This is a genomic window from Coraliomargarita algicola, from assembly GCF_033878955.1.
Classification (GTDB): domain Bacteria; phylum Verrucomicrobiota; class Verrucomicrobiia; order Opitutales; family Coraliomargaritaceae; genus Thalassobacterium; species Thalassobacterium algicola.
The window spans coordinates 5,060,861-5,118,531 of sequence record NZ_CP138858.1; the positions used below are offsets into that span (position 1 = coordinate 5,060,861).

Below are 57,671 nucleotides of genomic sequence, written 5' to 3' on the forward strand. Positions count from 1 at the left end.
AGAAGTCCCATCGAGCACGGACGATTTCAAAGACCGTAAAAGCGACGATCAATGCGATTGAGTAGCGTAATAAAGCACCACTAAAGACGGCAGTGCCCGCGAGTAACAAGAGGGGCCAAGCGATCCAGGATTTACCCAATCGACGCGCTAGCAAAACCATCCAGACGATGTAGATGATCAATAGGCAGAGCAGCGTCATTGGAACGAGACTGATCGGCAGTGCCATGAAAATCGGAAGAATCAATGCACCTGCGATAATGTAGGCATAGTCACCCCAGCGTGCCGGCGAGCGATCCTTGCGGTAACCTGCGACCATTATGAGACCACCGAGCAGGATGAGACCTGCGATACCCCCGAATACGGGGTTGATGACTCCTTGGACTACCGGCTGCAATTTTAAGGCCAGTGCGGGCATCGCAGAGTCCATCCAGTCGAGGAGTTTCATGCCTCCCGTAAGATTGAGGAAGCGATTCAGCAAACCGAACTCGGGGTCATAAAAACTTTTCCAGATTAATAGCCAAACCATCATGGGCACGATCATCGGCACCACGAAGCACACTTGGAAAAAGTAGCGCATCTTGTCATTGAAAAGACGGTGGAGCGCGATGGCTGCGAAGATGCCGGGCCAGAGCTTGATTAAGTTGGCGACCAGAAGGATCCCGACCAGTTTGAAGGAGCTCCAGAACTGAGGATCGGCAAAGGCTTCGATAAAATTTTTAAAGCCGACGAATTCTTGGACCGTGGGCGGTTGCCAGCGAAAGAACGACATGATGAACACGTCGATTTTCGGATAGTAGCTGAAGATCGCCAGTGAAACCACTGTGGGCAAGCACAGTGCATACAGAGCAAGGTATAATTTGGCACGAGGGAGCCACCGTAAGAACGCCGCCTTTTTCGTGGGCGCCTGATTTGAATCGGACATATTCTGCATGGGAGGTCGGCTAAATTTTAATTAGAGGGGTAGGGCTCATCGGGATAAGTATTCTCCCACAGCCATTCTAGTTGCACACCTTCGTCATCATTGAGTGATTTGTAGAAGAGTGACTTCAACTTCTTCTGTGCTTTGGTGTCCTCTTTGAAGTAGGACCGGTATTCGAGACTGGATACCATCCGATCTAAGGCACGCGATTGGTCTTTAATGTCGGTTAATTTGCTAATCCAGTATCCGCGCATGCCACGGATGGGGTCACTCAAAATACCTTCCATGCGATTCTTGAAGTCATCATAAGAGATATCGCCAGACATCGCTAACAAGGACTGTGTGACCCACTCACGGCGCATCGCTGCGGTTGCGCCACCAAAGGAGATGGACATATTGCGGGGGATACCTTCCGATCTTGGAATAAAGGGTCGCATTTGCTCAACAGTTTCAGCGCCGACGGTGGCCGGTAGCCAGCCCGCCCGTTCATTCAGCTCTTCATTGATGGGCTGAGAGGTGACAAAGCGAAGGAAGTCGACCGCCCAATCAAAGTTGGGGGAGGTGTTGTTGACGCTAAGCGCAACCGCCGATTGGAAGTTGGCGGAAGAAACGCGATACGGCAAGAGGTCGTCCCAGCGCTCACCTTTTACTGGCATCGGTGCGATGCGGGTGATCGGGATGAAGCGTTCTGATTCCTCATCGCGGTTGCCTGCTCCCATAAAGATACTTGCCGCATCCCATCCCCCTGAGGAGATCATGGCTGCTTTGCCCAAGATGAATCGGCGCATAGTTTGTTCGCGGTCTAAGCCGAGAAAGCCTTCGGGGAAAAAGCTAGTGAGTTGTGTGGTGAATTTGAAATATTCTTTGAGCGGACGGTCATCAAAAGACCACGTTTTGTTGGACCAAGTGAAGGCAGTTTCAAAGCCATCAATACCGCTTCCAATAGGACCTTCGATTGTTGGATCAAAGTGGGAGAGGAAGATTGGTTCATAGGTAAAGGAGATGTTGTTACCACCGTATTTACCGACAGACATCGGGACGATGAGCGGGGCATACTTTTCCGCATAGACTTGAACTGCCCGGCAGTAGAACATGAGCTTTCCTAAAGATGTCGGCGGCTCATTCGCTTGTTTTAGCCAATCACGTAATCTTTGGTCATCCGGAAGGTAGCCGGTTTCTTCTTCGCCGGAGCGATCAATCCAGAGCTCTGTGAGCCACTCTGGCTGGGGGTCTTTGACGATTTCTTCCTGAATGAAGGCTTTAACCTTTCTTAGGATCTGATCGTTGTAAAAGAGGCAACCACCACCGAAGGTGCTCACAGGGATGCCGTAATAGCCATCGAGGATTTCGTCATACCCGCCGAACATACCATCCACCGCAGAACTGATCCAAGGGGACTCGCTGAGATATTCGACTAAGCTCGGCTCTAATTCTTCGGAGAGATATTCTGGGGCGTTATAGGGATTGGGTTGGCTGATGTAGGAGTCCATCGCCGAGTAGAAGCGAGCGGTGTTGCCACTTTTGATGACTTGATCGTTGCGTGCTGCGATGTCAGGAGCAGTGCCACTGATCAGGTGCACGTTCATAAACTGATTGTAGATGCCCTGATTGATAGGGACTTGCTCAACAGTGATACCCGCTTCTTTCACCTTGGGCAACTTCATGTATTGATCCATGGCCCACTGCATGGCCTCACGGTAGCCAGGCTCGAGCTGCCAGTGCGCGACTCGTATCACTTTACTGTCCGGGTTCTCTCCATCGCCTCCATTCATGGAGATGATTAAGAAACGGCCAGCGCTTAGGAAGTAGGCGACACCAAGAATCGCAAAGGCGATATAGTTAAGACGAAATTTCATTGTTCAGGAGCTCCTCGGAACGCATTTTGAATAGACGGAACAGCCATGGCATTTTCGGGGTGTGCCTCGTTATATTCCTTGATGGATTTGACCGCGACCCAGCCATATTGGCTGCGGGGGAAGTTTTCCACGAGCTGTTTGCAGTATTCTGCAGAGAGACGTTGATCGCCTGCGAGTCTGGCAAATCTAGACATGCGCCAGATGTAGATGTGAGCCTTTGTATCGTTGGCGAAACCGGCTGCTTCTGCGATTTGGTAGGCTTTGAGGGCAGCGGCTGGATCTGCTAGGCGTTCGAAATATAGGTCGCCAAGGTATTGAGCGGCAACGCTCTGCCAAGCCGAGTCAGGATTGTTTTTCAGGAAGTTTTCCAGGAGTGAAATGGCTCTTTGAACACCATCTTCTGTCAGTGATTGCACGTGTGTTTGTGCGAGACGCATGGTCGCTTCTGCTGCGATATCTGTGCCTTCGGCGGACGTCATGACCTCCTCATAGAGCGACTGTGCTTTGGCCAAGTCTACCGTGTCGTTGGGAAAGTCGGCGACCTCGGCGATGCGGGCTAAGTTGACTTTTGCCATCGCGACGACCTGAGCATCTTCGGATTTTTCAACTATCTCCTCGAAAAGTGACTGTGCATGGTCGATCGAAGTGCCGCTTGGTGGGCTACTGTGCCATGACGCGATCGCGGCAGAAAAAGTAATCTTTGTCCATTCCTGGTCGTCTGGTGATAAGTCGGACTGCGCTTGGTTGAACTTAGTCTCCGCTAAATTATAGTCGTAATATTTGAGTGCCTCAAAGCCCGCCTCGACCGTGTCCTCTTGTGATTGAGAGCTGTCGTTGCAGCCAGTCAGATGGCAAAGCGCCAAAATACTCGCGAAAACGGGCAGGGCTATTTTCGTATTTTGTAAGCGGGACGGGAGAACAATCAGTGGCATGGACGGTAAAATGTTTGGATGTGATACCAAGTGAGGGAGCCGTATAAGTGGCTAGAAGGTAATCTGAAGAAGATTCTCGGACTCCTTGAGCAAAGTATCATCTATAGGGATGTCGTCGATAGGTGTGCCATTTAGGCTACGTGAGACGAACCCTGTCTTGTTCCATTCGATGCGAATCTTTTTGCCTCGGAACCTGCGAACGAGGGATGCCTCCTCCCAGTTGTCTACCGGTAGTGTGCCTTGCACGGTCAGGCCTTCAAGAGTGGCGACGACCCCCATAACTCCTTCGACTGAACAGCGCAGTGCCCATCCAGCAGCACCTGTTCGCCACGAGAAGTAGGAGCGACCAGATGTTTCACCAGCTTCGGGTGATGCGTAGGAATTGGTCAACGAATACGGCTCTTGTCTTGAGACCGAGGGTGGATTTTTCGGGTTGGTCGGGAATGTGCTTTTGAGAGCATTCATCGCTTTACCTCGCTGGCCTGCCAAGCTTAGGGCGTAGGTCATAAACATGGACCCGTGGCAATAATTTCCGCCGTTTTCAAGGCGACCGGGTTGAGCGGCGCTTAGGTGACCTATACTTGGGTTGAAAGCTCGATAGGGCGGAGTGAGTAGACGGAAGCCGTGGACGATCTGGAGTTTGTTTTCGACTGCCTCGATCAGTTTCGGGTATTGATCCTCCGTTGCGATCCCCGCGATGATACTCCATGCCTGCGGAAGAAGGTAGATTGAACCTTCTGTGCACTTCGGTGCTCCGACGGGATCGCCAGCGTCGGTGAATGCTCTTGAATACCACTCACCATTCCAGGCCTCCTTGCGAAGTATTGCCGTGATGTTACGAGTTTTCTCAGCGAATTCTTTTTCGTCATCATGGTATTCGCACTGCTTCGCGATGAGCTCCATCTTACGTAGTGATTCGGCCATCGCCATGGTTGTCCAGACGCTTTGTCCTTTGCCATCCTTACCCGGGCCGGTGAGACGGTCATTCCAGTCGCCGTAGGGCATGAGGCAGAGCCCGCGGTCTCCACGCGTTTTCCACAGGTAGTCGACACAGCGGCGAAGATGTTCATAGAGTGTGCCGGTTTCTTCCGATTCGAAGAAAGCCGCTTCAATATCAAGTGCTGCCAAATCGCCGGTTTCGGCCAGATAGGCATGCGTCGCAAAAATTAACCAGGTGCCACCATCGTTGTAGGCGTCGCGATCAATCGGTGCCCATTTCCGCACAGTGCGTCCATCGCTGTATTGATATTCCAGGCAGTCTAGAATCATCTTCTTCGAATATTCTGGTTTGAGCAGAGTGAAGGCCCAGGCGTCTTGATTGCTGTCGCGGAAGCCTTTGGCCCAACCACGATTCCAGAAAGCACAATAGTGCAACTGGTGTTTGATCCACGTGTTCACAAACAAATCAAACTCATCATCTGGTGTAGAGACTTCCAGCGAATCATAAGTCGATTCGAAGCGAGCCTGTTGTTTTTTTCGCGAAATTTTGATGTCCTTCGCCGTGGTGAGCGGCATGGTCTGCATGTCCTGATTGGAGGTGTCAGAGAGCCCTAGGGTGAAGGATGTTTTGCAGGCTTCATTGGAGGGAATCGTGTAGTCGAGGTACCCCGAGAGGATGGGAGACTCGATTGAGTTTTGCGTGGATGGCCAGTCTTCAAGCACTGCATCCGGACGTGCGATGGAGCCGATCGTTCCAGTGAAGCACTCTTTGTCGAAGGCCCAACCTTGAAAGGGAGCACTGCATTCGAGATAGGCCACATGATCACCCTTTGTGTCGAGCAAGTTTCGGGTGATCAGGCGTCGCTTGTCGGCTGTGTGCGTGGCTTCAAAACGATCGGTAGATCCGAATTTGCCCTTGCCGACTGCTAGGTCGATGTCGGAGAAAAAGACCACTCGCCAGGTTTGCTCGCTGGCTCGTAGGTTTTTCAGTTCCAGTTCAAAGTATTCCCTGGGGCGCGTATGGTCGGTCGATTGCGTGACCGTGACTTCGAGTCCACACTGACGGATTTTTGTCAGGCTATAGGATAGACCGATCTTGTATTCAAAATGCTCAAACGACTTGTTACTAATCGGTGCGACGCTTGGGCTAAAGACTTCTCCGGTTTGAGTGTTTTTAAGGTAGAAGTATTTCTCCCCGGTCCAGTTCAGTAGAATGATGCTACCATCATGATCTCGCTTGTAACTCACACCGCCACTAGCTTGGGTCGGCTGAGTGTTGTATTGCTGATTCCAAAGAATGTTCTTCCACGGTCGCGGAGTGAAGGGGGTTTCCATTACGAACTCGTTAGTGGACAGATTAAAATGTCCCCATTGATCGACTTGGATTTTACTGCGTTCAGTTTTTGAACTGGGTGCTTCTGCTAGATGACTCATTGGATTTTAATATTTTTAATACTATTTATCAGTTAATGAACTGATTTGCGTATGAGGTCAGGGATCAGGCGTATGTCGATATTACCGCGTGTGCGGTCGTCGGTTGGGAGGATGAAGACCAGATACCTAAAGTTGTCGGAAAAAGTCCATGTCGAGGCATAGAGGCGCTTTGCCTTGCCTTGATCATTTTCTGCCAGTTGCACCGTGACTTCGAAGTTCTTAGGATTTGAGATTATGGCAAAGGCAGACGCCTTTGGAGCGAGTAAAAACCTTTGGTCATCGATCATGCCCGCTATTTGCTTCTGCGTAAAATTGAAGATTCGGTAACTGCCAGAAGGCGCATCGCTAACGTTGTCGCTGACTACACCGATGTTGTAGTTCATTTCTTCCGAATTTTTCCTAGAGAAAACAAGTAGTGGATCTTTGGGGGCATTAATTGCGTCAAAAGACGCAATCGGGATCCGTTCTGAAGCGCCATCGGCAGCGGATTTCTGTGCGTAAAAGGTAATTGGATTTGGACCGTTGTAATTAATCCACTCTGTTCGTGAGTTGGAGTAGATGCGGATCGGTTCGCCGCCGGTTGGTGTTAGGTAGACACCTGAAAGCAATGGGTAATTAACGGCAAGTGCTCGGAACTTGAGTTGTATGTCTTCTCCTTTTTGCTGTGCCCAAAGGGAGTTGCCGAACAAGACTAACAGGGGAATGCTGATTAGTTTTAATAATTTCATATTTCGTCTTTGCTGAGCCAGCGGGTTGAAACGACTACGAAGCGGCGGCCGAACTGCTTGTTGATTTCACTACTGAGTCGTGAGGGCTGAATATGTGCGGCGTCGGATTCACCTTCCACAAACTTCGGAACGCGGTATACGACGGCTTCGAGTACCGCTTCAGCGTCGACTTTTCCGTTGTTTTTGGCGCTTCCGTAGGAGCGAATCACAAAGGTATCCGAGCGAGCGCTCAAGTAAGGTGCTAAAGGAGTGAGCACATCAGCCTGGGTCAGGTATTGTGGGAGACCAACGCCTGTTTTTGCCGTGACGTTCTCTTTCTTGAAATAGTTGTTTTTCGCGTCCATGTAGGCCTCTTCATAGAGGAATGCATCATTGACATCGAGTGAGTCGATGGCCGCTTGAATCACTCCTTTCTTACCGTTTTCGGTCAATTCCAGCTTGCGGTTAACGAATTCAGCGAGTGATAAAAATGGGCCTCGCTCTTTGATTTCGTCGACAATGGCCTGTGCTAAGGCGCGGCGTTGCGTCACGTCGAGGCCTTTGGGGCCACGCCATGATTCAGAGCTCGAGCCATTTGGGAGTGTCGCGCGGGGGAAAATTGTTAAATCGTCGTTAATCTCGGTGGCATATCCGGTCAAGGGGTCGAGATAAGTGTAATCGATTCCCAACGTGGATGCGAGGAATGCATCCCAGGCATCGACCGAGAGGCTGTTGACGTTAAATCCACCTTTGACTCCGAAATAAGCAGCCGTTTTGCTAAAGCCGTCAATGTTGCTTAGATCCTGGACGAACTGCGTGGTAGATGCCGCATTAGGCGCGCTGTCAACTGCACTAGCCGGTCCAATGTAGCGAAAGCGCTCGTTGCTGAGTTCGGGCAGGCTCTGTGTATTGTTAGCAGTTTCGACGATGTTGGCGAGGGTTGTTGGCGGGTCGTCGATTTCAGTGACATCGCTGGTCAGATTCATATTTGGGGTGAGCGAGGAAAAGAAGTAATCATCAAAAATAGCTTCGTTTGCTAAATATGAGAGATCGTATTGTGTATAGCGTGCGCCGCTGACACCGACAGTTTTATTTAGTTGTATGGCTCCGTTCGGCCACGAGTTCCCGATGGCTTGACCTGGCATATACGCAGAGTCCGCAATGTGGACATGCTGCATGGATGCCAAAGAGCGCAAGGGGTAGGTGGGGATCTCCGAAACGACGATGTGTGATTCGGAAGCGGAGGAGTAACCTTCTCCGAAAAAGCCACGGTCGTTCAACCCCTGAATGTCGGTGTAGTTGCTCATTGGTCCCATTTGGTAAGAATACGGAGTCGAGTTGACGCCGTGAGAAAACTGAGCATCCACATTTCCGGAAAAAGGAGACATACTGCCGATAAACTCAGAGGGGGAAGGGACTAAATCTAGATTGGGTAAAACCGGATTTTGATAAGATCCGATATAGAGGAAGGGCATCTTTTTGTTCGGATACGAAGTGATGGCCGAAGGATTAACGAGTAATGGGAATGGTCCCGCTGTCCCATCTTCACCATAGAGGAGATGGTGCAAGGGTTGCACCGTGTTATTTTTCTTTGGTCCAGTGAGTCCAATGAAGATATTTTGAAGGGTAGTGTCTGTCTTTTTCAGGCTACCTCCCGAACTCAACTCGCTCTCCGGCACGTAGGCCATGGTAGTCGTGAAATTTGAACTTGTTCTCCATGTGAGGTCGCCCCAATTACTTTTCGAAAAGCCGGTCCAGGGTAAGAAATTGAGTTCCATTGGCGTGGCGTCATTCGTGGAAATTTGGTGGATGATGCTATTATTCGCCGGATCGTTAAAGTTATTGTTGCGACGTCCGAGGATGATGCCTCCTTTTTTGTTTAGACCTGACGTAAGTTGAATCGCTCCTGTGTTGTCATCCGGGACGTTTATTAAATTCGAGAAGGGGGTGGGGCTTGAATTCGGGTCTGTGAAGAAATGCACTTCACCGGGTTCCAGTTTAATTGTGCTGTTTTTATCACCAATAATCAGGTCGATAGAGCCGAAATATCCGTTTTGCATGACTCGCTTCATTGCTGCTAGCTCACAAGTTATTTGTGGCACCGAAAGGATATCTTTGTCTAGGTCGTTGAAGGCTGCTCCGTTCCCCCCACTGGCTTGATAGCTCGGCAAGTGTTTTCCTTGGCTCGTTAATGAAGTGGGAGCCAGTGAGAACAAATAGCCGAATGCGCCATCGGTTTGAATCTTGATTCCACCTTTGAATTCAATGGCTACGTTGTAGGGGTTCCAAAGGCAGACAATCGGTTCGATGACAAGTGAGATGGCATTGGTGGTTCCTCCGGTTGCCTCAAACTCGCCACCAGCGGGAGCGGTGTCCCCGCCAGAAAGCAGTTCGTCTTCAGCCACGTATTTATATTCAGGTACGTTGGAGTCGGCGTAAAGTGAGAACACATAGATCACCCGATTCATTACTGGCATGATTGCGTTCTCGGTGAGACGAGTGACTTTTTCGCCGGTGTGACCGGTTTTAGTTGTGACGGTCGTATTCACATAATTATCGTTGGGCTTTGCTTTTACATCGCCACCCATGTCGGCCTCCAGCGTCCAATAGTAGCCTTTCTCTCCGCCATTATTACCGAGATCTTTTGCCGATGGTCCGAAGGGGCGCATGGCCACTGTAGGTTGAGCATCATTCTCTGTAACACCTTTGTATGAACGGTAGAAGTCACGTAATTTGTGCCAAGTCGGGCCTCGAAGGAAGGCCGCAGCACCACGTTCTGGAACCGGCTCTTTAAATAGGTAGCTGACTTGATCATTCGTTACCGGGTCGATATAGTCTGTGCCATCTGTAGGTGGCAGTCGCTCCCAGTTACTGAACTCAGGTTCGCTGGTCTCACCACTGTATGGTGTGCGGGCAAAGTCGTCGTCCTTCATTTCGAAGAGTAGGCTGAGATCTTTTTTGAGCCCGCCCTCTCGTGTATTGGTCTGAAGGGTAACTGTATTGAAACTGATATTGTGGAAGTTCTGCTGGAGTGCATCGCGCCACAGGCTGTTGTTGCCGTTCAAACTTGGGTCGGTCAGTATCAGATTTCTCGCGTTACTGGTTAATTCCAAGTCGTTGGCCAAAGACTGATTATTCTCCAGATTGAATGTCTCAAGTCCTGCAAGGGCGCTGGCATTGTTGCGAGGTGGGGCGCTGAGTTCCAGCCGCGTTCGGACATCCTCGCTGACCCCAGGATATAGATTCTCGCCCCTTTCCGCGCGACTGGAGAGGTTGATGTCTGCTTTACGACCTTCGTCTGCTACCCAGTAGGCATATTCGCCCTTCTGGGCGACTGCGACTTTTTGAGCGGCTACGAAATCATCAACGTTGGCGGGGTCGACTGTGCCGCCGCCTACCAAGACCACGTGTGTGTCCGGATTCTGGGGCGTGCCATCTGCTTTCAATGGGTTGCTGATCGATGGCATGGTGTCCGCATAATCTATAGTGTCATATCCTGAGATTAACCAACCCAAGTTACTGCCATAATTTGGGTTGTTACTGCCATCGTCATTGAATTCTTTGGTGTCCCATACACCTGTCCAGTTGCTGGTTGGGGCATTGTCAGGTAGTGTTTTATCCAACATCTGGGCGGAGGCACTAATGCGTTGATCCGCTCCCAACTGTTTTTGTAAATTGCCCAATGCGACTTGGAGGCCGATGATTGCATTCTGGCGCGCTAGAGTGACTGTTTTGGTTTGAGCGGAATTCGCTTGTTCCACTTTGATAAATGTCACAATGCTAAGGAGTAGCAGTAACACGAAAGCCATCAGCGAGAGTGCCACTACCAGAGCGAAGCCATTCGGCGTGTGTGGATTTGTTCTGGGGACAAGCAGAGTTGTGTGCGAATTGAATTTCATTGGGGGGCTTTAGTTTACGTCAATGGTTTCACGGAAATGTAATTCTAGTTTGAATCCTATCATCGAAACGTAGGTTTACAGGTAATAGTGGAAAGTGGGTATAACGTTTTAGTATTCTTTTCAAATTGGTCAATATAAATGCTAGGCTTCCCACGCACGGCGATGGCTGCGCGCGGGAAACCGTAACTTTCATTGCATGGAATACCTAGTTCTATTGGCTGAGTTCCACGGTGCCCCAGAACTTGGGTTGGCCGATGATGCCCTTTGTTTTTACGCGTGGCCAGTAGACTTCGCGTGAACCTTCAATCCCTTTCACGTTAAGGTTAAAGTTGAGGCCTAGGTCTTTGCCTGCCCTTGGAGTAAATCCGCGAATTTCCGACCACGGAATGATGAATTCCATAGTATAGCCATCTTCCGTGCGTTTCGACGCTGAGTAGCTGAGTGGAATGTCGTAGCGGGTCTCTTCGATCTCATCGCTGCGTTTCCACTCTCCAAGGTAGACGCAGTCTTCCTCGGGTTGCGCGACTGCCCAGAACTGATGATCGCCGGGACCAAAGCTGGTGGCGGTTTTATCATTCTGTGCGTCAATGAAGAGCTCAAGCGAGTCGGCTTGCCAGAAGGAGCGTGGACCCGTGACTTGAACTTTTGATGCCTTGACGTCGACGCCAATCCATAGGCCTTTTCCGCTCCAGCCCATCCAGATGTTGGTGAGCGGCTCGCCAAAGATGGATCCAACGATCCACTCGGGCAGTTTATTTGCCTCCGGCCATTGAGTCGTATCGCCCTTGAACCATCCGGATCCCTCTAGCTTACGGATTGCCTTGAATGGAGGAATGATGGACTGCGTAATTTTAAATTCTGCATCCTGTAGTGTCACTTGAGGCAGACGGTCTAATTTGGCTCCGTTACTCCACTCGAATTCCAATGGGATCTCGCGTGTTTCTTGAGGCTGTAGAATATCTATGCTGCCATCTTCGGTCAGTGCATGCCATCCACTTGGTAGCGAAAGGGCGATGCTTGGTGTTTTCACCGAGTTGGTTTGATTGATCACTGTGGCGACGACCTCAACCTTGCCTTCTGTGTTCGGCATGCCGCCTACCGTCAAAACGTAAGGTTCGAGCACATTGGCGCGGAGGTAGAGTGTGGTCAGCGCTTTGCCGTCTTCGACCACCTCGACACTCAGTGGCTGAAAGCCAGCCTTTGCATCGGCCGCGGCTTTGAATGGGATTGTAATCGTGTCATCGCTGTATGCGGATGCGGTATAGCTGAAGCTGTCTTGTTGATTCTTCCAGCCGGAAGGTAGAACGGGTTTCAAAGTCACTTGCTTGTTTTGGCCACTAAGGTTGTTGACACGCACAACGATGTCCGAGGCTTCATTAGCGACAGTGGCCATGAAACGGTGTGAATCGATGGAATAAGCGGCTTGGCGCATGATTGCCGAATCCGGTTTCAAGCCGTCCGCGTAGATCGGAGCGATGTCCAGCGTGGCTTGAGTGCCTTGGAGTGGATTCGCGTAAGCATCGTAGAGTTGCACGTCAGCACCAAAATCGACTTCGATTGGCTTGTCACCATCTAGGATCCTGAAGGCTGCTGCGATATATTGTCCATTCTCCTTGAAGACATAACCCTCAGTTCCGGGGCCGAAATTGAAGGTTCCTACATAATCGAGGCTCGGAAGCAGGTGGGTGATCCCTGCCACAGTGCAGAGAGATGGTTTGGGCTCACGGCGAGCGGTCATCAATCCGCAGGCGTCGAAGAACCTCATCGGAGTGGAGGAGTCGAAGTGCCAATACCAGAATGCTTTATCCATACCGGCTGCGGCAAACATCATATAAGAGCGCGGCGCGTAGGCGGCTTGTTGCTCGATGCTGACGACTTGTCCGGCAGCGGTATCCCATCCGAATTCGGTGATAAAGGCTTCGCGCTCTTTGCCGTCGGCATGGGCAGCAGCCACGACATCGCGTAGTTTATCGAACAACAGGTCGGCTCCACGTCCGAGGCCTCCGGTGTTGTAGTTCTTGACGTTCAATTCAGGTGTATCCACTCCCGCATAGTGGTGGATGTTGACCACGTTGATATTTTCAAAGGAGCCATTCTTGACCGCCTTCTCAAGGAGGTCCGGGAAGATTCCTGCGCGGCCGTTTTCGACGGCTTTCAATTCGCCAAAGCCGAGTAATTTAACGGCATCGCCGAAGGCCTTATGATAGCTCTCGTAGTGAGCCCAGTTGAGCTTCTTCTCGGCTTCGCGGATTTCTGGTTCGAGGGCATATTCGTTGTCCAGCTCCCAGTATTTGAATTGGGGAAATCCATCCAAAACTTCGGCTAAGTGTGCGACCCAGGGACGGCTCGGCGGGGTGTTGCCTTCCACATGACCATTCACGATTTCCGGTCGGGGGATCGAGTGGGCGAGGACAGGTAACACCATCGCGCCAGCATCCTTATAGGTCTGCACGATACCGGGATAACCGGGCCAACCACTGAAGTTACGGCTGTTTTGCTTCGCGCGTTCCAGCCATTCGAAATTAAAGGCATAATCACGAAACCAAATGATTCCGGCATTGCGGAAAGGGGTGATGAAGAGTCCTTGGCCGCCATGCACATTCATGCCATAGGGTGAAGCCATTTTCTCGGACTCAGTGAGGTCGTGTGGCTTGGGGCCTTCGGCGAAGATTAAGTAAGCTTCTGCTGACGGGAAGCCGGCATTTTCAATTTGAACTTCGGCGCGGTGTGGTCCGTAGAGTTCGACCGGAGGTGACCATTTGAATTGCTCGCTGGCATCGACCCTTTGCTCGATGGTTTTTGTGAAGATATTCTCACCATGGATGTCAGTTACGGTGACCGTGGCTTTAACTTGAGCTGGATTTGGACGCCAGTTGCGGATGTTGAGGATTAGCTCGGCATCGGTGCCGGCGAAGAAGTGGCCGGGAGCGGTCGAGCTGAAGTCCGCTGAGAAGAGTGGGGTCGCTGGCGCTTCGGTGTCTTTTTTCTTGCCGGATGGGTCCGGTTTCCAATCGAGATAACGGCCAGTCATTGGATCTGCGTAGGTGAGGTCGGTTTCCACCGCGATGCTCTTGAGCCCGACGCGCACATCAGTTTTCTGCTTCCGCGTGCCCCAGTTGTGAAACTGGAAGCTGTGGATTGTCGCAGGCTGAGCTAGGTCGTCCGGCACCGGGATCGTCACGGTTTCCCAGCTCTCCGATGCAAACTTTGGGAAGTCGATGTTGTGCCATCCGCCATAAGCATCGATCAACGTAAGTTTGGTACCAGCCCCGGGGTTGCTCATATGAATTTGAACTTGAACTGTCTTTAGTTTACCGGGAATGCTGATCGGATTTTTTGCCGCCATACGATGGTATTCGAAGCCTTTGCCGGAATAGGCGATCTGCGCTTCCATGCCTGAATCGTCCAAGGCAACATAGTCTGCCGGAGCTCGATTATCCGAGCTGGTCGTCCAGTCTTGTGGAGCAAATGTAGTCACAACCTTGGTGCTGACTTGCGCGTTCAACTGCGCTGTCAGTCCGCATGCGACCAGAGCACATGCAAGCATCGCGCCCGGGAATCGTTTTCTTTGGGGAGGGGATAAACTTTTCATATTCTTGATTTCTAGTTAATTGAGTTCTTCGACTTGGAGCCGAATAAATTTTTTAGAGTTATTTTCTACGCTGTCTTTAACACGTACAGTAACCGTTTCACTGTCGTCACTATGGTCAATCGCGGGCGGGACGGATTCCAGGTAGTCCGTGCCTGTGGTCCAGCTGTCTGGGGATAGATCGGGGCTGATTTGAACGGTGTAGCGCAGATTACCTGCTTCGTAGCCACTTTCGGCGCTTCCGGTGCCGCCTTGTATTCGGCGATAGCTAAATGTGAGAAAGTGAAAATTGCTTTCGCTGGTGATCTCGCCATGCGGTCGACTGCCTGAGCTGGAATCAGTCGGCAGACTGCCTTGCGCGTATTCAAATATGTTGGCAATTCCATCATGGTCTGGATCGGCCGACGGTTCTTGATCGGCTACTGGTAATTCGCTGAGCATTGCCGCCTTCCATTCACTATAGCTTGCCGGTGTGCTGCTTCCGGTGTAGGGCTCAGTTTTATCGAGAGCTTGCACTTCGGCAGCTGTGAGCGCGCGATCATAGACGCGGACCTCATCCATGTCCCCTGCGAAACCGAAGCCGTAATCTGTGTTTAATATACCGATCGTGATCGGGCAATCGAGCACTGGGATAGCCGTGACAGTGATTGTATTGGAAGCGACTTCGTCTCCATCGATGTAAAGCTTCACGTTGTCCGAGACTTCAGCTCCATCAAAAGTCATGGTGAGGTGCTTCCAAGTATTCACTTCGTTGAGCGAGTAGTTGGTCGTGACCCGTTGATTACCTAGGTCGATGTTGATGTTAGAATTCGTATGGCTAAAAATAGCGAAACAGCGTTGACCTGCGGTGAGGCCCTGGCGTTTTGAAATCAAGCCCCGAGGCTCTGAGTCGGCAACTGATGGACGGACCCACATGGAAATACTCAGTGCGTTGCTGCTGTATTCGGATTGATGGGGGGCTTCCACCCAATCGTTGGTTCCGTCGAAGGTCAGTGCTTGGCCTGCAATGGACTCGCTGGTGCGGGCCGTGTTGCCAGTGAGGGTTCCATCATTGAAGCCTTGCGTGTCGAATGCGGTGTCGCCGGACAATGCATCAAATTTCCATCGCGAAAGAAGGCCATAGGCGAGACTGCCCTCAAAATCGGTGGTGCTCCCATTGGTCGTTGCGGCAGAAGATGTGCCTTCGGCGTTGAACGCTGCCACCCAAAAATAGTAGAGAGTGCTTGGGCTCAGTCCTTCGACCAGTGTGTTGGTCGCATTCGCCGCAACAGTCGTATTCGGACTCGCTGGTTGGCTATTCGTTGTGTTCCAGTAGATATTGTAAGCGCTCTCATTGTCTGCATTGTCTTGCCATGATAAAGTCAGACTCGTCGCGGTCGGTCCTGATATATTTAAAGTGCTTGGTGCGTTTGGAGGTAATAAAACATCCGTTGTGGCCGAAGTAGAGGCTGTGCCCGATTCTCCACCGGAATTATGAGCGGAGACCCAAAAAAAGTATTCGGTTTCGGGGGCTAATCCTGTCGCCGTGTAGTTGGTAATGTCGCCTGCCACACTTGCTTGGTGGGAGAAGGGTTGAGTGTTGGTGGCGCTCCAGTAGATCCGGTAGTTTTGGACCGTGCCGGTGCCGGCATTCCAGTCGAGCGTCACGCCGCCGGAGGTGACACTGGTTGCACTGACCGCTGCGGGAGCCGTTGGGGGGTCGAGGGGTTCCAGTGCTTCAAAAGCCAAGAATTCGAAGAGGTAAGCGGTGTCCTTCAATGCGCCTGAGGTCCAGTTGGCATCGATAACATTGAGACGTAGGTAGCGCACATCCACGGCCTCGAAATTATGGACGCGAGTGGACTGGTAATTATCATCCACGACGATAATCGTGTCCCAGTCGACGCCATTGTTGCTTGCTTGAATGTTGTATCCAGCGAGTGCATCGTAGAGAGAGAGAGTGCGCAGAAAAATTTTATCGACAGAAAAGGACGCGCCTAGATCCAGTTGTATCCACTTTTTGCTATAATCGGTCGTGCTGGAACTCCAATAAGACTGACTCCCTGAGCCGGTCTTTCCTCTCGCGGCACCATGTTCAGGGTCTTCATCGCCTGCTGTGGCAATTGCCTCACTACGACTGGAGAGATTGACTCGAGCGGGTAGGCCAGGAGTTTGCAGTGTTTTGGAGAGGAACCATTCGTAGAGATTCGGGTTGTGGTAAGTATGACCTAGGCTGTATTGACGGCTACAACTATGTCCATAGCCAGGATACATTGTCACGATGTGTTCCGCATCCGGATAATGGACACTTATGGCGCTGTTTGCTCGCAGAACGACCTCAGGTGTGTGTTCAGTATTATCATTCAGACCACTCATCGACCAGATGGCGACGTTGTCTTCTGCGATTTTTACCATTGAACTCGTGCTGCCCTTGCGTCGACCTGCCACAACGGCTGCGGCCGCGAATCGGTTCGGCACATTTGCATCACCAAGCAAGACTTCCCATGTCCCGGTTCCTCCAAAACTAAAGCCAGTCAAGTAGACGCGACTGGAGTCGACGCGATACTGTGCGGAAACTTCGTCGAGGAGTGCGATGACATTTTCTGAAGTCCAAGCTGCCTGGGTCTGAGGTGCTATGAGGATAAAGTGCTCCGTCTGACCGTTGACTTCGAAGTTTAAATAATTGCTACGCGCTGTATAGTAAGGCGGTGTGCTACCGCCGTTTTCAACCTTGTAGAGATAATTCGTATTTCCATAGAAATCACTTTCACCTCGTTCCCCGTAACCATGTAAGTAAATGATCGTGGGGAATTCGCGTGCAGCCTCACTTGGGTCGTCATAGATCTCGGGTAAGTGTAGAATGTAAGGCAAACCACCGCCTACATTTGAAACCTTCTTAAGATTATAGTTAACGGCGTGCAGCGATGACGCACTTACAAGGATCCAGAGGAGAGAGACTTTAATGCATTTTTCAAGGAGTGGGGTATACATAATGGTGTTGGTTGCTTGGATTAAACGAGATTTAACCAGAAGAAGAGTTTTGTGTGATCATCCGCATACATTCGCTTCAGTGGGGTCCATTGAGAGTCCTTCCGCTTATGCTCTAGGGTAAAACGATATAGTTTCTGTGTTTGAAAGAGGAGATTGTCAGCGATTGCATTATTGGAATGAGTTATGCTGGGGTGCATTGGCCAGCTCGACCAGTATTTATCTGTTCTCTAGCCGGGAAGTTTGGCCGAGCAAATGATTTTGGTCATTTCCTGATGCCAGTCTTTATCGCGCCACATGCCTCGGAACTGCGGGCCGCAGAAATTACTGGTGGCGATGGCCGCCCAGCGCCCTTTGCTGGCGGCATGGCGCACGCCGACTTCGCAGCTGCGCTTCACCCATTCCCAGTCCAGCATCGGCCAGTCCTTGTAGTCCACGATCCCCCAACATTCGGTCGTGATGAGCGGCAGGTTGAGCGCTTCGGACTCGATGCAGACTTCATCGATGTGAGTTTTTAGATGGTCGTCCCAATAGTCTGAATCGGCTTCGTAGAAACGTTGCGCATTGAGCACGACATTCTCGTAGCCCTTGGATTCAAAGCGCTCGTAATGGTAGTCGACCCGGGTGTAGAACTCGTGGCTATTGGCCTGTGCCATCCAGATGTGCGGTTCAAGTAAGTCGAACGTTTCGGATACGGTTTTATGGTCCTCTTTGGCTAGATTTAGGTGTCCGATGTTTGAATAGGTGTACGCAATATTTGGATAGGATAACCGCAGTTCATTGATGGAGCTCACCATCCAGCGGATAGAGGAAGGACTGTTCCAGTCTGCTTTTTCCGTGGGGGCGGGTAGAAAGAAGGGGGCCCAGCAGTCCAGTGGCCACTCATTGCAAAAGTCGAGGTAAAGGATGCTATCGAGTAAGTTGTCGCTGGCGATTGAATCTAGCAAATCTTTCCAGATTCGGCTGTGGCACTGAGGTGAGACGATTTGTGCGACATTGGTTTCTTCGACCCGTTGAAACCATGTGGACAGTCCGACTAGTATCCCACGTTGGGCGCATTTTCGGATGAAAGTGTTGAGGTTGGGCTGCACCTGAACGCGATTACGGGCGGGCGTGCCCCAGTCCTGCTGGTTCCAGCAAGGTTTGACTGTCCACTCGGCTTTCGCATCGATGGAGACAAGTAGCGGATAGGCGTCGATACGCACGGCATTGTAACCGCGTTCGGTCAACTCATCCAGAGCCAGGTCCCAGTCTTCGTAGCCAGCTCCGCTCCAACGGCGTTCCAGCCATGAAAAGTCCCACATCGTGATGGCGAGTGGCGCGGTCAATTCTTTGAGTTTCATTTTATTTGCTTTCTTTTTGAGGGATTGCCGCAAAGACGAAAATCTCTGCCTTCCGGCATGAGGAACCAAGCGGGGAGTGCGGCCCAAGGGTGGCAGCGTGTGTTGCGGTCGCTACCTTCGAAAGTCTCCCACCAGGTAGTGGTGTCTGGATCTTCGGTCATGATAGACCATGCTTTACGGATGAGCGGCATGATTTTATCCGAGTAGCCGGTGACGATGAGCGCTTCTGCGAAGTAGGTCCAAAAATAAGGGGTGCAACGGCAGATTTCCGGATGCTGCCAGTCTTGAATCAATTGACCCATCAGTTGACGTGCTGCGTCTCCCTTGGCTACGCCACCAAGCACGGCGAGAATCTGTGACTGGGCGCTCCAGCCTTTAAGCTCACCGCTTTCAGTATCGATACAATCGGCGTAATAGCCGGTCTTCTCATTGAAGAAAAGAGTGTGGCAAATGCCTCGGATCTCATGGGCATGGAGTAAGCTCGTATCGAGCGTATGCGTGTAATCGATGGATTGGGCGCAGGCCGTGAATGCGTCGATAGCGATGGCCAGATAAGCATTGAGACCTAGTTGCTTGCGCGAACGTTCGATGCCTGGGTGGGAGAAAGTGTGCCAGATACTCGGGTGGTCGATGAAGACGACTTCAAAGCGCCCGCCTTCATAGTTCTCGATGCCGAGGGGATCTGTTTCAATGAGACCAGATGGGCCGATATGATCTTGATACCAGCGCAGAGTGCGCTCGGCGACCGGTAGCATCTTTTGGATGATATCTGTGCGTTCTGGATGTGCGCGGTGATAGACATCGACGCCCCAAACAAAGATGAGGCAAAAATCCAATAGATAATGGGGCGGATTTAGACTGGAAAACACGGATGACGGCATCAGGCCGTTGGTATTTTGTGCCTTTGCGATCACGTCCAGATAATGTTCGAAATAGGAAGGCTCGTCGTATAGCTTGTCGATCCACAGTGCGTTCCAAAGACCATCGGCAATGAAGAGTGCTTGCTCGCGCGTGGGGCAATCCACACAGGTTTCCTGGGTCGATACTTGTAGGGTCCGCATGCTGACATCCCACATGCGTTGCAGCTCCGGATTTTCCGACTGGTAGTCGAATACTGGTGTGATGTTTGCCTCTCGCCGCCAAACGCCGAATTCTTTTAGAAGCATCGGCGCATTGTTTGGGCGCAGCACGATGAGGAGATAGCGGAAGCCGTTATAATTGAGGGTGCGAAAGTGCGGGTTACGCCCGGATGCGGTCCAACGGGCTGCATATTCCGCATTGCCGCGGTTGGCCCAAGGGCGTCCATCACGCAGCAGTTCGGCGCCATAGTGGTCGACGGTGCCGGACGCGGCTTCGATGGTGAATTCGGTTTGACCAGACATCTCCTCTCCCAAATCAAAGAGTAGGGCGAGACCCCCATTCTCTGGTTCGCAGGTGATGCCTTTGCCTGAATCCCATTTGGTCTGAAATGCTTCGATTGGTAGAACCTCCCACGCTTCCGTATCCAAGATTTTGCTGAGTTGGCCTTCACCCTCTTCGGCAATTGCGGCGTCGGTGGATACCTTAGCCACTGCGATCAATTTCTGTGCAGGGACGGCATACTCGCGTAGCTGTGGGGTGGTCTTCGCGGTGAGAGGGTGCTCTCCGGGTGTTTGACTTCGACTGCGATAGGCCATTCATGATCGTCAAAATCGGGTGCTTGCCAATTCTCCGGTTGCTTCGAGCTGTCAAATTGTTCCATCCAACCAGTCGCCCAAGTGCGTCTGAGGTTGGTGTGACGCCAGCCGCCTTGTAAATGATATTTCCATGACTCCATCGGTATTTCAATTGCCTCCCATTGACCCGCTTTCAACCCGATTAGACGGCACCAGAAGCCAGTGGGTGCATAGGGATGACTTTGCGTGCGGACACCGAAATGATGTATGATTGCTGAAAGAGTTACGCAGCCATTCTCAGAGCTTACAGGGTAGCTGTCCGCTGTGCTATCTGGCCAGATTGAAGGGCAGGGGCCTTGGCCAAGATACTGACCGTTGGCGCTCAGATAGTAGCGTGTTTGTCCGGCCAGTTGAACTGCAAGGTCTTCATAATCTTCAAGTTCTTTAATCTGAGTTCGAAACAAAACGGTTTGGTTCGGGTGTGATTTTTCGGCCCAAATCCACAGTGGCTCAGTTGGGAGTTGAGTTTGTTTAATCTGATAATTCATGGACTTACGTGACGAAGTTTTTTGGTGGGCGGAGCGCTCTGCGCTTTCAAATTCACATATAAGTATTGAATGGCTATAACGATATAGCAATTCCAAAAAGTATAATTCCCTCAATGGTTCTATGGCAGTATAGATTCCGTCAGAATTAAAAGAGAGCTTGTCTCATGGCAGTGAACTGTGGTTCTCTACGCCATGAACAATGTAACGTTTTAGGTATGCCAAAGAAGAAAACAGCAAAGTCGTCATCCTCGCGTCCAACTATCTTGGAGCTGGCGAAACTCACCAACTTGTCGCAAGGTGCGGTTTCGCGGGCAATCAATGGGCAAGGGGGAATCAGCGATACAACGCGCGAGCGCATTTTAAAAGCCGCACGTGAGATTGGATATCAGCCGAATCCATCGGCTCGAAACTTTAAGCGTGGTTACACAAAGCGTATCGGGATGATTCTACCCAACTTGGCGAATGCTAATTACTCTGAGCTGTATGAGCACTTGGACTTATCGGCTGCCGCTGAAGGTTATTCGTCGATTTTAGCCTTGGCGCATCAGTCCGCTGAGCGTGAGCGTAAATTACTTTTAGAGTTTTCGGCGGGTGAAGCGGATGGGCTTGTGGTCAACCCGGTTAAAGGTTTGGTTAATCTCGATATCTACCGGAAGCTAAAGGCTTGGAAGTATCCACTGCTGTTTCTTTATGTCGGACATGAGGATGAGTTCGACAGCCTCGGAGTGGATTATTCGTTTAGTTTACGTAAGGCGATGGAGTATTTACGCGATGTTGGCCACACGCATGTTGCCTATGTCGGGCCAAGTGCTGCGAATGCCATACCGGTCGGAAAGCACGATCAGCTGATTGCTGCCTTACAGAAAGTCGGTTTGCAGTATGATGCTGAGCTCTCCGTGTTTGAGGTCGATGCGTCTGAAGCGGGCGAAGCATCCTTTGCCCAGTGGCGTGCCATGGGGAAGCAACCAACTGCCGTGGTGGCATACAATGACCAAACCGCGATTTCACTCAGTATCGAGTGTAAGCGACAAGGCTTGAGTGTGCCTAAAGATCTGTCTATTTTGGGCAGTGATGATATCACATCTGCGGAAGCTCTAGAGCTTTCCACTTTGCGAGTGGATCGTGAAGTGATGGCGCAGACGGGATTTCGGATGCTGCAAAACCGTATCAAGAACTTTGACTCACCCATACAGCTGAAAAAGCTGCGGTCTGAGTTCTTACTCCGTAGCTCCATGGGCCCAGCTCGAAAGTAGAGGCAGTGTCGTCACAGTAGGCTGTGTCATTGTAGACTTTATAATTGCAATCTATAACGTTATATGCATATATTGTTAAATTCCTATTTTATCCTCAACGCTTTAGCCTTATGAAAGTCATCATGGTCATGTTTGATTCACTCAACCGGCACTATTTGTCGCCCTATGGTTGTGAGTGGACCCATACTCCGAATTTCCGGCGACTTGCTGAAAAGACTATTCGTTTTGATACTTCCTACGTCTGCTCGATGCCGTGCATACCGGCCCGTCGGGATCTACACACGGGACGGCCCAATTTCTTACATCGTGGTTGGGGGCCAATGGAACCCTTTGATGAGTCGATGCCACGCATCTTGAAGGAGAATGGGGTATATTCGCATTTGATCACCGATCACTATCATTACTTCGAGGATGGTGGCGCGAATTATCATACTAAGTATTCCAGCTATGAAGCCTTTCGTGGGCAGGAAGGCGACCCTTGGGTCGGACAGGTGCGCAATCCGGAAATACCTGCAGATGCCGCAGGGCGTCATGGACTGAATGGCTATGGTCCAGCGCGGCAGGATTGGATCAATCGACAGCACATGACCGAAGAAGCAGCTCAGCCACAAAGTGGTGTATTTCAAGCTGCTTTGGACTTTATTGATCGTAACAAGGGTGAAGATAATTGGTTTCTACAAATTGAGACCTTTGATCCGCACGAGCCGTTCTTTTCCCTGCCACAGTACAAAGACCTTTTCTTTGAGCCGCATTACAGGGATTACGATGGACCACACTTCGATTGGCCGAATTACGAAATGGTACAAGGGCGTCACAAGTTGGCCGAGCATTCGCGCTACGAATATGCGTCCTTACTCGCGATGTGTGATGCCAAACTGGGCGCCATTATAGATAAGATGGATGCCGAGAATCTTTGGGAAAATACCATGTTGGTCGTCTGGACCGATCACGGCTTCTTACTTGGAGAGCACGATTGGTGGTCGAAGATTATGATGCCTTGGTGGGAAGAAACCGCCCGAACGCCTTTCTTTGTCTGGGATCCACGTGTTGGTAAGCAGGGGGAGTCACGTCAGTCACTGGTGCAGCCATCCATTGATCTGGCGCCGACGATCTTGGGCTTCTTTGATCAGGAAATTCCATCGAGCATGACGGGGCATGATCTACGGCCCATCATGGAGACGGATACGCCAGTTCGTGAGTCAGCCATTTTCGGCACTTTTGGCAAGCAGGTTAATGTTACCGACGGACGCTATGTATACATGCGTGCCCAGCAGGAACGTCTATCGAAGATCACGGAATACACTCTCATGCCAGCGCATATGCGGACGCCTTTTGGCTGCGATAGCTTTTCGAAAGAACGCATGTCGTTGGCCGAGCCATTTGACTTCATGAAAGGCTGCCAGGTCATGCAAATCGACTGCACCGGGATGGGTTGGTCCGATGAAGCCTCTTGGGGGCGAGACACGCAGACATGCGAAACCGTGCTTTACGATTTGCAGACAGATCCAGAGCAAGAAGCAGCGATCCAGGATGCAGCCATTGAGTTGAAAATGAAACAAAATCTCACGGCTGAAATGGAAACCTGTGATGCCCCGCGTGATCAATATTCGCGTCTTGGATTGAACGCACCGGCATCGGCGCATTAGAGGCCTGGAGGCTGCGCCTAGAATCTTTCATTTGCATGACCTGTTTCAAATCTTGAGGCAGTCGAGGGAGATGAATTGTATCCAGACGCTGGGATTAAAGCCGAAACTCATATTCAAATCGCAGCGACCAATCCTAGTCACATCAAAGGTATATTTAGAATGCCAAAAGGATGAGTCTTTTAAACAGTCTTGGTATTGACATTTTTTGGTGTGACTGTTTGCTGGTGATATAACGTTTTATTTTCAGCTATATCCATCACGATTTCCTCGGGGCACAGGTTCCTCAATTGCTTGCTGAGTCATCGGCCAGATTATCATGAAAATACAATCCATTGAGACGATTCGGCTCGAAGCGCATCCTCGATTACTGAACGTGCGAGTGCTTACTGACTTCGGGATCGTAGGCTACGGCGAAACCTACGATAAAGTGCCGGGCAGTGAGGCGGCACTGCATGGGACGGTTGCGCCTTTGGTCTTGGGACAGAATGCATTGAATATCAATGCGCTGCAGGCCCTTCTTTTTGATAACATTCGTTACCATGGCTATCAGGGTGCGGAGTGGCGGGCATGGTCGGCGGTGGAAATTGCTTTGTGGGATATTCTCGCAAAAGCGCAGGGCTGCAGTGTGCGGACCTTATTCGGTGGTGAGGTGCAGATGACATTGCCCTGCTACAATACCTGCATCGGCTGGGGGGATTGTGAGGATTATCAATTATGGCAAAATGACCCGGCAGCGCTGGCCCTCGGTTTGCTGGAAGACGGTTATGGGATGATGAAAATCTGGCCCTTTGACAAATTTTCAGAAGCGAGTTTGGGCCAGCAGATTTCACGGAAACATGTGGAAGCGGGGCTCCAGCCTCTGCGTCAAATCCGTGCAGCCTGTGGTGACAAGATGGTGATCGGGATCGAAGGACATTCCCGTTGGTCGCTGCCCTCTGCCATGCGCATTGCAGCTGCTTGTGCCGTGGAGGATGTGGAATTTTTGGAAGATCTTTTACCGGCGCATGACGTAGCCTCACTGGCAGCAGTGAATGCGTCCACACGGGTTCCGCTGGTGGGATCGGAAACGGTGTTTACGCGCTATGCACTACGAGAGCTGATTGAGAAGCGTGCGGTGGATATCGTAATGATCGATCCGATGTGGTGTGGCGGTTTGTCGGAAACGAGAGCCTGTGCTCAGCTCGCGGCCACCTATGGGCTCCCCGTAATCCTGCACAATTTGGGCGGACCGGTGGCGCATGCCGCCGTCTGTCAAATTGCGTCGACGATTCCAAATTTATGGGCGATTGAAACCAGTCGAGCGCTGACACAATATGCGTACCCTACTTTGGGGGAGTATCAGCCGAAGCTCGTGGAAGGTCGAATGCCGCTGCCGTCGGGGAATGGCCTTGGTGCCATGTGGTCCCCCGCGATCTGGGAGGCGCATGCGCAGCAAGTAGTCACATCCAGCGGTGCGGGGGCGGCAGTGGGGCGGGTTAGCATGGGAGACCACTGGGAACGTCCGGAAATTCGTTAAAACAAAGGCAATTATGAGTATTGGAAATCAATCATTGGTAGGCAGACGTGCACTGATCACCGGAGCCGGCGAGGGACTGGGGCGAGGCATCGCTAAAGCCTTTGCCGGGCAGGGAGCCTCGGTCGCCGTCTGCTCGCTGAATGGTGAAGAGGCTGAAGCCACCGCTACGATCTGTGCCGAATACGGGGTGAAAACCTATGCAGCCGGATTCGATTTACTGGATGACTCGGCGACACTCGACTTTGCTGCCGAGTCCGCACGTCAGTTGGGCGGGCCCATTGATCTTTTCGTGCACAATGCCGCGGTCATGCCCGTATATCCCATTGATTCGATGCCGATGGCTCAACTGGATCTGGCCTTGAATGTCAATTTACGGGTGGCTGCTTTGTTGACGCAGGCTTTGGCCCCCGGAATGAAGTTGCAAGGGAAAGGGGCCATCTTGTATATGAGCTCGGGAATGGCCTACTATGGGATTGCCGAGCATAGTATTTACTGTGCGACCAAGGCGGGTCTGCTCGGTCTTGCGCGAGGCTTGGCTATGGAACTCGCGCCATTTGGTATCCGAGTGAATACGGTGAGTCCGGGGACGATTGATTCGCCAATGCTGAATCAGTTTATCGAAGGTCAAGGAGGCGACCAAGAGGCAACACGTGCTGCCTTCGATGTGATGCACCCTCGTGGGAGAGTCGGCACTATTGCGGAAGTCGCTGCGACCTTTGTTTTTCTGGCCAGTGATGCGGCCGCCAATATCACTGCCACAGACCTGCGTTGTGATGGTGGCTTGGCGGTCAAAGGGATTCAACCTGTGCAGAAATAGGGCTTACTAGAATGTTTTGGTGGAACTCCTTGTCCGCTGAATCCTATACTGCGATTCATTGTGAGCCAGGTTAAACGCAATTTTCGGGCGATCATATTGAGGTAGAGATTTAGCCTGATTTACAATTTCTTTTATAAGAGCAGTGAAATTTATTTGACATAGAAGGAAGTGGCAGGATATTGATATGTGCTATAACGTTTTATTCGATTTAAACACCTAAAACCCAATACCCTATGATTATGAAAAAAATGAATATCGGTTCTTCTGCTTTGGCAGTAGTTATAACTGGCCTCTCGTTGGCAACGACGACCAATTCCTTTGCGGAATTGCTGTCCTATGACGGTTTTGACCTTGGCGGCGGTGGCACGGCTTACACACAAGATGCAACTGTCAATGGCGCTGGATTTGGCACTGGATGGTCTGGAAATTGGACGGGTGGGGCTGATTACATTGCAGGTGCTGGTTCACTGGATATTGGTGGAGAGGCTACTGATTCCGGTGTTTTGACCTATGCGACTACTTCTAATAGTCAGACTATAAGTCGTGACTATATTACGACTTTTGGAGGGGCGACTCCAGCTCTGAGTGAAGCATGGTCGAGTTTCGTTTTTGAAAGAAATAATACGCGCGAACTTGTGATTAATCCATTCGCATCGGGTAATAACTATTTTGGTCTAAGGGTTGGGAACGGGAGTAGTAATATGTTTGCCCGAAATCGTGAATTTGGAACTGAAACCTTTTCGTTAGATAGTTTCTCACTTGTTACAGGAACCGATTATTTTGTGGTCTCGCAATTGCTCTTCAATGACAGTGGAACTAATGATGTCTTAAATGTATGGATTGTAGATGCTGCGAGCTATGACGGAACAATTTCTGAAACTGCCACGATGAGTGTCGCTGTCGATGTAGATACTAGCTATGATTCATTAGCTTTTTATGTGCAGAATCCACAGGATGGTGCTAATGCGTTCCGCATGGATGAATTTCGTTTAGGCACTTCCTTCGCAGATGTTGCGGTCATTCCAGAGCCTTCAACGGCTGCATTACTGACAGCTTTACTCTCCGTATGTTTGATTGGCTTTCAACGCCGTTCCAAAGTATCTAAATAGTATAAAATTTCAGCCTACGCAGTTTATTCTGCGTAGGCTTTTTTTTGAGGCGGAATTTATCGTCAATTCGCGTGATAAGTTAGTCGCCCCTTAAAAAAAAGTCGATCTAGTTGTGTATCAACTTGATGCGGTTTATGTATTTGTTTTAATCGACCATTAAACTCGCTTAAACGCTAGAAAACTGGTCATTTTAATGAAACCGAAGTCCCGCTCCGCCGAACCCGCTCAATTTTTCCAATAAGATTTGGATCATTTGCTCGATCAACGTCAGCCACTTTACAAGTTGGCCAACCAGCTGCCTTGGGAAGAGCTGGAAGAAGCCTTCGGGAGTTATTACAGCCAGATTGGTCGCCCGGCTTTACCGACACGCTTAATGGCGGGCCTTTTACTTTTAAAGCAGTTGGAGAATCTATCGGACGAACGAGTCTGCGCGGCCTGGGCACGCGATCCTTACATGCAATATTTTTGCGGCGAACGTTACTTCCAGTGGAAGCTGCCGTGCGAGCCGAGTGAGCTGGTTCACTTCCGTAATCGCATTGGTGGTGAGGGCGTGGAAAAGATCTTCAAGATGACGGTAGAATGCACGCTGATAAAGTGGCGAAGGAAGAAGAACTGGTGGCTGACACGACGGTTCAAGAGGCCAATGTTAAGTTCCCTACGGACACGCGCTTGCATGTGGATTGCATCGAGAAGCTCTGGCGTATGGGTGAGGCCGAGGAAGTTTCCTGGCGTCGTAGTTATGTGCGAACGGTGCCTGCCTTGTTGGCGCGTCTGCGCACCCGAATCAACCGTTTGGTGAAGGAGCGCAGGAAGTGCCGTCGTAAAATTAAAACGATCGCAGGCCGCTTGTTACGTGACTTTAAGCGTAATGCTGGCTCTTGCGGTGAGTTGCTCTACGCCGAGGAACTTGCATTGATCGAGCGTGTGCTCCGGCAGAAGCGCCACGATAAGAACAAGGTCTATTCCCTTCACGATCCGCAGGTGCTGTGCATCGCCAAAGGCAAGGGCCACAAAAAGTATGAGTTTGGAAGGAAGGCTTCGGTGACGATGCTGCGCGACAGCGGCGTGATCGTCTCGGCGGTCAGCTTCAAAGAAAATCTCTACGACGGTGACACCTTGGAACCTGCACTCGAACAGGCCTCGTCTATGACCGGAAAAAGCTTCGAAAGCGTCTTAGTGGACAAGGGCTATCGCGGCCGTAAAAACGTCCGTGGAACCGAGGTGGTTATCCCCGGAAAGATTAGCAAAAAGCTCAGTGCGTATCATCGGCGCAAACAACGAAAACGCAATGGCCGGCGGCGGCGATCGAGCCAGTCATCGGCCACCTTAAGAGTGACTATCGCATGGCTCGGTGCTTCCTGAAAGGAGCACTTGGGGCCGAACTTAACCTCGGACTCGCCGCAGCTGCCTGGAACCTCAAACAGTGGATTAATGAGCTTCTTTTTGCCCTCATTTTATGGAGCGAGCATAAATTCCAATCACGTAACATACACCTCCTAAACAAATTTTACTCGGCTCTTAGAGCCGCATAGTGCTTTTTAAGGCACGACTAAGTTACTGTTAATCCGGGTGATTCGCATCTTGCCCGATGTAATGCGTGAGTTGGCAATATAGAAAGTAGGACGCATGGATCCACAGCGAAAACGTCCGGCTCTTTTGGTCGACCCCATCACTCGGCGGCTAAATTGCGAACCATCCCAACAGGGATGAGCTTACAAAGCTGATTAAAGACGACGGAACTGTGCTTGGTTGTTTTTGTTTTATCACGACTTCCTTGGTCGGAAGTCGGCCTAAGCCAATCACTTTTTTTATTTTTAGCCCATCCCGATGGGGTGGCTGTGTCTTTATTTCTATTATTTCACATCTTTGAGTTTTGCGCAATAACGTATTCCTTAGTCGTGCTATAACCTATTACTTTCTGCGATTAATCGACAACAATGAAACTTGCGATTTTATGAATGATCAAAATTTCTTGTTTTTTCTAACTTTCTTATTGGCTCCTATGATTTGTAACGCAGCTGAACCAAGTAAAGGGTGACACAGGTTGGCCTGGATTAATTACATTAGATAGTTCTACGGAATATCCGTGGGCACTGATTCAGACACCAAGTAATCTACAGCTGGCAAACATTGGCCAGGCTAAACAAATCCGCGACGGCTTCAATCCAGTCAGCCATTGTCTTGCGTGAGAGCTGCGCGCCCCAATGCGCGGACATCTTCTCCTGCCGATACAAGGGGATATGGTAAAGGTATTTACCCAATGCTATATATGAGAGCAGCTCCGCAGAGGCGTAACTGTTGTCAATGTGCCGTTTCAGCGCTGGAGCAATCGTCGGTGGCCGTGAGCGATCCAACTTATGACGGAACCACGGGCGGATAATCGCACACTTCCACTAGGTGACTAGAGTCCCTTTACCGCAGGCCATCTGAGGCATTTGATCAATCAGTTAGCGCTGTAAATTGATGAATTCGAAGGTTTTTCAATTATCACTTTACAATGGCAAGCATAACTATAACGATTTACTTGATGCTCAAAGAAACAATACCTCATTGTCCCGTGCTCGACCCTTTCTTTGCCTTTTGCAAGCATGTCGATGGCGGGGAGTCGTGGTTGGAGTTGTTTCTACGGTTTCGTCGTGTATATGTTAGGACTGTTGCTGGTTGAATCGTCACCGTGATGCTTAAAATAGACTTTAGATTGATTGTTGTATGCCTGCAGGTCTGCCTCGCCATCGGGGCATTGCGAGCAGAGGAAGCCTATAGCCGTCAACAAGACGGATTCGAGGTCCTGGGAGCACGCAATGAATATTGGGCCATCGAGGTGGTTCCAGATCTTGGAGGGAAAGTCATTTCACTCCAAGACCAGGTCTCCAGGCGGGAATGGCTTTGGTCGCGATTAGAGGATCGCAGTTTGATGAAGGACCTTCGTTTCGGTTTCGGTAATTTGATGGGCGCCGATGAATTACTTCCTAATTTGAAGCCGGAGACTAGGCAGGGACACGCATTGCCTGATCATGGCGAAGTGTGGTCGAGTTCAGTTGATTGGGATGCGGATCTGCTTGAAAACTCTGGAACCTTGAAGACCTATTTGGATTTAAAGGTCTTACCTATTCGCTACATGCGCGAAATCAGCCTCGATGGCGCGATGTTGCGGATGCGCTTTATTGTCGAAAACCTGTCGGATAAGAAAATTCCGTTTTTGTGGGCCTGGCATCCTATTATTACGGTAGAGGAGGGGGACACAATGTATATGGATACAGTTCCGCCGAAATTTCGCGTTGTCGGGTATCCCGGGTTGAGGCAGGTTTCGATTGGTGATGTCATCACTTGGCCAGGATTGGAGGCTGGAGTCGATTTGTCACAATTATCCTTTCCGGAAATACCGAAAGCTGGAATTAAAGTCTACTCAGATTCACCATCTGATGGCCGTATCCTACTGTCGAACACTTTCACTGGATCAGCACTCACAGTTGAGTATGATCTGGGATACCTTCCTTATCTTGCCATTTGGTTGTCTCGAGGTGTTTGGGGGAATGCGCATCATTTAATTTTAGAACCCACCAACCGCTCCAGCGAATATCTGTCTGACGACACCGAGAAGCTGAAATCGAGCGGCTGGTTGCTTCCCCATGAACGGCGTGAATGGGAAATACGTTTGACGAATCACAGCGTCCGCACTTCGGAATGAACCGACTAGTGGCAACAATTTTATCCATTAGAATACACTATTATGAAATACCGACTTACTTTACTTCTGAAAATAATTCCAACAGCTTTTCTGAGTGCCCAAGGCCAAGGAGTTGTGCTGGATTCGAGTGCTACCGGAACGATTGACTGGGTGGCTGAAGTGCTCAAAGGTGGGGTGACTTCGATCGTATTGCTCGTGGTTGCGTTTATCGGCATCGTATTCTTTATCGAGCGACTCATCGTGGTTCGAGGCACGAACTTCATCCCGAAAGCTCTAGAAAAGAAACTTAGGAAATATACCACTGAGTCTGACTTCTCAGGAATCGAAGCAGCCTGCCGATCCAATAAAAGTGTTTTGGCCAAGCTCGGTGGCTATATCTCAACGCATACCCACATCCCTTTCGAAATTCTTTCTTTTGGGGTGACGGATATGATTGGCCGCGCCGTCAGTCGTCAGCATCTAAGAACCTACCCGCTTGCAGTGGTGGCTACGATCTCCCCGCTTTTGGGCTTGTTAGGAACGATCATTGGTATGATCGAGTCCTTCCAGAAAGTTGCCCTCATGGGGGATACCGGCGATGCGTCGGTCCTCGCTGATTCGATCGGTAAAGCACTGATCACGACAGCACTCGGACTGATCATCGCGATTCCATCGCTTGCTAGCTACCACTACTTTAAGTCGAAGGTCAATAGTTTTGGCATTCGCCTTGAAGAGTCCGTCGACATGTTAATGGCTCCATGGTTGCACCCTGAGGCGACGAAGTCTGCAGAAGAGAATCCATCAGCGTGACGCGCTGAAGTGCCTTCAAAGTGATGCCTCCTACCTACCCAAAACCGGTTTTAACAACCAGTAGCTCCTCACGAGCTGCCACCATTCGTCGTTTGCGGAGTCGGCGACGCAAGGATGAGAATATTGAGGTCGATCTATCACCACTCATCGACTGCGTCTTCCTACTACTTATTTTCTTTCTGGTCACCACCATGCTTAAGAAATTGGAAAAACAAATCCCGGTTGTCTTGCCAGACTATACATCCGCGCTCGCTTCAATTGCCGAGTCGGAGGCAATCATCTATGCCCTCGAAGCCGATGGAAGTTTTCTCCGAGGCGATGGATTGCGTCGAAATCGAGATGGTATTGCTTATTCGCCAATCGCTTCATTTGTTGCCGACCTGAAAACTGTGGCCGATACTCACGGCACGGAAATCGCTATTCGCTTAGATACGGATCGGGAAGTGCCTGTGCAGTTAGTTATCGATGCGCTAGACACATTGGCCTTACAGGGCTTTGAGCAAGTTGGCGTCCGCCTTCGTCATCTAACCTCTGAAGATTTTGCACTGGAGGGATATCGCTAATGAGTCATGGAAAATATGAAGACGATGAAGATGTGGCACTGAGTATGTCACCCTTGATTGATTGTGTTTTTTTGCTACTGATTTTCTTTCTAGTCACCACCATGTTGAAGAAAGACCGGAAGGAGGTGGAACACCTGAATCTTCCGATTTCCCGGTCGTCCTTGGAGGTTCCACCCGACGATACTGTTCTGGCTATTGCGATTGATGCAGAGGGCGAAATCTATCTGGAAGGAGAGTCGACTACGATCATGCAGTTGCTTGATGAGCTTCGCATTGTGGAGCAGGAGAATGATGGTCGTCGTATCCGATTGGATACAGATGAGAATACGCCGTTCTATCGATTTGTTGAAGTGCTAGATGCATTGAGCTTCCGAAATCTGAGAAACGTAGGTGTTCGAACCTACCATGAGAAATTTGATAAATAATGGGTCTGCACGGTAAATCTCCTCTCTTGATCGCATTGATCATTACGCTTGTTTTGAGCGTGGTCGCTGGCGTCGTGTTATATTTTAATGAGGACCTTCGGCAAACGACCTTCGCCCTGATTGAAGAGACCGTCAATGAAGAGGGGGAAGTCGTTAAAAAGGTGAAGGTTGAACGCCCCGAGCCTGATCGGGAGCAAGTGCGTGAGATTGCCCGAAATCAGGAACTGAAGAAGCGCGAAGCGCTCAAAGAAGACGCTCGTAAGCTGCGTGAAACTGTCATCGAAATCGAAGAGGTGGTAGAGACGCGGAAAGACTCCTTAGAGGCCTCGGATGCATGGGATCAGTTAGCCAAACAGGCTGGTCGCTTGATGGATCAATTCGGGAAGGTCTACTACTCGCGAAGTCGACTTTCCTTTCTAAACAAGGTGCCGGGCATGCAGAAGGCTTATTCGGACCTTCGGGAGTTTTCAGATCGCCACGCCAGCGAAATGAAAATACTGGCACTGGCAGAAGCTGTTGAAGACGCCGCTGCTTGGGAGGCCCTTGGTCAGGCTAGAAAACTGGTGGATGCGATTCATTCAGCGGGCGATCTCATGCGTCGGGGATATCAGGGGGCCACTTATATTGTCGATGAAAATGAAAAACGTAAGATGCTGAGATACATTACTAGCATCCTCGATGATTTGAAGCAATTAACCGAGGAAGGGGACGCGTATCTACGCGACTTTGAGAAACTGCTTTCGGAGGGGGCTACTGAGTCAAGCGATCCAACCCTTCTAGGGATGGATACGGAGACTGCCAAAGCCAGCGACGAGTCGCTCGTGAATGATTTACCTTCGGATGAAGATTTTGAAGCGATGAAAACGGCGGAGCTCTATGAATCGATACAAAAGATGACTGAGCGCTTCAATGCGGCATTTGCGGAAAATCAAGCTGCGGCTCTGGCAGAGCTCCAGCAAATGAGTTTGGAGGATGCGAAGAAGCATGTCTATGTGCCGGAGACGAATACCGGTCCGGATTTGAAGGAAGCGCTTTCGCAGAACCAACCAAATTCTAGCCAAGAATTTTCGGCGTTTAATGAAGCTTTGGACAAGGCTGTCAGCTCGAGTGAACGGATGAAGCGTCAGGCGGAGAGTCGCTTAAAAACCGCGCTCGGAAAGGATGCTTCCGATGCGAAACAGACAGCCGAACAATTGAGAACGGCATTGAGTCAAAGTGCTACGATCCGGGCTAAAATGTCTATGGCTGCGTCCAACCTTGGTCGTCAGGACGGGAACCTTCAAGACTTGCGGAGCTTGATGCAGGAGAGCTACAGCAATAGTTCAGCAGGAGGTGCCGGAGAAAGTGACGAGGAAGGTATGTGGAAAAGCGATGATTATGATGCCGCTTCCTTTATCGAGACGAACAGGTCAGATAGTAACGTAAAGCCCATCCGCTTGAATCAGCATCAAATCTACGCTCAGTCACTTCCCGGTCGCCGTTTCGATATGGAGTCAGAACGCAAGGGATGGATCTTCATCGATACCTGGTATATTATCGGGCCTTGGGATCTGGTTCGTGGTCAGGAATTCGAGAATCCATTGCCACCCGAGTCCTTTGTCGATCTGGATGCGACTTATCAGGGGAAGTCGCATCCTGTAACAAAGAAGCCGATCGAATTGGAGTGGCGATTTGTGCAATCAGAAAATTTGCGGATTAAGCCGCCTGACGAGATGAATTCTGCTGTTTATTTTGCCTACACGGAAGTCTTTAGTGAAAGTGCGCTCGATGTGGTCGTCGCAGTGGCCAGTGATGACAGAGCCAAGCTCTGGATTAACGATCTCGTAGTTTTTCAGGATGTGGGATTGTCTGCGTGGCAAATGGATGAGGGCTTTCGCCGTGTTTTGCTGAAGCCTGGCTACAATATACTTCTCGTTCGTTTAGAAAACGGTCCAGCTGTGACCAACTTCTCAGTGTTGATGTGTCCTTTTGACGCGTTGACGCAATAGATGAAGGGACAACTTTATGAACTGTTCTACTTGCCAATGACTTACGGAAATTAGAAAAAAGCGCCTTGAAGACGTAAATGACCATTTTCTTAGCCACGTTGGCGGGCTGGCTGAACCGCAGACAGCTTGACGTGATCAACTATTTGCATGCCGAGAATGAGATACTCAAAGAACAGCTGGAGAAGAAGGATGTGAAGTTGGCTTTGAGCAATACCCAAAGACGGAAACTTGCAAAATGCGGCAAGAAGCTCGGGCGCAAGGGACTGATGCAATACGCGAGTATTGTCACGCCGGATCGGATTCTCTACTGGCACCGTAAATTGGTGGCACTCAAATATACGGCGAAGCGCAAGATCCAAACGGATCGGCAAAAAGAGATGGAAACCATCCGTGAGTTTTGCATCAAGTTCGCGGAAGAGAACGCAAGCTGGGGTTATGGACGCATCCAGGGTGCGCTCTCGAATCTCGGTTACGAGGTCAGTGAAACCACGGTCGGTAACATACTTCGAGCCGCAGGTATTCCTCCATCTGAGGAACGTATGAAGAAGTCTACTTGGAAGCAATTCGTCCGCTCGCACATGGCGACGATGTGTGTGGCGGATTTCCTCACCACGGAGGTTTGGACGATGCGCGGCCTTGTCCGCTATCACACGCTTTTCGTCATGAACCTCGCCAAGCGCAAGGTGCAGATCGCTCAGATCAGCTGCCAGATGAATGGTCAGGTCATGGCACAGGTCGCCCGGAACCTCACTGATTCGGAAGATGGCTTCTTGGATAAGATGGAATACTTCGTCTGCGACAACGATCCGCTGTTCACGAATGAATTTTGCGAGACTTTGGAAACTTCAGGAGTGAAGGTCATCAAGACCCGCGTCGCGACACCTGAGCAGAATGGCTATGCTGAGCGCTTCGTGAAAAGCCTGAAAGAGGAGTGCCTTGACCGTATGATATTCTTCGGCGAGCGCTCGCTGAGGAAGGCGATCAATGAGTATGTTGAGCACTATCATCACGAGCGTAACCACCAAGGTTTGGATAATTTGATACCGTTTCCGTATGCCTCTGAAACAAAGGGCAGAAGCGGTTCAGTTGTAAAATTTGAACGGCTCGGAGGGCTGTTAAACTACTATCATCGAGAAAACGGAGAGGAGGAACGACTGGCCGGATAGCAAAATCATAAGAACCCGTGATCGAAATGATCGAAATAATGCAAGGAAATCGACCCGAATCGGAGCCTGATTGGCCAGCCACGCCAGCCGTCCTTCATGATTTGAAGTTGATCGACCCTATCCCACACGATGCGGAAAGCCTTCAGTCCAGAGAAAAAGACCCTAATGTAGGTCGTGACACGGCTTCTCTCTTGTGGCCGGATTCATGGATTAGCTTAGGATTTGCGAACTTGGCGATACTGGTTAGGCTGGATTTCCTTATGTAAGCCCCTTATTTGTAGTAACTTAGGGGGGGGGGTGAACTGGTATCGTTGGTTCGTAATTTAGTAAATATGGCGGAGAAGGAGGGATTCGAACCCCCGGTACCCTTTCGGGTACAACTGATTTCGAGTCAGTCACATTCGGCCACTCTGCCACTTCTCCTCAGGAAGGTGAGCAAGAAAGGGACCTATTGCCCGCTTGGCAAGCCTGGACTGTGTTTGATTTTAATCTTCTGGTAAAAATTCAATTGATACCATGGTTATTGCGGTCCAAGCATGCTGGGGGAGCTTTCGTCCGGCATGCGACAGGCGGTATCTCGGCTTTTTTAGGCGGCGACCGTTTCGTGTAGTTTGAGCTGTTCCAGTATCTCTGTGTATGTTTGACCAGAAGCGGGTATGTTGCCGATAATGCTGCTGCGGTGTCGGAGTAACCATTCGGCGGCTTTGCCTTCGCCAACTATGTTCTGGTCGACGTCGAAGAGGCGCCGCCACTCGGTGACTCGGTCGAGATTATAAGCGTTTAGGCGGAATTGACGACCATCGTGATCGGTATCGATACTTAGTTTTTCGGCTAAGTCGGCGCCTTCTAGCATGCCTACATTCATGCTGAGTATGCCAGCAGGTGCAGCCATGTGGGCGGCGTCACCTGCGAGCCAAATGCGCTCGTGACCAAAACTTTCAGCAAGGTGCTTTTCGAAGTGTACCATGACGCGCCATTTTACATCTTGAGAGGAACCGATGAACCAAGGGGCGTATGTGCGTAGTAAGTGGTCGAGATGTTCATTGCTCAATTCGGAGCTTTCCTGCGCTTGATTATCGACCATACCGTGATCCTTGTTGAAGGAGTGCTTCTGCGCAAAGTTCGGTGGCATCTGGAAGCTGAAGCGACAGCGTCCATTGCCGAGTGGCCAATATATGTGGGTCTTGTCATGATCGACCATCATGCGCATTTCGGTGAGTAGGCGGGTGTTTGTTTCAAACTCGAAGACCGCGTAATCCAAGCTGGATTTGATTTCAGGGAAGGCGATGCCAGCTGCCTTGCGTGCCATTGATTCGTAGCCATCAGCTGCGATCATATAATTGGTCTGATATTCGTAGACCTTTTCGATTTCCTGTTCGGTGTGTGAGATGGCATATCCGGTGGAGCCTTCTAGTAGATGGTCGACGGTGAAGTGTACACCTTCAGCGCTCGGGGTGATACAGCGTGCGCGATGGTTCCACATCGGCTTGTGGCCTTTGCGGGCGAGGCTCTCGACCAAGATGGTCTCTAGTTGGCTTTGAGGTATGACAGCCAGGAAGGGATATTTGCCGGAGAGTTCGCTGTAGTTGATGATGGCGCGTTGTTTATTCGCTTGGTCGAAGATTGTGGATCTTCGTAGTCGGAGGGCGTGCTTGAGCACGGGAGCTATCACGCCGAGAGTGTCGAGTAGCTCTAAGGTATCTGGATGTAGTGCAAGGGCGTAGCTATGGGCGTGGGGGCTTGCTGCACGTTCGAGCAGGGTGAAGTCCATACCTCTGTCAGCGAGGATATGGGCTGCGGTCAATCCAACGGGACCAGCGCCGAGGACTGCGATGTCGACTGATTTTTTGTTGAACATAGCATCATGGGGTTGAGGTTTACGTGGAGCTACAATTCGTAGCTTTCGCGCTTAGCTCTAATTTAACTGTTCAACGCGCAGAGGTCAATTTTCGGTGCTTGATACTTACAATTGATAAGCCCTGCTATCGGACCCTATTATATATATAGAGAGAGAGTCGTTTGACGCGATTTATGCATCGCGTTTGCGAATTAATATGCGGCCCTCGTAGGTCCAGCGGGGCGTCAGCACTTTGCCGCGATTAATTGACTTGAGGCTGAATTCGATTGTGCGTTGTTTGCCATCGATCTGTATCGGGCATTGATAGGTTTTTTCCGGCCAGAGGTCAGGATCGGGAAGTTCGGTTGCAGCATCGTTGAGCTGTTGTAGATTCGGGATAAACTTCGCGCTGCTGCGTGAACGATTTTTCGTTTTTTGGCGGGTGCTGGAAGCTGGAGAGCTGACGGGTTTAGAAGGCATATCAGGGAATGCTTTTAGTCAGGCGAATTTTCAAGATTTTCACAAACTGAAATTTTAATAAAAATTCGCTTGATCTAGGCATTTTTATCCATCTACTAGCCGCCTTAACACGTGATGGCGCGGTCGCCAAGTGGTAAGGCCGAGGACTGCAAATCCTCTATCGTCGGTTCGATTCCGACCCGCGCCTCCATCACATAAGAGCCCTAAATTTAATGACTTAGGGCTTTTTGTTGGTAGCTCCTGAGATTCGGAATGGTTGTTTCATTCGGGGGGGGCTTTTCTCGTTCACTTTGGTTGATGTATCATTTATGTTTTACTGGAAATGAGCCCACCTTGTGTTTGGCGGTAGGAGCGAGGGGTGTGTTGTGTGAATTCTTTAAAACGACGGTTGAAATTTGATAGATTGTTAAAGCCTGAATCATATGCGATTTCTGTAATTGATTTTTCAGTTCCCAATAGGCTCGCGCAGGCTCGTGAGATGCGCAATTCGTTGAGGTGGTGTTGGAATTTTCGGCCAGTTAATCGTTTGAAGTAGCGACAAAAGGCCGGGGGCGACATCTTTATCCATTGAGCTGCTTCTGCTTGAGTGAGTCCTGGTTCGTGAGAGGTCTGCTCTAGTTTCCTGAGTCCTAATTGCAGGCGAGTATCCTGTAATTCGACCTTGCCGCCACTCACGGACTGCGGGTTAAGCTTACGTCCACTTTCATCTCTGGCTAATAGATCTAGCAGATTGAGTAGTCGAGCCAGAGGCATATCTCCAGGCTTTGGGGTTTGAATGTGAACTAGGAACTCGGCTGCTTGTGCAGCAGTTTTATTGGAGTAAAGATAGCCACAGCCTGCGCGCTCGAGTAAATCAAAGATACGATTGTTTTCGGGAAGCCGCCAGAATTCATTTCCCCACACTGATGGACGAAAGTGAAGAGTGGTCCATTTCGCTCCCTTGCGTTGGCTGGGAGCGGACCCATAGGCGTGGGGGAGGTTGGCGCCTACTAAAACTAATTGTCCCGCTTGATAGGGGACCAGCGCTCGGCCCGCGTGTAGTAGTCCTTCCCCGGATTCGATCCACACTAATTCGACTTCAGGGTGGAAATGCCAGTGGAAATCTACGCATTCCTTTTCAAATGTGGTGGTTTTAAGTCCGTACTGACTGGCTGCCAGAAGTTCGATTTTTGCTTCATGTGGCAACATGCTCTCAGATTATATTTTTTTAATAGGGTGAAGGATTATGCTAGGGACTCTTACTATTGGCTTCAGTTTGCGCTTCTGGAGCTCGTGGAGGTTAATTTAGTATTGTTATTGTGCAAGCTCAAGGCAGTTTTTTTCTGCCGCATGCTGTAAGGTTTAATTCAATATGATTGCTTTAGCTATAGTTGCGCACCCCGATGACATTGAGTTCATGTTGGCCGGGACTTTGCTCCAATTGAAATCGCGTGGAGTCGAAATTCACATGATGAACTTAGCGGATGGTTCTTTAGGGAGTTCTACTTTAAGTCCAGAAGAGTGTGTCCGGGGTCGTTGGGAAGAATCACAGGCTTCGGCTAGCGTAATGGGGGCGATGATGCATCCGCCACTGTTTCCTGATCTAGAGGTTTATTATAATCAAGAGTCGTTGGCTAAAGTCATTGCGGCAGTTCGGCGAGTGAAGCCAGACATTGTACTAACTCAGGCGCTTGCGGATTACATGGAAGATCATCAAAATAGTGCGCGATTGGCGGTAACTGCCGCAATATCTCGTAGCATGAAGAATGCGAAGTGTGATCCATTTGTTGAGCCGTATGATAAGCCGGTAGCCGTGTATCACGCGATGCCACATGGACTACAGGATCCCTTTGGGCGAACGGTGACGCCAGAGCGATTTATCGACATTAGTGATGTGATCGCTACAAAGACTGCCATGCTGAACTGCCACAAGAGTCAGGCGCAGTGGCTTGAAGACACGCAAGGAATGTCCGTTCTCGAAACTGAGATGACTGAGATGGCTACAGCGATGGGGCAGCGTTCGGGAGCGTTCTCGCTGGCGGAAGGTTTGATACGCCACAATCCATTGGGCTTCGGACCGTCTGACTTTGATCCGATCGCTGAACTGCTAGGATCTTCCTGTCTTAAAAATTCAAATTTTCACAAAAACGATTAACTGAACCAATAGATTAAATTATGCCTAGACCAATTAGTAAACTAGCCGAAGGGTGGTGGGATTACACGACTTTGGAAGCTGACCTTCTGCAAGACGCCGCTCGCTTGTCGGCGAAGGATCTTGAACAATTATCACGTCCTGGGTTCACGGTCCGGATCTATGATACACCGCAAGAATTATACACGGCTCAAGCGCTGGAGTATTTGAATGCGTGGAAGCAATCAACGTCGGATAATCCTGTTGGAATTTGCGGTCCCGTTGGTCCGACGGAGCAACTGCCACTGGTTGCTCAGATGGTGAATGCATTGGATATGAATCTCGGAAAGCTAGATGCGCATTTCTGGGGCATGGACGAATGGTTGGAGAATGGAGTTCCGGTTGAAGAGTCCCATCCCTTGTCGTTCGCACGCTGTGATAACACCCAGTGTTTTGATCGTATTCGAGAGGAGTTAGCGATGCCGACTGCGAATAAGCATTTCCCTAGTGGAGACTTGCAGGCATATAGTGATAGCTATGATCAAGTGCGTTGTGCGTTGATGCAAGGTGGCCAAGGCGAGATTAAACACTGGGCATTCAATGATCCTTTGCCACGTGAAGGGCAATATGCCGATGCGCCGCCTACGCCCGAAGAGTATCGGAAGTTGGCGACACGTATTGTCAAACTGCATCCAGTTACGTTGATACAAAATGCGCGTACCAGCGGTGGTGGCAATGTCAGTATGATTCCAACCCATGCCGCCACAGTGGGGCCTCAGGAAACCTGGAAGGCTGACGCTGTTTCCATTTGGCATCCGGGCCACCATGACAATCCATTTGGTATGCGTTTGAGTGCATTGATGATTTCAAAGAAGATTGCCGATAGTGCGGTTCCAATGTCCTTGTTGGCGGATCACCCTGAAGTGCGTTTTAGTTTCCTTCGTTCTGGTATCGGAGATGTCGTGGTCGATATGCACTAGTCGTTTGGCATCCGTATGGGTCTCGTTTTCGACAGTAGATGCCTTGTTCATATACAGCCTGCAGATCGTTGATCTGCGGGCTGTTGTTTTCGATCAACTCGTCTAGCGGTGAGAAATCATGTGAAACATTTCTAATTCAGTGTGAACCTGAATATATTGGCCAACCTCAGTGTGGTCAGTGAGGTGTACTGTCGCGGATGATACGTTGCTTCCGTTCGGATTCATCTTGTTCCATAGAAGTATGGTGTGAGGTATAATACAGATTATATGGTAGTGGCTGAATGCTTAGTGCTTGGCGTGTCGCATTGTTGATCCAGCGATCCACCTTCCTTCCAGCATATGCACGCGTCGTTCTTTGGGAATTCCACGTTCGTTTTTTCGGATATGAGCCACCAGTGTATCAACGGCGAAGGCTCCTATTTGTGGATAGAGTTCGTCCACTCCGGAATAATCTTCGTTTTTGGGCCATCGGGGGTTCAGAGCGATGGATGCGAAAGCAATGTCCTCTGGGATTTTGATTCCGTAGTCACGGCAGGCACTCAGGACATGAGGGTTCTGGTAAAGAATGGCATCGGGACGCCATTTCTCAATCCAGGGGATGATTGCCCGAGGGATTTTTTCAATCGTATTAGGATATTCGAGGATGGGTATTTTTTCAGCATCCGGATGTTTGTGTAATTGATATAAGTAAGAACTGATACGGCGACCTTCGATCCGTTGCTCAGTGCTATCGGAAGTGGCCATGGCAATGCGACGATAGCCAGCCTGATATAACTTTTGGAAGCAGATCATGAGGTTGCGATGGTGGTCGGTAATCACACGGTCCACGATGGGAGATTGAAGTGTGTAACCGATCGCGACCGCGCAGAAATTCTTTAGGTCGATATTTAGTTGCGTGTGAGCTTGACGACGAGGTGCGAAAATTAAACCGCTAACATTACGATTGTGTAGTATTTGCATTACGCGCGCTGGAGTCATCCCCTTTGAGTTTGGGCTGAATGTTTCCATGTGGTAACCGTAGTTGTGAGCTTGCTGTAATGCGCCTTGGTACCATATACTTGATTTAGTTGCCTCTTGGCCAGTGATCCATGCTAGGGTTTGACCGTTTTTGATGGGTTGCTTTGTCCGGCGATAAGCGTTCAGGCTACTGAGTGCGGGATCAGGCTGATAGCCGAGTTTAGCGGCGGCCTGCATTACGGATTCCTTGGTCGCTTCTGATACTAAAGAGCTATTGCTCAAGGCTCTGGATACAGTGACCTGACTCATGTTCAGCAGTTGAGCGAGATCCCTTTGAGTGATGCGTTTTGGGGGTTCCATTAGTTGAGGAATAGCATTTCTAGGCTTAAGAAACAAGCCAATGAATCAGTATTCATTACAGTTTTATTGCAACAGCGACGTCACCAGCTAGAAAACCATCATGACTACTAAAAAACAACTACACCTCCTTCGCAATTTATCACTTGTTACCGTTGGTTTAGCCTTCGGTCTAAATGTCGGAAGCGCGCAAACGTATGCCGCTGATGATTGGTATTCATTTAATACTGGAACTAGCATCGATAATGGTGCGACCAATACGGCAACTCTCAATTACGGTGGAACTGACACTGGGGCGCAAACGTATTTCTGGTCGCATTTTGCGGACCCAAGCTCTCCAGTGACTTTGTCGGATGGGGATACGTTGAGTTACTCAGCCGGTATCACATTTGATTACGCCACCGTAACTAGCTCACGGACAGTTGTTGATTTCCGATTTGGAATATATGATAGCGGTTCGCAGTTAACCACCGCCGTCGTCAGTGATAGACTTGCTACTTCCCCTGATCAAACATCTTATCGAGAAGACTGGACGGGGATTTTCTTTGCTTCGGGTAATTCAAACATCTACCGCAGGGAGGCTGGGAGTTCAACTCCGTTTTCTACCTCGTCGACGACGACTGGTACAGTGACTGATGCGCCTGCCAATCAGAGTTTTGGTGATAATGTCGCAGTCGCACTGAATTTGTTTTTAGAGCGCTCTGGAGATGATCTTCTGGTCTCTGGAAATTTTGGTAGTAGTACGATTGTAGCGAGCTACGAGGATTATTTTGCATCTGCCTATCCGGCGACCTTTGATACTATTGGTTTCTATATGGCGAGTGCGGGTGCCAGTGCGAACTTGAATAGTATGACGATTTCGAATGCAACTGTGACAGTGCCAGAAGCATCAAACTTTGCTGCGATTTTGGGTCTCTCTGCCATCGGATTTGTTTGTGTCGTTAAGGCGCGCCGCCGTAGATAGCTGTTTGCTCCTCTCGCCCTATTTTGGATCTGTGATTTATTCCATTTCGAATATGCATATTGATAGAAAGAGAGGGTTTACTCTCATCGAATTGCTGTCTGCAATTGCGATTGCTGGAATCCTTTTAGGGATCTTGATTGTAGGGATTGGTAGAGTTCGGCAAACTGCTGATCGGGTTAAGTGTGTGGCGAATATTCGCGAGTTGGGGAAGGGCATAATGCTCTTCTCCAATGAGCACTATAATCGCCTTCCTCCTAGTGAGGAGGGCGTTAGCTCTGGGACTTATCCAGGGCCGACGTTTGGTACTGACGTTCATTCGTTTCGTTCGACTTGGTCGGAATATATTATCAACATTTACCTTCATGAAGCGTATGATGTGTTGATTTGCCCTTCACGCCCTGAGGAGTGGACGGCACAAAGCCGGGGTAAATATTCTGATTATGGATTTAACCAGCGTCTTTCGCCAGTTGACGGAGAGTATCGAAAGGGAGTGCCACTGGTGACAATTCCTAATCCGTCGAACACAGTGCTACTCGCAGATTCGAAACACTCGACTCTCAATGCTGGAATGTTTCGACTGCTTTCCTATACGGACGTGGATCCGCGCCATGTGGGATCCACTGCAAATGTCCTTTACGTTGACCAGCATGTTGAATCGGTCGAGTTGAATATGGAATCACCTCCTGGATATGACGAGCCATTGGGGCGCGGACAGTTTGTTCCTGAATTTTAGAAGGAAAATTGAATAGAAAATATGAAGTTAGTGAATCAAATCTTTAACGCTGCCTTGATGAGTTTGTTGCTTGTTAGTTCCATTGCGAATGCTGCGTCTGCTGTTCCATACTTAAGTGATTCTTCATTGAAGTTGGAAGTGGGCGATTACTCGTTAGAAATTTCGAAGGAAGCGGCGTGGACAATCAACACACTGACGTATCAGGGGGAGGAGATTTTGATGGATACCGGAGCGCATCAGACCGTCCTGAAAATGAAGAAGAAGGAGGGGGTGCCAGCTAAATACGAATTTATAGGCACCAAGCATGGGGGGGAGATTATCGAATCGCTCACTCTAGAAGTCGATGGAGTCGTCTATCCGTTTCGTCAACCATTAGAGGCTCCGGCAGGCGACATCTACAAATTCACGAAGGTTTCTCGCTATGGCCCGGTTCGTGGCACGTGGACTGTCATATTATCGGAGCAGGGACTTGAAGAGCTGGCTGACTTTGAGGAGGTCGGAGATACGTCCGAGGTCAATTATGCATATGTTTATATGCATTGTTGGAACCCGAAAATGCTGACATGGTCGGCCATCCTAAAGGATGGAGGGTTAGAAGAAGGCAATTTTTTGGGTAATGTCGTTGAGAAGGGTATCCGTGATGATATTACAGGTATCGCACTATTTTCTGAGAAAACCGGTGTGGGGGCAGTTCTAGCTTATCCGCAGGTGTTTCCTGGCGTATCAAATAATAAGAGCTTCCTGAAATACCGGCCGAGCAAGTATAATAAACTGTATCTGATGGTAAATGCGAGTCGCTTGGTGTCTGAAAGTTACTCCTGTAAGGTCAAAGGTTTTGTCGCCGATTCCACTGATGAATGGAAGCCTATGGCTATGGATTTGATCGCAGGTGCATACCCTGCGATGGAGTAGATCCTATACTTTCTTTACGAAAAGTTAGTCCCGGTTGGTTCGTCTGATTCAGTCGTACTAGCGCTAGCTATGCTTACTTATTATATCTTTTTTATTACCCACACTTCTATTTATCTATGTTTCTCCGTTATTTTTCTGTGCTCTTTTCTTTGACCGCTTTGATGTCATTTGGAGCGTCTCTTGAGCCTGCTGAATTTTGTGTCGCAATTGCTGAAAAGCAGTCGGCAACTACAGAAGAATTGGCACGCCTGCTAAAGCTATTGGATTCGGAGGACAATGAGGTCGTCGGCCTTTCGGCCTATGCACTCCGGCAAGTTGGCGACACTTCGCCTATGACTTTACGAGTTCTTGAAGAGCAGTTGGGCTATCCAAATACTGAGTCGACGCGATCGGTAGCTGCAGTTACCTTGCTCTCATTAGGTGAGCCAGGTAAAGAAGTTTTACTTCGACGGGCAAAGACAGCGGTTTCTCTGCGAGAGCGAATTTCGGTCATCAGTGCTTTGCGGGCACAATTAGATGGATTGAAAGATCCTGAACTTCGTGAGTTGATGCAGGAAATATTTCCTTTGATTGAAAAGGTGTATAGTCCCGATCCTACACCTCCCGCGCCAGAGGATCCCATTCAAAATGGAACTTTTGAAAATCCCAATTGGACTTCCGATTGGACTTTTTTAACTGCAGATGGAGGAATGGGAACGGTTACATTTGACGAAACTCAGAGTCGTGGTGCTGGGGGGAGCTTGAGAATTGAAAAGACTTCATCGGAGGGTGAAATCACACTACGTTCAGTTAAGCCGTTGTTGGTGAAGGCTGGGCAAGAACCATTGGTTCGGATGTATTATCACTCAGATGATGCACCTTTCGACTCAACACTTCAGATCTTTTTTGAGAGAGCCGATGGCAGTTTGACGGTGGGTGAAATTGCTCGTGGCTGGGTTGTTTTAGGTAACACAATCTTGAGGAATCGTCCCGAAGGAGTGTGGGACAAGCGCTTTATTCAGGCCGATAAGACCAAGTCTGATAAAGAGTATTATATTCGAATTGTATTAACGGGTAACCCGGCAACGGTTTGGATCGATGACGTGAGTGCGCCGGCACCCGATTTTAAATATATCCAACCAGTCCCTACCGAAACTCTCCCAGAAGAAAGGTGGAAGCCAGAGCCTGAAGAGCCGTCATTGGCGGAAGTTAAAAAAGAGGGCGACCGATCACGCTTAGTGATCGATGGAGAGGTGAGGCCCCCTGTATTTTACACCATTCTGAGAAGCCACTTTGGCGATTATGCAGGCATGGAGCAGATTGCCGGGGTAAAAACTCTGATTTCATCCGTTCAGATGAACGATATTGTGGATGAGCGTTATCCACCAGCGTATCCAGTCTGGAATGGTGAAGAAGCGTATGATTTTCGGACGCCTTTACATTGGCTGGAGCAAGCTTCGCTCAAGGCTCAAGATAGCCAGTTCGTGTTGAACCTCCATGTCTGTTGGCCGAGAGATTGGGTCGAGACACATCCGGAAGATGCATGGCAAGATGCTGCAGGAAATTGGGGCTATGGTAACGGACTTCATTTTAAGGGGTTTTCAGAGTCTCTGCCTAAGGGGGGCGTCGATTTCTTGCGCAAGAGTGCTTTGAATGAATATCGCTGGTGGCCTTCTCCGTTTAGTGAAAAGGCACTTTTGGATGCGGAGAAAGTGATTGAAGCATTTGTTGCGGAACTAAAGACGAAGCCCTATGCGAATCGTGTCGTCGGTGCTTTTATTACGGGTGGCCATGATTTTCAGTTTATGACTGCAATGTGGCCTGATTACAGTGACGCGGCGGTGCAGGCATTTCGTGATTGGTTGACTCGCCGCTACGAGTCGGATGCGGGCTTACAGGCGGCTTGGAACGATGACGAGGTAACTTTAGCAAGCGCGGAGATCCCTCATGTGGATGATTTAGTGAAGCAGGTTAAGAAGAAAAAAAATATCTTTTTGAGCCCGACGACAGAGCAGCGTTTTGTCGACCACCAGCAGTTCCAGTCTGAGCAAGGTTTAGTCATCCGTGAACGTTTAGCGCGTGCTTTTAAGAAAGCCTGGGATCGTCCCGCCTTTGCAATGACTTGGCAAATGGGGGGCGGACGTGGCCAAGGCGCAGAAACCGTTTTGTTACCTTCTAAGGATTTGGATATTCTTGTGCCTCAGCCTTATTATGAGCTTCGTCTTCCTGGCAATGTCGGGGGCGTTCGTACTTCACTCGCTTCGATTAGCCAACACGGGAAAATAGCCGTGAAAGAACTGGACTTACGCACATGGCTACGAACGAGTGGAGCAGAGATTCAAGCGCACCGTTTGGGAGCTGCCATGAACCCGCAATGGTTTAAGGCTACGTTCCGACGCGAAGCCGCGCAAATGATTGCTGCAGGGCAAGGATTTTGGTTCTTAGATTTGGCGACCACGATGTATCGTGATCCGGAAATACTTGAAGAAATTAACAATGGAGTGCGTGCTTACAAAGAGTTGGAAATTAATAATCCAACTCCGTACCGTCCAGAAGTCGCCTTTGTTTGGAATGATGAGTCTGCCTATTGGATGGGGGATTTCTTCAAGAGTGTGAGCAAGGGATTAGGCGGCACAAGTGTCAGCTCCTTGCAGACAGTATCGCGTTACAATCCCGCTTATATGAAGCAGGCAGGCGTTCCTTTTGAGGATGTCTATCTGTCTGATCTTCTAGCATATCCTGAGCAGTTTGATTACAAGGTGTTGATTTTTGCAGACGCCTTTCGAATCACAGACTCGCAAAAGAAGTGTGTGATGGAGCTGCTGCAGAATGGTGGCCGAACCATCGTTTGGAATTATGCTTCGGGTTATGTCAGCGATGATGGACTATCGGATGATTCGGTCAGTGAGCTAGCTGGTTTTACAATCAAATCCAATACGGTAACTACCTTTCCTAAGGTGAGGTTTGGTGAGGTCGAAGATCCATTCACACAGGGGCTATCTGGAGTCCCAGGTATGGGGGAGACTTCCTTTCGAGTGATGAGTGGCGGTATTCCGAAGAGCAATATGCCTCTAGGATTTCAACGATTTATCGTGAAGGATTCCGAGGCGACTCCTTTGGCTTTCTATGCTGATGGTGAAGCTGCAATCGCGGTGAAGCGTTTTGATGATTGGACTAGCGTTTACTTGGGCATGTTAGGGACCTTTGATGCCGGTATGCTTGCGCGGATTGCCGAAGAGGCAGGGGTCAATGTTATGGCACCAAGTGGCCAAGTCGCTGTTGAATTCAACGGTCGCTTCTTGTCCTTACACGGTATCGTGAGTGGGACTGTGCCGCTTTCACTTCCATATCAAAGTCATATGTATGACTTTGATACTAACGAGTTGGTCGGTTCTGGTCAAACCATGGAAATTCCATTGCAAGCGGGGGAAACTCGTTGGTTCAAAGTCGAGCCGCTCAACCAATGATTCTAAGTGCACTCTTTCTATTATGATACAGAATACTTTTAACCCGCAATCAACAGAGAGGATCTCCGATATACCGATGGAGTCTCCTTTGATGGGAGCATCAAAACTCAGTGGTCTGATTGATCGTTCGATGATTCTTCGTTCGCTTGAAGGCATGGCTTCTTGGTTAGAGGCCGCCACCCGTTCCGCCGAGGGAGTGGGGAAGTGTCATCGCATGGCGATCTATGATCGTTCGGGAGCGGTGACGTGGATGTATCCTAATAGTAATAGTGCCGAGACTATTTCTGTGTGGCTCGATCTGGCAGATATTTTGCAACGTCCAGAGCTTAAGCAAAATGCGATCGATTATGCGGATACTCTAGTGAACGATTCGGAAAAAGGTATCTATTCGGGGCCTGCTAAAGACGCTCAAGGCTTGATGTGGTACTGGACCGATGCGGGTGTCTATAGCTCGCTCTATGCGATGCGCGTGCCCGCGCATTTTATGCGATTACATCGGGAAACTGGAGACGATCGTTTGTTAGCTGCCTGTGAAATGGTCGGGAAAACGATGGTGAAATACCAATTGCCCAGCGGAATTGTTGGTTCTGGTTGGTCGCCAGAAAATGGCTGGCGTGAATCCGGGGGACGTGTAGGAAGTCGTTTTATCTACGTTATTTCTACTTATGCGACCCTGTATCAATTGACCCGCGATGCGGCTTATCGTGATGCATACGAGCGAGCCGTTGAAGCTTTGATTGTAATGCAATGTGAGGATGGTTCCTTTTATCAGAATTATGATCCAAACACATTGAAGGTCTCTGATACGGATAGTTCCACCAAGTGCATGTTTTTTGCTTATATTTTCAATGCACTCGCCGAGGCGTATGAAGTGTTTGAGGATGCACGCTTGTTGGATTGTGCAAAGCGTTTAGGCGATTTTATTGTCAACTTATACTATTGCCGAGGAGCTTTACCTTACTGCATCGGTCATGAAATATTACCGTCCGATCGTCCGGAAGCGAATATGGCGATGTATGAGTGTGCCAATGGTTTACTCTGGCTGCATAGCCTTGTTCCTGATGAACGGTTTAAGGATGTAGGATTACGTCTGTGGATCACTGGTTGGTACAATCAAGCCGAAGTGGTGGATAACCAGGATTTAAATGGAGCCATTTTAATTGGAGCCGATACGACTGCGCTCAAGTCGAATGACGGAATCCCTTCCAATCGTAAACACTTGGCTCATGATCCCAGTCGCGCGGCGAAATGCGTACTGTGGGGTATGTGCAATCATGCCTTTGCCAGTGCTAAGCTGTTTCATTCGACGAATCTACTCCATGAAAAAAGAGTCCAGCCCTAGCAAAATATTTTGGATCGGGGATAGTATCTTTGTGCATTATCGTCCCTACCTGGTGCAATACTTACAGGGAGTCGCAGAAGTCGACAATCGAAATGGTTATCGTCAAGCCCTAGAGGACTTAGACCATCCGAGAGGAACGAACTGTGGGGACTCTTCGATGGTATTATCTTTTTTAAAGATGGTATTGGCGTCGCCTGATTTTTTGGCTGATTTAATCGTTATTAATTGCGGCTTGCATGATATAAAAACGACCCCAAATGCTAGCCTGAAACAAGTCGACCGCACCGAATACATTCAAAACTTGCGAGGGATCGTTGACTTGGTGGGAGCGTATGGGCATCGATTAGTATGGGTATCGACGACTCCAGTTGACGACACACGTCATCAGAAGTTTTGCCCCGAAGTGCTTCGTCATCAAAGTGATGTGCTTGCCTATAACGCTGCCGCATATCAGATCATGCGGCATTCACATATTCCTGTCATCGATCTACATGGTTTTACTGCTTCTCTCGGTGATGATCTCTATATGGATCATGTGCATTATAATGAGGCAGTGCGCAGCTTACAGGCAGCCTATCTCAGTGGGCACATCGAGCGTCTTTTGCTTTGATTGCTCTAGCTGAATAATGATATCTTTATTCTTGATTCAATACTTCGTTGGGCCGAATGAAGTGTGATGCCAATTCCGGCACTTCCACTTCTAGTAAATTCAAGACCCATTGTGCGACGATCCGACTCGCCGAGAGTGAGAAGTGTGTACGGTCTGTCGTTCCTTCTGGGCTAAAGCGCTGGATGGCTTCTTTATCAGTGATCTGTGCGAGTTGATTTAAACTGTAATTATGTAAGTCTATGTGAGGGACTTGCATCTCTTGGGCAACTATACGCACGGATTCGGCGTAAGGGGCGAGTGAGTCCCGCAGTGTGCCATCAACTGAGTAGGTGCGTCGGCATACGGGGGTGACTAGGATTGGTTGTGCGCCGTGCTCGCGTGCTTCTTGTATATATCGACGTAAGTGATCTCGATAGTCTGTCTCGGGGGCACTCTCACGCTCTGGACCTTTTCCTTTTTGGTCATTGTGACCAAATTGAATGAATATCCAGTCGGGAGTCAGTTTGAGAGCGTCGTCCCAACGGCCTTCCGACCTAAAGCTGCGGGAACTGCGACCACCCACAGCGGTGTTGATTACTTCTATGTCGTCGGTGGTCCATTGCTGAAGTGCCCATCCCCAACCAGCCTGATCTTTGTCTCTGCTTTTTCCCGTTACGGTGGAATCTCCCACAAGCACGATAAGTTCTCGTTCTGATGAGGCGTTTGGGGACGTATTGGTTTGATTCATCATTGAAGTTTCTAACATGGATTTTTCAGTAGGTAGGGCCGTGGCCACGGGAGTTGCTTGCATGTTTGGAAGGACTGTTTCGCTTAAGTGATTTGCTGTCTTTAAATGATTGGCCGATGCGACACTTGCTAGTGTTAGTGCTGCGATGCAGATTAAAAATCGATGGATATTTTTCATTTCGGCTAAGTATGATAATTGAAAATGTAATACACGCTTTGCGTGATTGATCTTGATTGAAGTGATCATTTTGTCGAGCGATTTTAGTGTTGTGATTTTCATATATAATTGGTGGTTTCATCATAATGAAATCTGAACCTTGCCAGTTACTACTTATTGGAATCGGAGGCTACGGCCACTATTACATTGAGGCGATCCAGTCATTCGAAAAACAGGGAATTCTCAAGTTGGTCGGGATCGTAGATCCAGCACCTGAAAGTGCTCCTGATTGGGCGGAACTTAAGAAACGTAATTTGCGGGAGTATGCGTCTGTTGAGGCATTTCTGAATGATCCGATCCGCGTTGATCTAGCGGCGATCGTTTCACCTATATCATTTCATATGTCACAGAGCTGTGCCTTACTTCGGGCGGGAATTAATGTTTTATGTGAAAAGCCGATTGCAGCCACTATTGAAGAAGTCGCTGCGATGAAGTGCGCACGGGATGAGTCTGGGAAATTTCTGGAAATTGGGTATCAGTGGACATTTAGTCCAGCGATACAAGAGTTGAAGGCTGATGTCTTGAAGGGCTGCTTTGGTCGGGCAGAAAAGCTACTAACTCGAGTCGCATGGCCTCGATCGAGTGCTTATTATCAACGAAATAACTGGGCAGGAAAAATTCACAATGCGCAGGGGCGGCCCGTCTATGATAGCCCAGTCAATAATGCGACGGCACATTATTTGCATAATATGCTCTTCATTTTGGGGGAGGAATTGCATCTCTCGGCTAGTCCCTTATCTATGACTGCGGAGTGCTATCGAGCCAATGAAATTGAAAACTATGATACCGCATGTTGTAAGATTGAAACGGATATAGGTGCTGACATTTACTTTTATACCACCCATGCCACGGAAACTGTGGATGGACCTATTTTTCGATATATCTTTGAAAACGCCGAAATCCATTTCAGTCATGGCAAGGATATCGTCGCTCACTTTGAAGATGGTAGTCAAAAGACCTACGGCAGTCCCGATGGAGAGCGTATGCACAAGTTGCGAATCTGCATAGATCGTTGCTCCAATACATCGACACAAGATGATATCTGCGGCGTCGAAGCTGCGTCGGCTCATACGCGGTGTGTCAATGCGTTTCAGAAGGTTCCCGTGCAGACCATTGAGAAGTCGTTTCTGGAGCAAACAACACGCGGAGCGAATGATACGCTCACCTATTTACCGCAGATGGAATCGCTCATGCACGAGGCCTATGAGCGCGAGCAGCTATTCAGTGCACTGGATCTTGCTTGGACTGGTAAACCCACGCATATTGAGTTTGATACGATCTGAAAGTAGTGGCTTCAGGTCTGTGCACGACAGCTTAGTGTGCTGGACATCTAATCCATTGCGTGAGCTCCAGGGCCAACGCGAGCGGGGCACTGGCTAGCACCTGCAGCATGTGTCTTAAGCGTGAGGCTCGCTTGGGCGAACTATGGCTGGATTTTAAGGCTTAGGGGCTTTGTGCCCAGCATAAGCTCTGAAATGCTCGGCGACTATGGCCGCTGGTCATTTCTTATTTGGACACTTCTAGTAGAAGTGTGTCCCATTCATGCCTGCGATGATAGCTAGCTTTGCTGAGTGCTGCGGTTGAAGAAAGCGTCGCGCCCTTTTGGTTTCGGCTGACATCATAGCGACAAAAAGCGAGTTCAAGTTCGTAGCTGGCTTGTCCCGTGGCGAGCTTGATGGATGTCCATGGAATGAAGACGGAACATTGCCACATTTTCTTTTCTGTATTCACCGTAACTTCGCTCTGAATGAATTCCGGATCTGTTATCATGCATTTTTGCAGTGGAATGGCTCCTTGCCTGAAGTCTTCAAAACTTTGTGGATTCCAAGCAAGCTGTAGACGTTGGTTATTTGGAGTGACGTGTATTTCCCAGTAGTCGGACTCTCCGGGAATACCTAAGAAAATTTCGACGACATCGCCGAGCTTCCAAGTCTCTTGGTTAAAGCCAGTTGCTTCGCTAAAAATTTCATCGTCCTCTAGGGTGAAAATGACTTTTAATCCGCTTTTATTGGGGTAGAGCTCTGCTATTGCTGGTCGAAAACTGTCGCTAGTTTGCTCAAGCCAGGCTTGTTTAAATGTCAATACGTGCTGAGGAGTCTCTGTGGTCACACTGGAAGGACCTGTGCAGCACGCGTGAGGATTGGCGGAATGAGCGGATGACATCAGTAAGGAGCTTAGGAGGAATAGGGAACAAATGGAAAGTGGCTTCATGTTTTTCTTTGTGTCAGCGGACTTATTATTGCACGTGTTCGTCTTCGGAGACACTGCCATCGTCATCAAGGTTTCGATCTAGGGAACCTAACTTACGAATTAAGTCCATTAAATCGCGGAAGCCGCCCCATAAGAACCAAACTACGGTAATCAGGCTCGCGCAGATCGTCATTGCGACGATTAGTCCCCACCATTTCTCCCAAGCACTATCGGGGATTGGGTAGAATACATTGACTGTAGTGCCGATGATGAAACTTATCACGAAGAACATGACCCATGCGATTTTTAGAAAGTAGATGATACGGTCACCACGGGTGAAATCATCATTAATTCCTAATCGTTTAAGTAATAGATGCGTTTTGCTGTTATTCTTTACGGATGCCAACTCTTTCGCGCTAGCTTCGAACTTTGGTTCTACACTATATTTCCCGCGATGTAGAAGTTTGTCCATGTTGGCTGGGGGTGTCTTGGATATTAGTGAGAAAAATACGTAGGCCAAGACCGCTAACACTGCAGCAAAGAAAGACATCTGCATTCCATTCAATGGAAATTTTTCTGGTAAAGATTGTAGCCATCCCCATTCGGAATAAGTGAGTTTCCAGTTCGGTAGTTGTTTGGGCCAGATGATGTTGCGTAGAACAATGCCACTGACCGCTAAGGTGGATCCAGTAATCATCGCGGCCCATGCGCCGCCCACTGTTCCTCGCTTCCAATATAAGCCTCCGATGATGACGGCTCCAGCACCTCCTAGGTAAATCGCTCCAGTTATTTGGAAATACATATAGATGTACTCGTTTAAGGGGAACATGAGACTCCAAATAAAGCCAAAGCTTGCGACGCCTACGATGGAGAGTCGTAAGAGCCACATATGAGCTTTTTGAGATAATTTCTTCTTATTTTTACGAAGTGGGATGAAGACATCTTGAATAAAGATGCTGCCCCAGGAGTGGAGGTAGGTGTTGTCCGTCGAAACCGCGGCCATAATAATGACTGCAGTGAATAGACCTATGACCCCAACCGGGAGAATTTCTCCGAGTGCCATCGGCACGCGCATTTGCTTTTGTATTTGAGTATCCTCAATCAGACTTAAATTTTGAGTCACCACTACCGCATCGCTGGAGAATTCATCCAAATGTAGGTAGGCAAAGATAAAGATTGGGATCAACAGGATGACTAAAGTTGTTACCATGCCGCGAAATTCACCTAGGATATTGGCCATTTTGGCTTCGTGGGGATTTCGAGCAGCAGCATTGTAGGCCTGGGAGCCTTGCCATGCGCGGGTTCCATAGACCTGTAGGATGCCCATCATGACGAAGAACCACATGTTAAAATCACCCACTTTGTCCTGCTTGAAGGGATTGATTCGAGATTCTCCTGGAGGAGAATGGCGCAAGCCTTCCATCACATCGCCCCATGACATGTGGCAAAACAGGATCGCTAAGATGATCAACAGAGCTACGTTGACGAACTGCCCCTGTAGCATGTCGGTTACCATAATGGATATCTGGCCTCCGACGCTGACCATAAGCAGCGCTATACTCATTAGAATTAGCATAACTAAGGCTAGCGTGGGGAATGTGTGGCCTAAAAATTCAAATTCTACGGGGAGGCCCGTGAAATAAATGAGGAAACGAGCGCTCACCGCTGGGAAAATCCCATAATTCAGTATCCCGGAGGTCCACGCTAGGATGCCAGAGAATATACGAAAATTATGACTATAGCGCATCTCAAAAAACTGAGCCATCGTTAGAGCACGCGTTTCACGGTAACGATAGACAACAAAGCCTGTGAGAGCCAATATTAGTCCAATGGGAGCAACCATTTTAGCCCACCAGTAAGCGGAAAAACCCGTCTGATAATACTTTTCGAAATTCGCAGCAATAGAGATCGCTCCGAGACCTGTCATGCCCTGACCGACAGCGAGCAGGTATCTGCCCCCCATGCGATTTGCTGCGAGGAAATCGGCCACACTTTTATTCAGAGTGCGCGCGAATAGACAGATCCCAATCATTAGCACGAGCATCGCAATGGGAATCAACCAGTCTATGTAGTGCATGTTCATGTGTATCTAGTCTCTTGCTGGAGTGTATCTTTATGAGTGAATGGTATCATCAGAATACTATGCTTCGTCGTTGGTTGATCTTATGAATTGAATCACTTGTTCGAGAGTGGCACTCGTCCCCTGACGCACGTAGATTCCCGAGGTGAAGACAGCGAGTTGCAATTGCTGTGTCGGTGGAAGTTCGAGTAGCATCCCGAGGGCATAGCCTGCATTGAAACGGTCGCCTGCACCGGTTAATTTGACGGGTTCCGCGCAATAGGGACCTGTCGTTTCTGCAGTTCCCTGTGCGGAGGCGCTGACTGCATAGTCGACGGCATGGATGACCACTTCGTCGACGCAAAGGGCTTTTAGGAGTGTTTGAGCCTGGTCCTTAGCACGTGAGATGTCTGGTTTGGGTAAGGCCTCGCCACCTGTTGCTTTGGAGAGTAGGTTGGCTTCGTTCTGGTTCAAGCCTAGCGTGGTGTGACCGGTTTGGCAAAAGCCCGGTAGTGCTTTAAGCATCGCTGCGATATCTTCGGGACTTCGACTGACAGGATCGACGAGGTCGAGGAAGAACTTGGGACGATGGGTGAGCTTTGAAAATACATGATCTTGCAGTGCTTTCCAGCAGGCAGTCATGTATGGGAAGAGCGTCCAATCTGTGATGGCGATCAAATCGGCGGTCTCGCACTTGGCGAGGAACACCCCATCTTGGGTTCGCTGTTGGATGTCTTGAGGAGTGAATTCCGCGAGGGGGCTGACGGCTGAAAACATGAGTTTTCCATCATTGAATTCAAAGGCCAGTGTCCGGCCGGGCTCACGCCCCCAGCTGTGCAGTGTCGCCTTGCTTGCATATTCTTGAAATGCGGCATGCACTGGTTCACCCACGGTGGCAAAGGTATCAACTTGAACACCAAGTGTGGCGAGCCCATCGCCCATGTTGATGGCGCAACCTCCTGGATCGGTTTGGGTGACTACAATTTCCCGCAAGCTGCTGTGCCCAGCTGCGGCTTTGATTAAACTTCCAAATTGATCAATCGTTTTGACTGCTTGGTAGCGATTGATGTCATGGCGTTGATCCACCGCTTGAATCATTTCATCAACAAAACCGTCGAAGCCAGTGACGACTTGGAATGACTCGATTTGATCGCGCTGCGTTTCGAGTTTGTCCGCTAGTGATTGGAGTGAAATCATGAAGTGAGCTCTTGTGGATGGAAGTTTGCTGAGTCGCTACGAACTACATGCTTGTCTATTAGAGGCCCGTAGTTTCCCTACAATGGACGAGCAATCGTTTGGTTGCGTAAATAGCTATAGAAGGTTTCGGGAGAGTTGACGCCGCCGCCTAATCCGCTGAGGTTGACGCCTCCGTAAGGGAGTCCGTAGGCGAATACGTTGTGCGCATTGATCCAGCTATTTCCAGCGATGAGCTTTCCAGCGAGATCTGTGGCTCGGTCCAAGTCCTTTGACCAGACGCTATTGGCGAGTCCATAGCTTAAGCGGTTGATGCGATCGATGGCATTCTCTTCTTCCTCAAAGGGCACGATGTAGGCGGTGGGGCCAAAGATCTCTTCGCGGTAGCAGATATTGTCTTCATCGCCTGTCAGTAAGTGTGGCTTAATGAAATATCCAGCGTTGTTTGTCGTGGTGGGAGTTGTCAAGGGGACGACTACCTTGGCACCTTCGGCGATGCCTTTTTTATAATAGTCGTTGACTCGATCGTATTGTGTTTCGGATACGAGTGGACCCATCTGAGTTTTTTCGTCCATTGATGATCCAATGGCAGTCTTTTCTAGTTCTGCACGTACGAGTTGTGTGAAGGTGTCTAGCACGGAGGAATGGACAAACCAGCGCGTGGCAGTGCAGCAGACTTGGCCGGTGTTTAGGGTGATGGCTCCTGCCAACCCTTCGGCGGCCGCTTGTAAGTCAGCATCCTGAGTCACGAGAGCGGCGCCTTTACCACCGAGCTCCAATTTGCAGGGGACCAGGTGCTCGCCGCAGAT

Annotated in this window: 43 protein-coding genes, 2 tRNA genes and 1 pseudogene (2 of these 46 running past the window's edge); 24 read left to right on the top strand and 22 right to left on the bottom strand. The window is 49.6% G+C overall.

Going from position 1 to position 57,671, the window contains the following annotated elements; genetic code table 11:
- The 11 genes from SH580_RS20695 to SH580_RS20745 all read right to left on the bottom strand — a co-directional run.
- Positions 1 to 922, bottom strand: partial view of a carbohydrate ABC transporter permease gene (locus SH580_RS20695; protein ID WP_319832715.1) — the 5' portion only. 557 nt of this gene lie to the left of the window's left edge; only the first 922 of its 1,479 coding nucleotides appear in the window; its start codon is at positions 920 to 922; its stop codon lies beyond the left edge, outside the window.
- A gap of 26 nt (positions 923 to 948) precedes the next feature.
- The gene (locus SH580_RS20700; protein ID WP_319832716.1) at positions 949 to 2,775 is read right to left on the bottom strand and encodes an ABC transporter substrate-binding protein; all 1,827 of its coding nucleotides are present in this window, start codon (positions 2,773 to 2,775) and stop codon (positions 949 to 951) included.
- Positions 2,772 to 3,707: a tetratricopeptide repeat protein gene (locus SH580_RS20705; protein WP_319832717.1), complete on the bottom strand. Its 936-nt coding sequence runs from the start codon at positions 3,705 to 3,707 to the stop codon at positions 2,772 to 2,774. Before SH580_RS20705 ends, SH580_RS20700 begins: the two co-directional genes overlap by 4 nt.
- Before the next feature lie 51 nt (positions 3,708 to 3,758).
- Positions 3,759 to 6,080, bottom strand: coding sequence for a GH36-type glycosyl hydrolase domain-containing protein (locus SH580_RS20710; RefSeq protein ID WP_319832718.1), 2,322 nt, complete (start codon positions 6,078 to 6,080; stop codon positions 3,759 to 3,761).
- Between the two features lie 32 nt (positions 6,081 to 6,112).
- Entirely contained in the window at positions 6,113 to 6,808 is a 696-nt protein-coding gene (locus SH580_RS20715; protein WP_319832719.1) for a hypothetical protein, read from the bottom strand.
- Positions 6,805 to 10,686 (bottom strand): hypothetical protein, encoded by a 3,882-nt coding sequence (locus SH580_RS20720; protein ID WP_319832720.1) that lies wholly within the window; start codon positions 10,684 to 10,686, stop codon positions 6,805 to 6,807. Before SH580_RS20720 ends, SH580_RS20715 begins: the two co-directional genes overlap by 4 nt.
- A gap of 211 nt (positions 10,687 to 10,897) precedes the next feature.
- A complete protein-coding gene (locus tag SH580_RS20725) occupies positions 10,898 to 14,278 on the bottom strand; it encodes a sugar-binding protein (RefSeq protein WP_319832721.1) in 3,381 nt (1,126 codons plus the stop codon).
- 15 nt (positions 14,279 to 14,293) lie between these two features.
- Positions 14,294 to 17,245 carry a LamG-like jellyroll fold domain-containing protein gene (locus SH580_RS20730; RefSeq protein ID WP_319832722.1) on the bottom strand — a complete coding sequence of 984 codons (2,952 nt, stop codon included), beginning with the start codon at positions 17,243 to 17,245 and terminating at the stop codon, positions 14,294 to 14,296.
- 227 nt (positions 17,246 to 17,472) lie between these two features.
- The gene (locus SH580_RS20735) at positions 17,473 to 18,585 is read right to left on the bottom strand and encodes a cellulase-like family protein (RefSeq protein WP_319832723.1); all 1,113 of its coding nucleotides are present in this window, start codon (positions 18,583 to 18,585) and stop codon (positions 17,473 to 17,475) included.
- Positions 18,582 to 20,261 (bottom strand): family 78 glycoside hydrolase catalytic domain, encoded by a 1,680-nt coding sequence (locus tag SH580_RS20740; RefSeq protein WP_319832724.1) that lies wholly within the window; start codon positions 20,259 to 20,261, stop codon positions 18,582 to 18,584. The genes SH580_RS20735 and SH580_RS20740 overlap by 4 nt, the downstream gene beginning before the upstream one ends.
- A complete protein-coding gene (locus SH580_RS20745) occupies positions 20,162 to 20,788 on the bottom strand; it encodes a hypothetical protein (RefSeq protein ID WP_319832725.1) in 627 nt (208 codons plus the stop codon). The genes SH580_RS20740 and SH580_RS20745 overlap by 100 nt, the downstream gene beginning before the upstream one ends.
- 215 nt (positions 20,789 to 21,003) lie before the next feature.
- Between SH580_RS20745 and SH580_RS20750 the strand changes: the two genes are divergently transcribed.
- The 8 genes and pseudogenes from SH580_RS20750 to SH580_RS22300 all read left to right on the top strand — a co-directional run bounded on the left by SH580_RS20750 (position 21,004) and on the right by SH580_RS22300 (position 28,661).
- Entirely contained in the window at positions 21,004 to 22,041 is a 1,038-nt protein-coding gene (locus SH580_RS20750) for a LacI family DNA-binding transcriptional regulator (protein ID WP_319832726.1), read from the top strand.
- A 110-nt stretch (positions 22,042 to 22,151) separates the two neighbouring features.
- A complete protein-coding gene (locus SH580_RS20755) occupies positions 22,152 to 23,687 on the top strand; it encodes a sulfatase (RefSeq protein WP_319832727.1) in 1,536 nt (511 codons plus the stop codon).
- A gap of 316 nt (positions 23,688 to 24,003) precedes the next feature.
- Complete coding sequence (locus SH580_RS20760) at positions 24,004 to 25,203, top strand: mandelate racemase/muconate lactonizing enzyme family protein (RefSeq protein WP_319832728.1); 1,200 nt, start codon at positions 24,004 to 24,006, stop codon at positions 25,201 to 25,203.
- A 13-nt stretch (positions 25,204 to 25,216) separates the two neighbouring features.
- The gene (locus tag SH580_RS20765) at positions 25,217 to 26,020 is read left to right on the top strand and encodes an SDR family NAD(P)-dependent oxidoreductase (protein ID WP_319832729.1); all 804 of its coding nucleotides are present in this window, start codon (positions 25,217 to 25,219) and stop codon (positions 26,018 to 26,020) included.
- Positions 26,021 to 26,259: 239 nt separating this feature from the next.
- Positions 26,260 to 27,129, top strand: a complete 870-nt coding sequence (locus SH580_RS20770) for a hypothetical protein (RefSeq protein WP_319832730.1) — start codon at positions 26,260 to 26,262, stop codon at positions 27,127 to 27,129.
- 253 nt (positions 27,130 to 27,382) lie between these two features.
- Positions 27,383 to 27,652, top strand: a pseudogene (locus tag SH580_RS22270) (transposase); the annotation flags it as partial.
- 56 nt (positions 27,653 to 27,708) lie between these two features.
- Positions 27,709 to 28,491 carry a transposase gene (locus SH580_RS22275; RefSeq protein ID WP_425607106.1) on the top strand — a complete coding sequence of 261 codons (783 nt, stop codon included), beginning with the start codon at positions 27,709 to 27,711 and terminating at the stop codon, positions 28,489 to 28,491.
- Positions 28,446 to 28,661: a hypothetical protein gene (locus tag SH580_RS22300; RefSeq protein WP_486599294.1), complete on the top strand. Its 216-nt coding sequence runs from the start codon at positions 28,446 to 28,448 to the stop codon at positions 28,659 to 28,661. Before SH580_RS22275 ends, SH580_RS22300 begins: the two co-directional genes overlap by 46 nt.
- Positions 28,662 to 29,243: 582 nt before the next feature.
- Here the strand turns inward: SH580_RS22300 and SH580_RS20780 are convergent.
- Complete coding sequence (locus SH580_RS20780) at positions 29,244 to 29,483, bottom strand: IS66 family transposase (protein ID WP_319832731.1); 240 nt, start codon at positions 29,481 to 29,483, stop codon at positions 29,244 to 29,246.
- A gap of 323 nt (positions 29,484 to 29,806) precedes the next feature.
- On the opposite strand from SH580_RS20780, the gene SH580_RS20785 reads away from it, so the two are divergent.
- The 6 genes from SH580_RS20785 to SH580_RS20810 all read left to right on the top strand — a co-directional run bounded on the left by SH580_RS20785 (position 29,807) and on the right by SH580_RS20810 (position 35,748).
- Positions 29,807 to 30,817, top strand: a complete 1,011-nt coding sequence (locus SH580_RS20785) for an aldose epimerase family protein (protein WP_319832732.1) — start codon at positions 29,807 to 29,809, stop codon at positions 30,815 to 30,817.
- A 42-nt stretch (positions 30,818 to 30,859) separates the two neighbouring features.
- A complete protein-coding gene (locus SH580_RS20790) occupies positions 30,860 to 31,606 on the top strand; it encodes a MotA/TolQ/ExbB proton channel family protein (RefSeq protein ID WP_319832733.1) in 747 nt (248 codons plus the stop codon).
- A 23-nt stretch (positions 31,607 to 31,629) separates the two neighbouring features.
- The gene (locus SH580_RS20795; RefSeq protein ID WP_319832734.1) at positions 31,630 to 32,169 is read left to right on the top strand and encodes an ExbD/TolR family protein; all 540 of its coding nucleotides are present in this window, start codon (positions 31,630 to 31,632) and stop codon (positions 32,167 to 32,169) included.
- Positions 32,169 to 32,594, top strand: a complete 426-nt coding sequence (locus SH580_RS20800; RefSeq protein ID WP_319832735.1) for an ExbD/TolR family protein — start codon at positions 32,169 to 32,171, stop codon at positions 32,592 to 32,594. Before SH580_RS20795 ends, SH580_RS20800 begins: the two co-directional genes overlap by 1 nt.
- A 26-nt stretch (positions 32,595 to 32,620) precedes the next feature.
- A complete protein-coding gene (locus SH580_RS20805) occupies positions 32,621 to 34,582 on the top strand; it encodes a hypothetical protein (RefSeq protein ID WP_319832736.1) in 1,962 nt (653 codons plus the stop codon).
- Positions 34,583 to 34,659: 77 nt separating this feature from the next.
- The gene (locus SH580_RS20810; protein WP_319832737.1) at positions 34,660 to 35,748 is read left to right on the top strand and encodes an integrase core domain-containing protein; all 1,089 of its coding nucleotides are present in this window, start codon (positions 34,660 to 34,662) and stop codon (positions 35,746 to 35,748) included.
- Positions 35,749 to 36,081: 333 nt separating this feature from the next.
- Here the strand turns inward: SH580_RS20810 and SH580_RS20815 are convergent.
- The 3 genes from SH580_RS20815 to SH580_RS20825 all read right to left on the bottom strand — a co-directional run bounded on the left by SH580_RS20815 (position 36,082) and on the right by SH580_RS20825 (position 38,065).
- Positions 36,082 to 36,171, bottom strand: a tRNA-Ser gene (locus SH580_RS20815).
- 163 nt (positions 36,172 to 36,334) lie between these two features.
- Positions 36,335 to 37,606 carry an FAD-dependent oxidoreductase gene (locus tag SH580_RS20820; RefSeq protein WP_319832738.1) on the bottom strand — a complete coding sequence of 424 codons (1,272 nt, stop codon included), beginning with the start codon at positions 37,604 to 37,606 and terminating at the stop codon, positions 36,335 to 36,337.
- A gap of 171 nt (positions 37,607 to 37,777) precedes the next feature.
- Positions 37,778 to 38,065: a hypothetical protein gene (locus tag SH580_RS20825; protein ID WP_319832739.1), complete on the bottom strand. Its 288-nt coding sequence runs from the start codon at positions 38,063 to 38,065 to the stop codon at positions 37,778 to 37,780.
- A 116-nt stretch (positions 38,066 to 38,181) separates the two neighbouring features.
- Here SH580_RS20825 and SH580_RS20830 point away from each other — a divergent pair.
- Positions 38,182 to 38,255: transfer RNA gene (locus SH580_RS20830), tRNA-Cys, on the top strand.
- Positions 38,256 to 38,371: 116 nt separating this feature from the next.
- On the opposite strand, the gene SH580_RS20835 is transcribed toward SH580_RS20830, so the two are convergent.
- Positions 38,372 to 39,253 carry an AraC family transcriptional regulator gene (locus SH580_RS20835; protein WP_319832740.1) on the bottom strand — a complete coding sequence of 294 codons (882 nt, stop codon included), beginning with the start codon at positions 39,251 to 39,253 and terminating at the stop codon, positions 38,372 to 38,374.
- Between the two features lie 163 nt (positions 39,254 to 39,416).
- Here SH580_RS20835 and SH580_RS20840 point away from each other — a divergent pair, with 163 nt between their 5' ends.
- Together SH580_RS20840 and SH580_RS20845 are read left to right on the top strand one after the other, a co-directional pair.
- Entirely contained in the window at positions 39,417 to 40,199 is a 783-nt protein-coding gene (locus tag SH580_RS20840; protein WP_319832741.1) for a PIG-L deacetylase family protein, read from the top strand.
- A 20-nt stretch (positions 40,200 to 40,219) separates the two neighbouring features.
- The gene (locus SH580_RS20845) at positions 40,220 to 41,155 is read left to right on the top strand and encodes a sugar phosphate isomerase family (RefSeq protein ID WP_308950920.1); all 936 of its coding nucleotides are present in this window, start codon (positions 40,220 to 40,222) and stop codon (positions 41,153 to 41,155) included.
- A gap of 285 nt (positions 41,156 to 41,440) precedes the next feature.
- Here SH580_RS20845 and SH580_RS20850 read toward each other — a convergent pair whose 3' ends face one another.
- Positions 41,441 to 42,472, bottom strand: a complete 1,032-nt coding sequence (locus SH580_RS20850) for a LacI family DNA-binding transcriptional regulator (protein ID WP_308950918.1) — start codon at positions 42,470 to 42,472, stop codon at positions 41,441 to 41,443.
- Positions 42,473 to 42,572: 100 nt separating this feature from the next.
- Between SH580_RS20850 and SH580_RS20855 the strand changes: the two genes are divergently transcribed.
- The 6 genes from SH580_RS20855 (at position 42,573) to SH580_RS20880 (ending at position 50,476) form a co-directional block, all read left to right on the top strand.
- On the top strand, positions 42,573 to 43,433 hold the full coding sequence (locus tag SH580_RS20855) for a hypothetical protein (RefSeq protein ID WP_319832742.1): 861 nt from the start codon (positions 42,573 to 42,575) through the stop codon (positions 43,431 to 43,433).
- Positions 43,434 to 43,485: 52 nt separating this feature from the next.
- A complete protein-coding gene (locus SH580_RS20860; protein WP_308950916.1) occupies positions 43,486 to 44,166 on the top strand; it encodes a type II secretion system protein in 681 nt (226 codons plus the stop codon).
- Between the two features lie 21 nt (positions 44,167 to 44,187).
- Entirely contained in the window at positions 44,188 to 45,078 is an 891-nt protein-coding gene (locus SH580_RS20865; RefSeq protein ID WP_319832743.1) for a hypothetical protein, read from the top strand.
- Between the two features lie 116 nt (positions 45,079 to 45,194).
- A complete protein-coding gene (locus SH580_RS20870; RefSeq protein WP_319832744.1) occupies positions 45,195 to 48,524 on the top strand; it encodes a HEAT repeat domain-containing protein in 3,330 nt (1,109 codons plus the stop codon).
- A 22-nt stretch (positions 48,525 to 48,546) separates the two neighbouring features.
- On the top strand, positions 48,547 to 49,866 hold the full coding sequence (locus SH580_RS20875) for a beta-L-arabinofuranosidase domain-containing protein (RefSeq protein ID WP_319832745.1): 1,320 nt from the start codon (positions 48,547 to 48,549) through the stop codon (positions 49,864 to 49,866).
- Complete coding sequence (locus SH580_RS20880; RefSeq protein ID WP_319832746.1) at positions 49,844 to 50,476, top strand: SGNH/GDSL hydrolase family protein; 633 nt, start codon at positions 49,844 to 49,846, stop codon at positions 50,474 to 50,476. The genes SH580_RS20875 and SH580_RS20880 overlap by 23 nt, the downstream gene beginning before the upstream one ends.
- Before the next feature lie 25 nt (positions 50,477 to 50,501).
- Here SH580_RS20880 and SH580_RS20885 read toward each other — a convergent pair whose 3' ends face one another.
- Entirely contained in the window at positions 50,502 to 51,221 is a 720-nt protein-coding gene (locus SH580_RS20885; RefSeq protein WP_319832747.1) for a rhamnogalacturonan acetylesterase, read from the bottom strand.
- Between the two features lie 284 nt (positions 51,222 to 51,505).
- Here SH580_RS20885 and SH580_RS20890 point away from each other — a divergent pair, with 284 nt between their 5' ends.
- Positions 51,506 to 52,702, top strand: coding sequence for a Gfo/Idh/MocA family protein (locus SH580_RS20890; RefSeq protein ID WP_319832748.1), 1,197 nt, complete (start codon positions 51,506 to 51,508; stop codon positions 52,700 to 52,702).
- A 223-nt stretch (positions 52,703 to 52,925) separates the two neighbouring features.
- Here the strand turns inward: SH580_RS20890 and SH580_RS20895 are convergent, their stop codons facing one another.
- The 4 genes from SH580_RS20895 to SH580_RS20910 all read right to left on the bottom strand — a co-directional run.
- Positions 52,926 to 53,582 (bottom strand): DOMON domain-containing protein, encoded by a 657-nt coding sequence (locus tag SH580_RS20895; protein ID WP_319832749.1) that lies wholly within the window; start codon positions 53,580 to 53,582, stop codon positions 52,926 to 52,928.
- Between the two features lie 73 nt (positions 53,583 to 53,655).
- Positions 53,656 to 55,686: a sodium:solute symporter family protein gene (locus SH580_RS20900; RefSeq protein WP_319832750.1), complete on the bottom strand. Its 2,031-nt coding sequence runs from the start codon at positions 55,684 to 55,686 to the stop codon at positions 53,656 to 53,658.
- Positions 55,687 to 55,749: 63 nt separating this feature from the next.
- Complete coding sequence (locus SH580_RS20905) at positions 55,750 to 56,865, bottom strand: PfkB family carbohydrate kinase (RefSeq protein WP_319832751.1); 1,116 nt, start codon at positions 56,863 to 56,865, stop codon at positions 55,750 to 55,752.
- A gap of 77 nt (positions 56,866 to 56,942) precedes the next feature.
- Positions 56,943 to 57,671 carry the 3' portion of an aldehyde dehydrogenase family protein gene (locus SH580_RS20910; RefSeq protein WP_319832752.1) on the bottom strand. It continues 747 nt past the right edge of the window, so only the last 729 of its 1,476 coding nucleotides appear in the window; its start codon lies off the right edge, out of view; the stop codon is at positions 56,943 to 56,945.

Excerpts from the sequence above, each read along its gene's own strand:
- SH580_RS20755 (WP_319832727.1), top strand. The coding sequence starts at position 22,152 with ATGAAAGTCATCATGGTCATGTTTGATTCACTCAACCGGCACTATTTG.
- SH580_RS20810 (WP_319832737.1), top strand. The coding sequence starts at position 34,660 with ATGACCATTTTCTTAGCCACGTTGGCGGGCTGGCTGAACCGCAGACAG.
- SH580_RS20795 (WP_319832734.1), top strand. The coding sequence starts at position 31,630 with ATGCCTCCTACCTACCCAAAACCGGTTTTAACAACCAGTAGCTCCTCA.
- SH580_RS20760 (WP_319832728.1), top strand. The coding sequence starts at position 24,004 with ATGAAAATACAATCCATTGAGACGATTCGGCTCGAAGCGCATCCTCGA.
- SH580_RS20740 (WP_319832724.1), bottom strand. The coding sequence starts at position 20,261 with ATGGCCTATCGCAGTCGAAGTCAAACACCCGGAGAGCACCCTCTCACC.
- SH580_RS20770 (WP_319832730.1), top strand. The coding sequence starts at position 26,260 with ATGAAAAAAATGAATATCGGTTCTTCTGCTTTGGCAGTAGTTATAACT.
- SH580_RS20895 (WP_319832749.1), bottom strand. The coding sequence starts at position 53,582 with ATGTCATCCGCTCATTCCGCCAATCCTCACGCGTGCTGCACAGGTCCT.
- SH580_RS20840 (WP_319832741.1), top strand. The coding sequence starts at position 39,417 with ATGATTGCTTTAGCTATAGTTGCGCACCCCGATGACATTGAGTTCATG.
- SH580_RS20705 (WP_319832717.1), bottom strand. The coding sequence starts at position 3,707 with ATGCCACTGATTGTTCTCCCGTCCCGCTTACAAAATACGAAAATAGCC.
- SH580_RS20725 (WP_319832721.1), bottom strand. The coding sequence starts at position 14,278 with ATGAAAAGTTTATCCCCTCCCCAAAGAAAACGATTCCCGGGCGCGATG.
- SH580_RS20700 (WP_319832716.1), bottom strand. The coding sequence starts at position 2,775 with ATGAAATTTCGTCTTAACTATATCGCCTTTGCGATTCTTGGTGTCGCC.
- SH580_RS20790 (WP_319832733.1), top strand. The coding sequence starts at position 30,860 with ATGAAATACCGACTTACTTTACTTCTGAAAATAATTCCAACAGCTTTT.
- SH580_RS20835 (WP_319832740.1), bottom strand. The coding sequence starts at position 39,253 with ATGTTGCCACATGAAGCAAAAATCGAACTTCTGGCAGCCAGTCAGTAC.
- SH580_RS20745 (WP_319832725.1), bottom strand. The coding sequence starts at position 20,788 with ATGAATTATCAGATTAAACAAACTCAACTCCCAACTGAGCCACTGTGG.
- SH580_RS20765 (WP_319832729.1), top strand. The coding sequence starts at position 25,217 with ATGAGTATTGGAAATCAATCATTGGTAGGCAGACGTGCACTGATCACC.
- SH580_RS20875 (WP_319832745.1), top strand. The coding sequence starts at position 48,547 with ATGATACAGAATACTTTTAACCCGCAATCAACAGAGAGGATCTCCGAT.
- SH580_RS20800 (WP_319832735.1), top strand. The coding sequence starts at position 32,169 with ATGAGTCATGGAAAATATGAAGACGATGAAGATGTGGCACTGAGTATG.
- SH580_RS20730 (WP_319832722.1), bottom strand. The coding sequence starts at position 17,245 with ATGTATACCCCACTCCTTGAAAAATGCATTAAAGTCTCTCTCCTCTGG.
- SH580_RS20870 (WP_319832744.1), top strand. The coding sequence starts at position 45,195 with ATGTTTCTCCGTTATTTTTCTGTGCTCTTTTCTTTGACCGCTTTGATG.
- SH580_RS20890 (WP_319832748.1), top strand. The coding sequence starts at position 51,506 with ATGAAATCTGAACCTTGCCAGTTACTACTTATTGGAATCGGAGGCTAC.
- SH580_RS20785 (WP_319832732.1), top strand. The coding sequence starts at position 29,807 with ATGCTTAAAATAGACTTTAGATTGATTGTTGTATGCCTGCAGGTCTGC.
- SH580_RS20715 (WP_319832719.1), bottom strand. The coding sequence starts at position 6,808 with ATGAAATTATTAAAACTAATCAGCATTCCCCTGTTAGTCTTGTTCGGC.
- SH580_RS20865 (WP_319832743.1), top strand. The coding sequence starts at position 44,188 with ATGAAGTTAGTGAATCAAATCTTTAACGCTGCCTTGATGAGTTTGTTG.
- SH580_RS20845 (WP_308950920.1), top strand. The coding sequence starts at position 40,220 with ATGCCTAGACCAATTAGTAAACTAGCCGAAGGGTGGTGGGATTACACG.
- SH580_RS20880 (WP_319832746.1), top strand. The coding sequence starts at position 49,844 with ATGAAAAAAGAGTCCAGCCCTAGCAAAATATTTTGGATCGGGGATAGT.
- SH580_RS20885 (WP_319832747.1), bottom strand. The coding sequence starts at position 51,221 with ATGTTAGAAACTTCAATGATGAATCAAACCAATACGTCCCCAAACGCC.
- SH580_RS20820 (WP_319832738.1), bottom strand. The coding sequence starts at position 37,606 with ATGTTCAACAAAAAATCAGTCGACATCGCAGTCCTCGGCGCTGGTCCC.
- SH580_RS20750 (WP_319832726.1), top strand. The coding sequence starts at position 21,004 with ATGCCAAAGAAGAAAACAGCAAAGTCGTCATCCTCGCGTCCAACTATC.
- SH580_RS20900 (WP_319832750.1), bottom strand. The coding sequence starts at position 55,686 with ATGCACTACATAGACTGGTTGATTCCCATTGCGATGCTCGTGCTAATG.
- SH580_RS20735 (WP_319832723.1), bottom strand. The coding sequence starts at position 18,585 with ATGAAACTCAAAGAATTGACCGCGCCACTCGCCATCACGATGTGGGAC.
- SH580_RS20855 (WP_319832742.1), top strand. The coding sequence starts at position 42,573 with ATGACTACTAAAAAACAACTACACCTCCTTCGCAATTTATCACTTGTT.
- SH580_RS20860 (WP_308950916.1), top strand. The coding sequence starts at position 43,486 with ATGCATATTGATAGAAAGAGAGGGTTTACTCTCATCGAATTGCTGTCT.
- SH580_RS20825 (WP_319832739.1), bottom strand. The coding sequence starts at position 38,065 with ATGCCTTCTAAACCCGTCAGCTCTCCAGCTTCCAGCACCCGCCAAAAA.
- SH580_RS20710 (WP_319832718.1), bottom strand. The coding sequence starts at position 6,080 with ATGAGTCATCTAGCAGAAGCACCCAGTTCAAAAACTGAACGCAGTAAA.
- SH580_RS20720 (WP_319832720.1), bottom strand. The coding sequence starts at position 10,686 with ATGAAATTCAATTCGCACACAACTCTGCTTGTCCCCAGAACAAATCCA.
- SH580_RS22275 (WP_425607106.1), top strand. The coding sequence starts at position 27,709 with ATGCACGCTGATAAAGTGGCGAAGGAAGAAGAACTGGTGGCTGACACG.
- SH580_RS20850 (WP_308950918.1), bottom strand. The coding sequence starts at position 42,472 with ATGGAACCCCCAAAACGCATCACTCAAAGGGATCTCGCTCAACTGCTG.
- SH580_RS20905 (WP_319832751.1), bottom strand. The coding sequence starts at position 56,865 with ATGATTTCACTCCAATCACTAGCGGACAAACTCGAAACGCAGCGCGAT.